Here is a 53,213-nt window from a genome sequence, read left to right on the forward strand (position 1 = left end):
GCTCAAGCCGGCCGCCGAGCCGGGGCAATAACGAGGCCGGCCTTCGCGCTGAGTGCCGGTTTCTAGCGCAAGAACGCGTCGTAGCCGGTCTTGAGGATCAGTGCCGCCACGACGACGATGAACATGCCGCGCACAAAGCCCGAGCCTTTTTTCAAGGCCATCCAGGTGCCCAGCATGCTGCCCAGGATGTTGGCTGCGGCCAGCGGAATCGCGAAGTGCCACCAGACATGGCCCTTGGCGGTGAACAGGATCAGCGCCGCGATATTGGTGGCGATGTTGAGGATCTTGGCGCTGGCCGAGGCATTCAGGAAGTCATAGCCCAGCCAGCGCACCATCAGGAAGACGAAGAAGCTGCCGGTGCCCGGGCCAAAGAAGCCGTCGTAGAAGCCGATGGTGGCCCCAATGGCCGAGGCCACCCAGGCTTCGGCGCGGCCGCTGTAGCGCGGCGCATGGGTCTGGCCCAGCTGCTTTTTGTACAAGGTGTAGGCCAGCACGGCAACCAGGATGACCGGCAAGGCCTTGCGCAGCATGCTGGGGTCGACCACGGTGACCGCCCAGGCTCCCAGCAGCGAGGCCACAAACCCGGCGCCTGCGGCCGGTGCAATGGCGGCCCAGCGCATGTCCACCCGCTTGGCGTACTGGCGCGCCGAGATCAAGGTGCCCCAGACGCCGGCGCTCTTGTTGGTGCCCAGCAAGGTGGCCGGCGGCGCAGAGGGGAAAGCGCCAAACAGCGCGGGCACCAAAATGAGGCCGCCACCACCGACGACCGCATCCACAAAGCCCGCGAACATCGACGCGAAGGTAACGAAGATCCATTCCATGGGGCGAGATTGTCGCATCGCCGCGTGGGGTGCAGCACCGTACCAGGGCCGCTAAATGCAGCGCTGCCAGCGGAACAGAAGGGGCGGTGGTGCCAGGCCGTGATGGGCTGGCCGGCGGGTGCGGGTGCGGAGGCGGGCGGCGGCGAATGCGGCGCCAGAAAAACAAAAGCGCCCGAAGGCGCTTTGAAGGAGCATCTCATTTTTATTGATGCTTTTTATAAATGTTCGAATTGTAGAGATGTCTCCTCGGTCCTCTCGCAGAGCACTGTTTCAGTGCCTCGAGTGCCTCTACTATAGGTCATCGCACCTGCATGGTGCATTGGGATTTACCCCAAAGGTAACTGATTTGGTGCAGATTGCAGGATGCGACCGATTTCTGCCCCTTTCCTGCGCCCAGCCGCCCCATAACGGCAAAAAATGAGACAAAACTGCCGTTTCAGGGCGTGTTGGGCGCTTGATTGCCCTTGAAGAGGGCAGGGTCAGTGCGGTGGGCGCGGTAACCGCGCTGAAACTCTGCGGCGCACCATCATGGCCCATGGCTGGCGCGTATCCACTCCGAGGCCCGCTCGGCCAGCATCAAGGTCGGCGAGTTGGTGTTGCCGCTGGTGATCGTGGGCATGGCGCCAGCATCGACCACGCGCAGGCCCCGCACGCCGCGCACGCGCAGCTCGCTGTCGAGCACGGCCATTGGGTCGTGGTCCGCGCCCATCTTGGTGGTGCCCACCGGGTGGAAGATGGTGGTGGCGATATCGCCGGCTAGGCGCGCCAGATCCTCATCGCTTTGGTACTGCGCGCCGGGCTTCCACTCTACCGGCTGGTACTTGGCCAACGCGGGCTGCGCGGCGATGCGGCGGGTCACGCGCAGGCTGTCGGCTGCGACCTGGCGGTCCTCGGCGGTGGACAGGTAGTTGGGTGCGATCGCCGGCGCAGTGCGGAAATCCGCGCTCTTGATCTGCACGGTGCCGCGGCTCGTGGGGTTGAGGTTGCAGACGCTGGCGGTGAAGGCAGGAAAGCTGTGCAGCGGCTGGCCAAAGGCGTCGAGCGACAGCGGCTGCACGTGGTACTGGATATTGGGGTGGGGCTGGCTGGCGCTGCTGCGGGTGAAGGCGCCCAGTTGCGAAGGCGCCATGCTCATCGGGCCGCTGCGCTTGAGCAGGTATTCCAGCCCGATCTGGGCCTTGCCCCAGAGGTTGCTGGCCAGCACGTTCAAGGTGGGCGCGCCATCTATCTTGAAGACCGAGCGGATCTGCAGGTGGTCCTGCAGATTGGCGCCGACGCCGGGCAGGTCATGCTGCACGGCAATGCCATGCTGCTGCAGCAAGGCGCCGGGCCCGATGCCCGACAGCTGCAGGATCTGTGGCGAGTTGATGGCGCCCGCGCTCAGTACCACCTCCTTGTCGGCCTTGACGATGGTCATCTCGGTGCCGGTCCAGACCTCCACCCCGGTGCAGGCGAGCTGGCCGTCGGCCTGGCGCTCCAGCACTAGGCGCGAGACCTGGGCATTGGTCCACATCTCGAAGTTGGAGCGGCCGTAGCAGGTGGGGCGCAAAAAGGCCTTGGCGGTGTTCCAGCGCCAGCCGCTTTTCTGGTTGACCTCGAAGTAGCCCACCCCTTCGTTGCTGCCCCGGTTGAAGTCCTCGGTGGCGGGGATGCCCGCTTGCTGGGCGGCTTGCGCAAAGGCATCCAGAATGTCCCAGCGCAGGCGCTGCTTCTCGACACGCCACTCGCCGGTGCTGCCGGTGCGGCGGTTGCCATGCCACTGCGCAAAGCTGGGGCTGGTCTCGCCTTCCTGGTCCAGGCGCCAGTGGTCTTCATGGCGCTTGAAGTAGTTCACCGTGTCGTTCCAGCGCCAGCGGGCGTCGCCGGTCAGCTCGGCCCAGTGGTCGTAGTCGCGCGACTGGCCGCGCATGTAGATCATGCCGTTGATGCTGGAGCAGCCGCCCAGCGTCTTGCCGCGCGGGTAGAGCAGGCTGCGCCCGTTGAGCCCGGCATCGGGCTCGGTCTTGTACAGCCAGTCGGTGCGCGGGTTGCCGATACAGTACAGGTAGCCCACGGGGATGTGGATCCAGTGGTAGTCATCGCGCCGGCCCGCCTCGATCAGCAGCACCCGGTTGTGGGTTTTGGCGCTGAGGCGGTTGCACAGCAGTGCGCCCGCCGTGCCTCCCCCGATGACGATGTAGTCGAAACTTGTGTTGTCTCCAGATTGCATGTGCGGTCTTTTTCTCATTGGGAGTATGGGGCTCCCTCGGTCCATCGAATCGGCAAGTTTGTGAGCAGTATGCCGGGCTTGCCAAGCGGGAAAACCAATGCCCTGTCACCCATCGCGCCTACTGCCTGCCCGTGGCCGCCCAGCGTGGTGTAGATGCCGCACAAGCGTGGCTCGGCGATGCCTTCCTACAGCGGCACGCGCTGTGATCGCCAGCCCGCTGGGTGCGCCTGGGTGACAGACCGGCTATAGTGCGAATGGCGTGCGCGCAGGGCGACACGCTTTGTTTTTGGACCCCATGGACGATACAGCCCCTCATCTACAGCAACTTCAGGACGGCAAGCAGCGCTGGGCGCAGCTGCGTGGGCGCTGGGGTGCGGCAGAGCTGGGCCAACGCCCGATGTGGCGCGAGTTGCGCCGCCAGCTCGATGGCGCCGCGCCCAGCGCCGATCAAGGCTGGGACCTCAGTGAGGTGCAGTGGCTCGACCATGTGGGCGCGCAGCTCCTGTGGGACCACTGGGGCCAGCAGTGGCCCGCGCAGCTGCGCACCACCGAGCTGCAGCGCCAGATGCTCGAACGGGTCGCGTCGCTGACGATGGGCTGCCCGCCGGAGACCAAGCTCAACTGGTGGGGCTGGCTGATCCAGCTGGGCCTGGTGCTGCTGGGCTTCATGGCCCATGTGCGCAGCATGGTCGAGATGGTGGGGCAGCTGTTGCTCGATGTGCTGCGCCTCATCAAGAACCCGCTGCGCGGCCCCTGGCGCGATGTATCGGGCCATCTGTATGCGATGGGGGCCACCGCGCTGCCCATCACGGCCCTGGTGGGCTTTTTGATTGGCGTGGTGCTCGCCTACCTGATGTCGCTGCAGCTGCGCCAGTTCGGTGCCGATGCCTTCATCGTCAATATTCTGGGCATCTCGCTGGTGCGCGAGCTGGGCCCCTTGCTGGGCGCCATCTTGGTGGCCGGCCGTACCGGCTCGGCCATTACCGCACAGATCGGCGTGATGCGCGTCAACGAAGAACTCGATGCGATGCAGGTGATGGGCATTGCGCAGGGCTACCGCCTGGTAATGCCGCGCGCGCTGGCGCTGGCGCTGGCGATGCCACTGGTGTCGATGTGGACCACGGTCTGTGCGTTGGTGGGCGGCATGATGGCCGCCGATGCCGCGATGGGCGTATCGCCCGCCTATTTTCTGCAGGCCATGCCCGGCGCGGTCGATATTGCCAACCTCTACCTGGCGCTGGCCAAGTCGGTCACCTTTGGGGTGGCGATTGCGCTGATTGCCTGCCACTGGGGGCTGGAGGTCGAGCCCAACACCCAGAGCCTGGGCCGGGGCACGACCTCGTCGGTGGTGATCTCGATCACGGCCGTGATCGTGCTCGATGCGATCTTTGCGATCGCGTTCCGCAAGGTGGGGTTCTAGCGATGAGCCATGCCATCTCCCAACCCCCCAGCGCGCCGACCAGCGATGAGAAAGTGGTCGATATCCGCAAGCTCTGGACCGTGTTTGGCCAGGGCGACAGGGCCTTTGCGATCCACCAGGACCTGGACCTTACGGTTTATCGGGGCGAGATCCTGACCCTGGTGGGCGGCTCGGGCACCGGCAAATCGGTGCTGCTGCGCCAGATGCTGGGGCTGCTGCACCCGGCCAAGGGCGAGGTGCTGGTGATGGGCCAGCCCGTCAAGGAGCTGAGCCTGCGCGGCGCGGCCTCGCGCATCGGCATGCTGTTCCAGCAGGGCGCGCTGTTCTCGGCCTTCAATGTGCTCGAGAACATCGCGTTTCCGCTCAGCGAGCAGGGCACGCTGCCCAAATCCGTGGTGCATGATGCGGCGATGGTCAAGCTGCAGATGGTGGGCCTCAAGCCCGAGCATGCCACCCGCATGCCCTCTGACCTGTCGGGCGGCATGATCAAGCGCGTGGCGCTGGCCCGTTCGCTGATCATGGACCCGCCCCTCTTGCTGCTCGACGAGCCCACGGCCGGGCTCGACCCCAACAGCTCGGACGAGTTCTGCGCTCTGCTCAAGGACCTGCATGCCGAGCTGGGGCTGACCGTGGTCATGGTCACCCATGACCTCGATACCTTGTTTGCACTGTCCACCCGCGTGGCGGTGCTGGCCGAAAAAAAGGTGATTGTCTCGGGCACACCGGCCGATGTGGTGCAGTTCAAGCACCCCTTTATTGAACATTTCTTCCTGGGTGAGCGTGGACGCCGTGCAATGGCTCCAGTGGCGCTTGGTGGGGTGAAGGAATAGCTATGGAAAACAAATCACACGCACTGGCGGCTGGATTGTTTGTGGTCTTGCTCACGGCGCTGGTCATCTTCCTGAGCCTGTGGATGGGCCGGGACAACACGAACTACATCCGCTATGAACTGTCCACCCGCGAGACCGTCAGCGGCCTGCAGCCGCAGGCGGCGGTGCGCTACAAGGGGGTGGCCGTGGGCCGTGTGACCAAGATAGAGTTCGACCCGGCCCGCGACGGCACGGTGCTGATCATCATTGCGGTCAACGCGGAAGCGCCCATCACGCAAACCACCTACGCGATGCTGGGCTACCAGGGTGTCACGGGCCTGGCCCATATCCAGCTCGATGACGACAACACCGAGACCACGCCGCTGCCCCCCGGCCCCGACGGCATTCCGCGCCTGCGCGTCAAGCCCTCGCCGTTTGGCCAGATTGCCGAGCAGGGGCCCATCATCTTGCAGCAGGTGGAAGACGCGACGCGCAAGGTCAACGACCTGCTCAGCGAGGACAACCAGCAGGTGCTGGTGGACAGCATGAAGAGCCTGGGCCAGGCAGCGCAGAGCATGGAGCAGCTGAGCAAGCGCCTGATGGTGACGGTCGACACCAAGCTCGACCCTGCACTCGCCAGCCTTCCTGCCATCGCGCAGGATACGCGCAAGACGCTGGCGGGTATCCAGAAGACCTCCAATGACGTGAGCACGGCAGTGGGCAGCCTGGCGGCCAAGGGCGGCGTGGTGGACCAGATGGGCCAGGCGGTCGAGAAGGTGAGCGACGCGGCCGACAACTTCAACCGCAGCACCTTGCCGGCGATGGGCCGCACCATGCATGACGTGGGCTCGGCCGCGCGCCGCATGGGCGATACGGCCGATGCATTCAAGAACAACCCGCAGTCTCTGATTTATGGCAGCTCCAATGCGCTGCCGGGCCCTGGCGAGCCAGGTTTTGTAGCCCCTGCCGCCGCAGGCAGCGGCCGATAGGATGGATGCCATGATTTCTACTTCCCTGCGTGCACCATGGGGCCGCCGCCTGCAAGGCGCAGGCCGTGCAGCCCTGGTGGCTGCATCCGTGGCGGTGCTGGCCGCTTGCTCGGCCCTGCCGCAAAAGCCCCAACCCGTCGCCCGTTATGACTTTGGCCCGACAGCCGCGCCGGTCTCACCCAGCGCGGCAGCTGCCGGCGCCGAGCCGCTGGTGCTGGCCAATGTGCGCGCCGCGGGCGTGCCCGATGCCAGCGCCGCCATCTACTACCGCCTGGCCTATGCCGATGTGCGCGAGCTGCGGCCCTACACCCAGGCCAGCTGGGTGCTGCCGGCCATGCAGCTGATCCAGCAGCGCATGCGCGATGTGCTTAGTGGCCAGCGCGCCGTCGTGCTCGATGACGATGGCGCCACCCAGCTGCTGCGCAAGAGCGGTTACCCGGCGATGCTGCGCCTCGAAGTGGTGGATTTCAGCCAGGTCTTCGACTCGGCCCAGTCGAGCCAGGGCGTGCTGCGCCTGCGCGCCACTCTGAGCGAAATCACCCCCAAGGGGGAGCGTTGGCTGGCCCAGCAGGTGTTCCAGGCCCAGCAACCCGCCGCCAGCGCCGATGCGGCTGGTGCCGCCGCCGCATTGGCCTCGGCCACGGACCAGGTGGCCCAGCAGCTCGATACCTGGCTGCGCCAACAAAACCGCTGATGGGCGGCGCAGTGATGCGCCCGCTGTGGCGCCTGGCCGCTGCCTGGGTGATAGGCGCCGTGGCCGTGCTGCCGCTGTTGGCAGCCGCGATGGATGACGATGCCTACCGCGAGGCGGTGGCACAGCTCGATGCCCGCGCAGACAAAGCCCTGGCGCATTGCAAGCGCCTGGCCACCGGCTCGGCGGCGCAGCGCCGCTGCACCGCCGAGGCCCAGACCCAGCACGAGGTCGACGCCGCCCAGCTGCAGGCGCGCCGCCACCCCAGCGGCAACAACCGCTTCAAGGCGCTGGCCGCCCAGGTGAACCGCCGCTATGCGCTGGCGGTCGAGGACTGCAAGACCGGCCATGCCGGCAACGACAAGGACAGCAAGAGCGCGCAGCAGGAGTGCCTGCGCGGGGCCAAGCAACAGCGCGCAGCCGGCATCCAGGAGGCCCACCAGCAGGCGGCCAGCGAGGTGTCCATCTTCACGCCACCCAAGAGCGAGGCCGAGCGCCAGCGCGAAGCCGATCTGGACACCGCCATCCGCAAGTGCGACAGCCTGCTGGGCGACGCCAATGTGCAGTGCGTGCGCGGCCTGTCGCCGGAAGCTCGCTTGCGCGCCATCAGCCGGGGCAGCGGCGTACCGCCTGCCAAATAGGCTCTCATTTTTAAAAAAGCAACAAGGCCGCCCGAGGGCTGCCTTGTTGCGTTGGGGTGTGAATAGGCGTTCAGAACCGCTGCTGCGCCAGTAACAGCGAGCAGCGCAGCCGCAGCCACATCAGGCGCCGGGCATTGGCCTGCAACGGCAGCTGGCTGCCGCGCTCCAGCCACTGGTCACGCAGCGCGCGCAACTGGCTGCGGCTCATCTGGTGCTGGGCCTGGCGCCATTGCTGGCGCTGTTGATCCATGCGGGTGTCGGTGTTCATGCGCTCTCCTGGGTGCGTGGGCCAAAAGTCTTGGAGGCTGGGGTGGGAACTGGCTCGGGGGCGTCGCCTTTGCCAAACGCATACCAGTCGACCTTGCGGGTGGCCACCATCACGATCGCCAGCACGGCGAACAGCGCGAGCGAGCCGACGGCCAGCGCGGTTTGTTCGAGCTGCAGCAGCACAAACAACAGGCCATACATCACTGCGATCAGCGCGGCAAACGGCAGGCCGCGCCGCAGGCTGCCCAGGATGTGGCTGGCATAGTAGCCCAGCAGCAGCACGCAGGCGCCCGCGCCAATGGCATAGGCCTGGCTGAAGCCCAGGTGCTCGGACAGGCTGATCAGGAGCAGGAAGAAAATGCACAGCGCCGAGCCCACCAGCAGGTACTGCACCGGGTGTACGCGCAGCTTTTTGAGCACCTCGAACATGGCCACGGCGACAAAGGTCAGCACGACAAAGAGCAGGCCGTACTTGGTGGCACGGTCGCTCAGGCTATAGGGGTTGACCGGGTCGATGAAGCTGGTGCCAAACTGCTCCAGGCACTGGCTTTCGTCGGAGGCATGGGCGTAGGTGGTGTCGGGCGTGCCCAGGCTGCACAGCGAGCGCTCCTGCACAAAGGCCTGGCGCGCCGATGAGGCCAGCGCCGGGATGCTCCAGCTGGCGTTGAAGCCCTGGTCGCTGATCTCGCGGCTGAGCGGCAGAAAGTTGCCACCAAACGAGGGATGGGGCCAGTCGGCCTGCATGCTGACCTGGTTGGTGCCGCCCAGCGGCACAAAGGCCAGGCGCTCGGTGCCCATCAACTGCAGCAGCACGACCACTTCGATGGCGCTGCTGTCGTTGCCACTGGCAGCAGTCATAGGCTTGGTCTGCAGGCCCCGGGTGTAGACGCCGTGGCCGGTGCCTGGCTCCAGCGGCAGCGGCTTGCCATCGACCTGCAAAGTCGCACTGCGGATGCCGCGCGGATCGCTGAGCGGCAGGACCAGGCGCGGCGCATCGCAGTGGCGCACGGCACCGCCCTCGGGCTTGCCTTGCAGCTGGTTGCCGGGCGCAAAGCGGGCCACCAGCTTGTCGTGCATGAGGAAGGTGTTGACCTGGTAGAGGCCGCGCGCGCGCGGCTGCATCTCGGCCCGCGTCTGGTGGCTGATCTCATCGGGCAGCGCGTAGCGCTGAAAGCTGACCAGGCGGGTCTCCACACGCCCCTCGCTGTCCTTGCCGCTCACTTCACGGCTGCAGCGCTGGGCCAGCACCGGGCCAAACAGGGTCTGCGACCCTGCGGTGCTGTTGACCACGCTTTGTACCGCGCGGTCGCGGTTGTAGATGCGGTCGCGCACCACATCGCTGATCATCATTAGCGCCACCAGCAAAAGCGCCATAGTGATGGCCAGGCTCAGGGCCTTTTGCACCAGTCTGTTTTTCATGCATTCCTCGTTGCTCTGTGTATCGGTGCGGCGAGTGTCTGCGGCCCCGGTGAGCCGAGCATGAAGTCTGTGAAGGCAGTGTGAAGTGCAGCGGCTTGCGGCGGAAGTGCTCAGTCCTGGGCCGAGAAATCAAGGCTGGCGCGCAGGCCCGGATGGGTATTGGCAAACTGCAGCCGGCCGCCATGGAGCAGCATGATGCGCTGCACGATGGACAGGCCCAGCCCGCTGCCACTGCGCTCGCCGTTGGGGCGCGGCGTGGTGAAAAAGCGCTCGCCCAGGCGGAGCAGCAGGCTGGCCGGCACGCCCGGGCCGCAGTCCTGCACGGCCAGGCGCTGGGGCGCCAAGGTCAGCACGATCTGGCTGTGGGCAGGCGAGAAATCCAGCGCATTGGCCAGCAGGTTGCTGATCGCCAGCGTGACCAGGGCCGCATCCCAGGCGCCCTGGCTGTCATCGCCTTGCAGTACCAGCTGTATGCCTTTTTGCGAGGCCGTGGCCTGCAGCTGCGCGATGGCCTGCTCGGCGCAGGCGCGCAGGCTGGTGTGCTGGCTGACCGTAGCCAGCGCGCTGCGCTGCTCCAGCTGGCTCAGCTGCATCAGCTGGTCGATCAGGTTTTGCAGGCGCAGGCTCTGGTCCACCACCTGCTGGGCAAACATCGCGCGGTCGGCGGCGGGCAGCTCGTCCTGCAGCAGCTCACCCGCGCCCCGGATGGCGGCGACCGGGCTCTTGAGCTCATGCGTGAGGGCGCGCACATAGCCTTCGATGTAGTCGCGCCCCTCCAGGCGCCGGCGCATCGAATCCATGGCCTGGGCCAGGTCGCCCAGCTCGCCGGGGACATTGGGCACCTCGGGTGTCTTGGGCGCGCGGGTGATGCGGCTGCCTTGCGCCTCCTGCAAGGTGGGGCCCTGCACCTGCTGGGCATAGCTGCGCAGCTTGCGCACCTGTACCACCAGCCACCAGGTGATGGCAAAGCCGACGGTCGCCGACAGCAGCAAAAACAGCACACCGCCGCGCAGCATCTTGCTTTCGCTGCTGTCGATGATGCTTTGCACCGCGTTGGCCGGCTTGGAGACGGTGAGCACGCCCAGGATGGTGCCGCCCTGCACGACGGGCGCGGAAACATACATGACGCTGGTGGCCTCGTCGGTGGCCACTTCGCGCGAGGTGCGGGCGCCGTATTCGCCGCGCAAGGTGAGCGCCACATTGCGCCAGCGGGAGTAGTCGGCCCCCACATCCAGCCCTGCCGAATCGAACAGCACGCGCCCCTGGGCATTGGTCACGGTCACGCGCAGGTCGAGTGCGGCCTTGCGCGTGTCCCAGATCCACACCCGCAGCGGCTGCTGGAAGGCGGCCTGCACCTGCTGGGCAAAGCGGCTGGTGCTGCTGCCGCTACCGCTGCCCAGCTTTCCATCGGCCAGGTCATCGCTGGCCTGCGCGGCCAGCAAGTAGGCGGTCTCGACCAGCGTGTCTTCGGTCACCTTGCGCACGCTGGGCTTGATCTCGGCCATGAACACGCGCAGCACAAAAAAGGCCGCCAGCCCGTTGATCAGGAAGAACGCAAACAGCAGGCGGATCCCCAGACGCATGGCCGGTCCTCAGTCGCCATCGCGCAGGCTGTAGCCCATGCCGCGGTGCGTGGTGATGAAGTCGCGGTCGGCCACCACGGCGCGCAGCTTGGCGCGCAGGGTCTTGATGTGGGTGTCCACCGTGCGGTCGGTGCTGTCGCTGTGCAGGCCCCAGACGGCATCGAGCAGATGGTTGCGGCTGAGGATGCGGCCCTGCGCGGCCAGCAGGCTGCTGAGCAGCTGGAACTCGCGCCGCGTCAGATCCAGCAGCACGCCCTGCAGGCGCACGCACTGGCCGGCCTCGTCGAGCTGGAAGGCAGCACTGGCGGCATGGGGCGGGGCGCTGCTGGCGCTGGCCGGCGCCAGCGTAAATTGCTGGGCGCGGCGCAGCAGTGCGCGGGTGCGGGCCACCAGCTCGCGCGGGCTGAAGGGCTTGCTCAGGTAGTCATCGGCGCCCAGCTCCAGGCCCAGCACCCGGTCGACTTCTTCGCCCCGGGCGCTGAGCACCAGGATGGGCGCGGGCGAGCCAGCAACGCGCAGCTGGCGGCACCAGTCCAGGCCATTGCCATCGGGCAGGCCCACATCGAGCAGCAGCGCATCAAAGTGGCCACTGGCCCACTGCGCGCGGGCATCGGCCAGCAACAGGCTGTGGGTGCAGCCGATGCCATCGCGCTCGAGCGCATAGCAGACGGTGCGGGCAATGGCTGGATCGTCTTCCAGCAGCAGAACATGGGGAGCAGGGCGCATGGTGGGTTCCGTCAGAACGGGCGGCCTAGCGGCCGCCTCCGGCATCGATGAAGGATCCGGTGCAGTAGCTGCTGTGCTCGGACATCAGCCAGTAGATGGCCTGGGCGATTTCGTCTGCGGTGCCGCCGCGCCCCAAGGGCACGCCTGCCGACAGCCGCTGCACGCGGTCGGGCTGGCCGCCGCTGGCGTGGATGTCAGTCTCGATCAGGCCCGGGCGCACGCCATTGACGCGGATGCCTTGCGCGGCCACCTCATGGGCCAGGCCCAGGGTCATCGTGTCGATAGCGGCCTTGGACGCCGCATAGTCCACATACTGGTGGGCCGAGCCCAGGCAGGCGGCGCGGCTCGAGACATTGACGATGCTGCCGCCCGCGCCGCCTTCGGCGGTGCTCATGCGGCGCACCGCCTCGCGGGCGCAGAGAAAGCTGCCCAGCACATTGATGTCGAACATGCGTCGCCAGCGCGCCATGTCCATATCCTGCAGGCGCTGGGCGCGGTCCACCACGCCGGCGTTGTTGACCAGCCCCGTGATGCGCCCCAGCTCGCTGTCCACGCGCGCAAACATCGCCAGCACCTGGCCCTCGTCGGCCACATCGGCCTGCACGGCGATGGCGCGGCGGCCCAGGGCCTGCACCGCCTGCACCACGGCCTGGGCCGCAGCTTCATTGCTGCTGTAGTTCACGGCCACATCCCAGCCATGCTGGGCGGCCAGGACGGCGGTGGCGGCACCGATGCCACGGCTGGCACCAGTGATAAGGACGATTGAGGTCATGGCATGTCGGCTCGCAAAAGAGGCCCTATCTTAGAACCTGTTCAAAGTCACTACGTAACCGCGTTGGAGTGCAATCGGGATGAGTTCGAAGGGATGGAACGCAGCTTGCACCGGGGTGCAAGGAAGGGCCAGCGCGCAGAAATCGCCCGATTTCACTCCAACCCTTCGGGACAGTGGCTTTGCGGGCGCCCGGCTAGGGCCGCCCGGGCAGGGGCGGTCTGCGGCGTTGCAGCGCTTGCCAATAGCTGGCTATTGGCTGCGCACTGCGCCTAGCATCCCATCCCGCAAAGACACTGTCGCAGCGCGAGGAGACTTTGAACAGGTTCTTAGGCGAGCTTGCGGCCGCTGCCCACTGTGCTGCCCAGGTCGCATTCAAGGCGCGGGCAGCGCGGCCAGCCGGTCCAGCGCCTCGGCGTCCTGGTCGCTGACGGGCAGGTAGACCACCATGCGCATGCCGTTGCGCGGGGCCGACCACCAGTAGGTCTGGCGCAGATGGATGATGCCCAGCGTAGGGTGGTCAAAGGTCTTTTCGTTGTTCTCGGGGCTGCGCACCTGGTAGCGCTCCCAGGCATGGCGGAAGACCTCGGAGTGCCTGAGAAAGTAGTCCAGCCGCTGTGCAATGGCTGGATCGCCGCTTTGCTGGGTGGAGGCCGCCCGGAACATCGCCACCATGCGCTCAATGGCCTGGGGCTCGTGGCGCACCACGCGCTGCCACTGGGGGTTGAACAGGTTCATGTGCAGGCAGTTGCGCTCCAAGGCAGGCAACTGCTGCAGCGACACGCCCATTAGCCGCTCATAGGCGGCATTGGCGGCCAGCAGGTCAAAGGCCGCGCTTTGCATCTGGGCGGGGTAGGGCAGCAGCTTGTCGAGCAGCTGCATGTGCAGCGCACCCGGGGCGTCGTCGGCGGAGGGTGCAGCCTGGTCGAGCTTGATGCCCGCCAGCGCCAAGAGGTGGCGCAGTTCGTCGTCATTGCATTGCAGCGCCCGGGCAATGGCCTCGATCGCCTGGCGCGACGGTTGCACCTCGCGGCCCTGTTCGAGCTTGGTGTACCAGGTCACGCCAATGCCGGCGAGCTGGGCGACCTCTTCGCGCCGCAGGCCCGGGGTGCGCACCCGGCCGTGGCGCGCCAGGCCCATGGCGTCGGCCGACAGGCTCTCGCGCCGCGCGCGCAGAAAGTGGCCCAGCTCCTGCGAGCGGACAGAGGCCGCGACAGCAGGCGGGTCATGGGGTGGGGGGGCTGCAAACAATGTCATGGGGCGCTAGTCTCGCGGTCAATGGTGCAGTGCAGTATAGGCCTTTCAAGCCTAGGCTAAGCAGAATCTTGTACCAGTCTAAAAAACATAACACACTGGCGCCCTGTTTATTTTCAGGCGCAGACTCCCATGCGAAGAATCACTGCTGACAACGCCACATTCGGCGTTTTTCTGGCCTTTTTGCTGATCCCGCTCTCGGGCATCGGCACCGATATCTACCTGCCCTCGATGCCCGCCATGGCCCAGAGCCTGGGCGGCACCGCGTCCCAGATCCAGCTGACCTTGACCTTGTTCATCGCCGGCTATGGCCTGGGCCAGCTGGTGGTGGGCGTGCTGCTGGACCGCTTTGGCCGCTGGCGGCCCACGATGGTGGCGCTGGCCCTGTTTGCGCTGTCGAGCGCGGCCATTGCCGTCAGTGACGACATCGTGGTCATCTGCGCGCTGCGCCTGCTGCAAGGCCTGCTGGGCGCGGTCGCCGTGGTGGGCAAGCGCACCTTTTTTGTCGATGTGTTCCGGGGCTCGGCACTGCAGCGCTACCTGACCTGGATGACCGTGGTCTGGTCGCTGGGGCCCATCTGCGCGCCTTTTATCGGCGGCTTTGTGCAGACCCATTGGGGCTGGCGCGCCAACTTTGTGGTGCTGGCCGTGTTCTCGGTGGTTGCGCTGGTGCTGGAGCTGCTGGGCGGTGGCGAGACCCTCGCCCAGCCCCAGCCCATCCGGCCGCGTGAAGTGGCCAGCCGGGCCTGGGAGATCATGCGCAACCGCGCCTTTGCGCGCGGCGTGCTCTGCGTCAGCGCTGCGTATGCGATGGTGATGGGCTGGAGCATGGCCTCGCCCTTTATCGTCGAGACCGTGTACCACCGCCCGCCCACGACGACGGGGTCGCTCGCGCTGCTGATGGGCCTGGCCTGGATGGGCGGCGGCTTGATCGCCCGCGCGGCGATGGCGCGCTCGCTGGCGGCCAAGCACCAGGCTGCGCTGTTGGCGATGGCTGGTTTCATCGCACTGCTGGCGCTGACGGCCTGGCTGCCCGCGTCCTGGCCATCGCTGGAAGTGATGGCGGCCGTCGCCTTTTGCATCCATGTGGCAGCGGGCCTGGTGTTCAATATCCACTTCGCCAATGTGCTGTCGATGTTCCCCAAACACGCTGCCTTGTCGGGCGGCATTGCCGGCGGTCTGGCCTTTTTGCTGACCTCGCTGCTCGCGTCCTTGGGCATCCACCTGGTGAACCCGCAGACCGGGTTGGGCCTGGCGGCGGTCTATGGCGGGCTGGCCTTGCTGCTAGCGGCCGCCTGGCTGACGATGCTGGCGCGTCCGGCGCCGGCAGCGGCCTGCGCAACGCCATAATCAACCAGGCCCCCAATCTCGCATCTGTCGAATCTGTTTAGCAAGGAGTGATCGCTATGGGACATTTTGTAGATCTGACCTCGGCCGACGGCCAGGTGTTTCCGGCCTACATCGCCGAGCCTGAAGGCCAGGCGCGCGGCGCCATCGTGGTGGTGCAGGAGATCTTTGGTGTCAATTCGCACATCCGCTCGGTGGCGGACAGCATTGCCCAAAGCGGCTATGTGGCGATTGCGCCGGCCACGTTTGCCCGCATCAAGCCCGGTGTGGACCTGGGCTACAGCGAGGCCGACATGCAAGCCGGCGTGGCCCTGAAGGCCGCTGCCGAAGCGCCTGCGGTGGCGCCCGGTGTGCTGCTGGACCTGCAGGCTGCGATTGATGAAGGCGCACGCCGCAGCGGCGGCAAGGTCGGCATCACCGGCTTTTGCTGGGGCGGTCTGCTGGCCTGGCGCGCAGCCTGTGAGCTCCAGGGCCTGTCGGCCTCGGTGCCGTACTACGGCGGCGGCATGACCACGGGCGAAGAGATCGCGCGCACGCCCAAGTGCCCGGTGATGGCCCATTTTGGCGACAAGGACCACTGGATCTCGCTGGCGTCGGTGGACACTTTCCGCACTGCCCACCCCGAGGCCGAGGTCTATGTCTACGTGGCCGACCACGGCTTCAACTGCGACCAGCGCGGCTCGTACGATGCAGCAGCATCGGCCGCCGCACGGGCGCGCAGCATGGCCTTTTTTGCCAAGCATGTAGGCTGAGCGGTCACTCCCGCTGTGCTCCGCACCAAGCCTTGCCGGCACGCAGCCTGCAAGGCTTTGTTGCATTTTCGGGGGCCGTTCGTAACACCGTCGTCATAGGGGCTGCAGATGATGCGCGCATCGCTCACTTTCAACGATAAGCACCATGCGTATCCCCTTTTTCCGTGCCACCGACCTGCGGATGGCGCCGCTTGCCTTGTCCGCGCTGGCCGCTGCCGCCATGCTGACGGCCTGCGGCGGTGGCGGCTCCAGCAGCACCAAAGCGGCCACGGCCACGTTGGCGGTGCTGGAGACCACCGACCTGCACTTCAACATCCGCAGCTACGACTACTTCAAGCTGGCCGATGACCCCTCGTACGGCTTTGAGCGCACGGCCACCCTGATCCGCCAGGCGCGCAGCGACTATGCCAATACCTTGCTGGTGGACAACGGCGACACCATCCAGGGCACGGCGCTGGCCGACTACGAGGCGCAGGTGGCGCCGATTGCCTGCGACCAGCAGCTGTCGATGTACAAGGCCATGGCAGTGTTCAAGTTCGATGCCGGCACCTTGGGCAACCATGAGTTCAACTATGGCCTGCCCTTTCTCAACCAGGTGCTCGGTGGCGGCCTCCAGGTCGATGGCGTCGATGCCAGCAAGAAGTGCGTGGGCAATGGCTACCCGATGGCGCTGGCCAATGTGATCAGCAGCCAGACCAAGGCCCCGCTGGTGTCGCCCTATGTGGTGCTGGAGCGCGAGATCAGCGGCACCGACAGCGACGGCAAGGCCGTCAAGCTGCCCATCAAGATCGGCGTGATCGGCTTTACCACGCCCGGCATCCTCGGCTGGGACAAGCGCCATCTGGAAGGCAAGGTGCAGGTGACCGGCGCCGTCGAGGCGGCGCAAAAGTATGTGCCCGAGCTGCGCAGCAAGGGTGCGGACATCGTTGTGGCGCTGCTGCACGGCGGCCTGGACGCCTCGGAATACCGCGCCGACATGGAGAACCCGGGCCTCTACCTGAGCCAGGTGGCGGGCATCGATGCGATGGTGATGGGCCACCAGCACAGCGTGTTCCCCGACACGGCCGCGCAACCGGCATTCAGCATGGCCGGTGTCGACAACAAGGCCGGCACCATCAACGGCGTGCCGGCGGTGATGGCCAGCAGCTGGGGCAAGGCGCTGGGCGTGGTGGCGCTGGCGCTGAAGTGGGACGGCAAGGCCTGGAGCGTGGACAAGACGCAGAGCAAGTCGGAGCTGCGCAGCACCACCACCGGCAAGGATGCCGCCGGCAAGACCAGCTATGTCGCCGTCGACAGCAGCATTGCACCGGTGGTGGAGAGCCAGCACCAGGCGGCGATCAGCTATGTGAAGACGCCGGTGGGCCAGACGGACTTTCGCATGGGCACGCAGTTTGCCGATGTGGGCGACCCCGGCGCGATCCAGCTGGTCAACCAGGCGCAGCAGGACTATGTGCAGCGCTATGTGCAGGCCAACCTGCCGCAGTATGCGCAGCTGCCGGTGCTGTCGGTGAGCGCGCCTTTCAAGTCGGGCTTCCAGGGCGGTGGCGATTACACCGATGTGGCCGCCGGCCCGCTGGCGATCTACAACGCGGCCGACCTCTATCTCTACCCCAACACCGTCTACGCGGTAAAGGTGAACGGCGCGCAGATCAAGCGCTGGCTGGAGGCCGCTGCCCAGCGCTTCAACCGCATCGACCCGGCTGCGACCGCAGACCAGTGGCTGATCAGCAGCTTCCCCGGCTACAACTTTGACATGTTCACCACCGCCGACATGCGCTACCAGATCGATGTGACCCAGCCCGTCGGCAGCCGCATCGTGGATCTGCAGTACAAGGGCGCCCCCATCGACCCGGCGCAGGACTTTGTGATCGCCACCAACAACTACCGCGCCACCAGCGGCAAGAGCTTTCTGCCTGAGCTCGATGGCCGCGCCACGATCTATGCCTCGCCCGATGCGAACCGCGATGTGGTGATCTCCTACATCAAGGAGCATCCGCAGATCAGCCGCGCGGCCAACGGCGCTGCCCACAGCTGGCGCTTTGCCAAGACGCCCACTGCCGGCAAGGTGCTGTTCACGTCGGCGGCCAACGCGTTGCCTGTGGCGCAGGCAGCGGGCCTGGCTAATGTCTCGCTGGACAAGGCCGATGACGGCACGGGCACGCAGCGCGCGGTCTACCGCATTGATCTGGGCCAGTAAGCCGTCCAGCAGCGGCGCGCCATGCGCCGCTGCTGGGGGCTGTACAGCGCTATCGGCCCGTGCGGGTCAGGTAGCGTTTGTACGAGAAAAAGCCGATCAGCGCCACCGTGATGAAGGCCATCACGCCCATCGCCCACCAGAAGCCGTCTTCCTTGTGGATGAGCGGGATGAACTCGAAGTTCATACCAAAGATCGCGGCAATCAGGTTGAGCGGCAGGAAGATGGCGGTGATGGTGGTGAGTGTGCGCATGATGTCGTTGGCGCGGTTGCTCTGCACCGAAAAATGCATCTGCACGGCGGTCTCGGTGCTTTGCTCCAGCCGGCGCACATGGTGCACCACGCGCTCGATATGTTCGAGCACATCGCGGCTGCGCACCTTAAGCGCTTCAAGCTCGCGCTGGGCGCTGGGCGCCTCGGGTTGGGGCCAGGTCTCCAGCGCATCGACCCAGTCCTGCACGGCGGCGCGCTGGTCCTCGCAGATCTCGTCGAGCTGGTGCAGGGACAGGCGCGCTTCGAGCAGCGCCTGCCAGTTGGCAATGCGCTTGCGCGGCGACAGCAGCGCGCTTTGCCACTGGTCCAGGTGGCGCGAGAGCTCGCGGCGCAGGTCCAGGTAGTTGTCCACAATGATGTTGACCACGCGCATCATCAGATCGGCCGGGGACATGGGCAGGCGGATGGGCTGCAGGCCGCCCGGCGTGGGGCTGCTGCCGGGGTTGCGAAAGGCCTTGTCCTCGCGCGCCAGGCGCTCTTGCGTGGCATGCGATATCTGGCCCAGGTCGGGCGCGCTGGCATCCTGCGGGGCGGGCGCGCCGGCCTTGGCAAACTGCAGCAGGCGCCGCGCATAGGCGTCGCGCACGGTGCAGTCCTCCGGGTGCACCGACAGCAGCACCCGCTCCCAGGCGGCAAAGCCCACCGGGATGGTGCTGATGTGGGGCGCCTCATTGATGGGCTTGGCAGCGGCGGTGCGGCGGGCGGCGGCCAAGGCGGCGGTGCCCGCCTGCGAGGGGGTGCTGGCCAGGCGCCGTATCACCAGCAGGTCGTACTGCGAGGTGTAATCGTAGTGGGAGGGGAGCTGGGCATTGAGCAGGTCGGAGACATGCAGATCGACCAGCGGCGCGCCGCTGAGCTTTTGCAGCGCCAGCTGCAGGCTGCCCAGCTGCTCGCTGAAGTAGCCGCGCGTGCAGGCCAGCCACAAAAAGCCCTTGTCCGGGAGTTCATAGGGCACGGCGGCCAGTTCGCTGGCCTCGTTGCCGACGATGTGAAAGATGCGGATGCTGCTGGGTGTACTCACCGGAATTCCTCGAACGGTTCAGGCGCAGCATGGCAAAAAAAACGGGCCTGTGCAAGCCCGTTCTGGTATTTTTGCTATCAGTTTTTCTCTTTGAGCCAGCGCGCAGCGTCCAGCGAGAAATAGGTGAGGATGCCGTCGGCGCCGGCGCGCTTGAAGGCCAGCAGCGACTCCATCATCACCTGGTCATGGTCCAGCCAGCCGTTTTGTGCGGCGGCCTTGAGCATCGCGTACTCGCCGCTGACCTGGTAGGCAAAGGTGGGCACCTTGAACTCGTCCTTGACGCGGCGCACGACATCCAGGTAGGGCATGCCGGGCTTGACCATCACCATGTCGGCGCCTTCGGCCAGGTCCTGCGCCACTTCGCGCAGTGCCTCGTCGGTGTTGGCCGGGTCCATCTGGTAGACGTTCTTGTCGGCCTTGCCCAGCGCGCCGCGCGTGCCCACCGCATCGCGGAAGGGGCCGTAGAAGGCGCTGGCGTACTTGGCGCTGTAGGCCATGATGCGGGTGTAGATGTGGCCCTGGGATTCAAAGGCGTCGCGGATCGCGCCAATGCGGCCGTCCATCATGTCGCTGGGGGCCACGATGTCGACACCGGCCTCGGCATGGTTGAGCGCCTGGCCCACGAGGATCTCGACAGTTTCGTCATTGAGGATGTAGCCGGTCTCGTCGAGCAGGCCATCCTGGCCGTGGCTGGTGTAGGGGTCGAGCGCCACATCGGTCATCACGCCCAGTTGGGGGAATTCCTTTTTCAGCGCCCGCACCACGCGCGGGATCAGGCCCTCGGGGTTGAGCGCCTCCTTGCCGTCGGGGGTCTTGAGCGCCGTGTCGATCTGGGGGAAGAGGGCCATCACCGGAATGCCCAGCGCCACGCACTGCTCGGCCACCGGCAGCAACAGGTCCAGGCTCAGGCGGTCAACGCCCGGCATGGACAGCACGGGCTCGCGCTTGCCTTGTCCTTCATGCACAAAGACCGGATAGATGAAGTCGTGCGGGGTGAGCACGTTCTCGCGGACCAGGTTGCGGGTGAAGGCATCGCGGCGCAGACGGCGCGGACGGTTATGGGGAAAGGGGGTGGGGCTGGACAGATGCATGCAGCAATTGTGCGCCAGATCAATGCCAGGCTGCACAGCGCGGGCCCGAGAGACTGCGCTGGGCATGGAGGAATGGACGCTGGGCTTGTGCCTGGCTTGCGCCAGATCAAGCCCCGACCTGAGCGCGGCATCGAACCGTGTTTAAGCCGGGGTCCAGCGCTGGGCCATCGTGCCAGCCACTACACTGTGGCGCATGCTCATGCTGTGGATCAAAGCCTTTCATATCGTGTTTGTGGCCAGCTGGTTTGCGGGCCTGTTCTACCTGCCCCGGATCTTCGTGAACCTGGCCATGGTGCCGGCCGACTCGCAGGCCGAGCGCGAGCGCCTGCTGCTGATGGCGCGCAAGCTCCTGCGCTTCATGACGATGATTGCGGTGCTGGCGCTGGGCCTGGGCCTGTGGCTGTGGCTGGGCTGGTGGCGCGGCGCAGGCGGCTGGCTGCATGCCAAGCTGTTCTTTGTGCTGCTGGTCATCGGCTACCACCATGCCTGCGCGGTGCTGCTGCGCAAGATCGCCAATGGCACGGACCGGCATTCGCATGTCTGGTACCGCTGGTTCAACGAGGTGCCGGTGCTGGCCATGGTCATCATCGTGGTGCTGGTCGTCGTCAAACCCTTTTAATCCGCGCACACTCGGGTACCGCCTAACGCACCACCATCTGCGCACCAGGGTCCACGCACCATGCCTGACAGCAGCCCCGCTCCCCTCAACCTGCAAGAGCCGGCCCCGGCCGGCGAGCACCGCACCATCGCCTGGCCGCTGGTGCCGGTGTATATGGCGCTGATCGTCTTTGCCAGCCTCTTTCCCTTTGCGGGCTGGCGCACCCAGGGCATCTCGCCGGCGGAGTTTTTGCTCGCCCGCATTCCGCCGCCGTACTGGACCTGGTTCGATGTCTGGATCAATGTGGCCGGCTATGCGCCGCTGGGCTTGCTGCTGAGCCTGGGCTGGTGGCGCCATGGCTGGGTCAGAACGGGCTGGCTCTGGGCCTTGTGCGTGGGCAGCCTGCTGTCGCTCGCGATGGAGTTCCTGCAGATTTTTCTGCCGCTGCGGGTGTCCAGCAACATGGACTGGCTGCTCAACAGCATCGGCACCTTGCTGGGCGCGCTGGCCGTGCCCCTGCTGGCCTGGCTGGGTATCTTGCGGCGCTGGCGCGATGTGCGGGCGCGCTGGTTCGATGCCGATGCGCGGGGCGCGATCGTGCTGCTGATGCTGTGGCCGCTGGCCTTGCTGTTCCCGGCCGCGCAGCCCTTTGGCCTGGGCCAGGTCTTTGACCGGCTGGAGATGTGGCTGGTCGACATGCTGGAGAACTCGGCCTTCGAGCACTGGATGCCCAACTTCATGCAGGCCACCGAGCCGCTGTCGCCCATCGGCCAGTTGATGGCCGTGCTGCTGGGCCTGCTGATTCCCTGCTGGCTCGCCTTCAGCGTGATGGGCAGCGTGACGCGGCGCATGGCCATGGTGGCGCTGGTGGTGCTGGCAGGGATTGCATTCTCGGCGCTGTCGTCCTCGCTGAGTTACGGGCCCAGCTATGCCTGGGACTGGCTGGACCAGACCACGCGCCTGGGCATTGCGCTGGCCGTGTCGCTGGCGCTGCTGCAAGTGGGCCTGCCGCGCCGCTACTGCGTGCTGCTGCTGCTGATGGGCTTGATGATCGATGTCAACTTGCTCAACCAGTCGCCGCCCAACCCCTACTACGCCGATGCCCTGCAGTCCTGGGAGCAGGGGCGCTTTATCCGCTTTTTTGGCCTGGGCCAGTGGCTCAGCTGGCTGTGGCCGTTTGCGGTGATCGCCTATGTGCTGCTGCGCCTGGGCCGGCTGCCTGCGGTGGTGGCGGCGCGCCGGCGCCAACGCCTGGACCAGCGCGCGGCTTCCAGCACACCGCCCGAGCAAGGCTAAACGCAGTAGCCCGTGGCAGTATTGCGGCCTCTGGGCGCCAGGCGGGCGCCAAGCTGCCACAATGGGGGATCGCATTCGAAGAGAGCTTGGCATGAGCGAGCAAAAACCTGGCAACGACGGCCAGTACTACCAGCACCACGTGTTCTTCTGCCTCAATGACCGCGTCAACGGTGAAGACAGCTGTGCCCACCATGGCGCCAAGGACATGTTTGACCACTGCAAGGCCCGCGTAAAAGCCGAAGGCTTGAGCGGGCCGGGCAAGGTGCGCGTCAACAAGGCTGGCTGCCTGGACCGCTGCGCAGGCGGCCCCATCATGGCGGTCTACCCCGAGGGCGTCTGGTACACCTATATCGACAATGACGATATCGATGAAATCGTCGAGTCGCACCTGAAGAACGGCAAGGTGGTCGAGCGCTTGCTGACCCCGCCCGACGTGGGCCGCTGAGCGCGCGCCTGCTTCCTCCCCTTTTTTTCCCGCACAGACACAGGGCGCCACTGCCGCTGCAGGCGCTGGGTGGCCCGCCATGGAGTAGACCGCAGCATGAACGCGCAAACCGAACGTTTCACCATCCACGGGCCGGCCGGCATTCTGGAAGTGGCCCGCGATCTGGCCGCCAGCCCCGATGGCGCGCAGCGCGGCACGGCCATCATTGCCCATCCCCATCCGCTGTTTGCCGGCACGATGGACAACAAGGTGGTGCAGACCCTGGCGCGGGCCTTTGTGGCGAGCGGCTGGACGGCGCTGCGCTTCAACTTTCGCGGTGTCGGCCAGTCGGCAGGCAGCTATGACGAAGGCCGCGGCGAGCGAGATGATTTTCTGGCTGTGGTCGAGCAGCTCGCGCCCCAGGGGAATCTGGCGCTGGCCGGTTTTTCTTTTGGCTCCTTTGTGATGAGCCATGCGTTGGCGGAACTTTGGCCCCAACGCCAGATCGACAAGGCGGTGTTCGTGGGCACGGCCGCATCGCGCTTTACGGTGGCGACCTTGCCGCCCGAAGCCCATGAGCGCACCTTGGTGGTGCATGGCGAGGCCGATGACACGGTGCCGCTGTCGGCGGTGATGGACTGGGCCCGGCCTCAGATACTACCGGTTACGGTTGTGCCCGGAGGCGGGCATTTTTTCCACGGACAATTACCGCTGCTCAAAGGCCTGGTCACGCGCCACCTGCTGGCCCCCGCCTTGTGATGGTGGTGTAGTATTGCTATTGTTTTTGATATCCTGCGGCCAGCCATCCTGCGCTGCAGGCACTTGTTTCTAAGAGTTGAACGACATGAAATCGAGCTTGATGCCCACCCTGCGTAACTGGGCTGCAGCAGCGCTGCTGGCGCCCACCCTGGCCTTTGCCCAATTGGCAGCGCCCCAGCCGCCCGAGATCGCGGCGCGCAACTACCTGTTGTTTGACGTGACCACCGGCCAGATCCTGGCGGCCAAGGATGTGGATGCGCCGGTCGAGCAGGCCTCGCTCACCAAGCTGATGACGGGTTATGTGGTGTTCGATGCGCTGCGCAACAAGAAGATCAGCCTGGAGCAGACCATGCCGGTGAGCGAGCGCGCCTGGAAGATGCCCGGCTCGCGCATGTTCATCGACCCCAAGATGCAGGTGAAGGTGGATGACCTGCTGCACGGCATGATTGTGCAATCGGGCAACGACGCGACGATGGCGCTGGCCGAAGCGGTGGGCGGCACGGCCGAGAACTTTGTGCGCCTGATGAACGAGCAGGCCAAGGCGCTGGGCATGACCAACACGGCCTACAAGAACCCCGAAGGCCTGACCGAGCCGGGCCACACGACGACCGCCAAGGACCTGAGCATTCTGGCCAACCGCCTGATCAAGGACTTCCCGGAGTACATGCACTACTACGCGACCAAGCAGTGGTTCTACCCCGGCACGCCCAAGTCCAACGGCACCAATCGTAATACTTTGTTGTTCCGCGACCCGACGGTGGACGGCCTCAAGACCGGCCACACCAATGCCGCCGGCTATTGCCTGGTCTCTACGGCCAAGCGCCAGGTACCCAATGCGGGCGAGCGCCGCCTGATCTCCATCCTGCTGGGAGCGGCCAGCGACAAGGACCGCGCCAACGAAAGCCAGAAGCTATTGAACTGGGGCTATACCGCATTCGACACCGTCAAGCTGTTCGATGGCGGCCAGGCCGTGGCGACCCCCAAGGCCTGGAAGGGCGCGCAGGACACCGTCAAGATCGGCAGCGTGGCGCCCATCGTCGTGAATGTGCCAGCGGGCACCGGCGGCAAGCTCGAAACCCAGGTGGTGAGCCAGGAGCCGCTGATTGCGCCCTTCACCAAGGGCCAGAAGCTGGGCACCTTGAAGGTGATGGCGGGCGGCCAGCCAGTGGCCGAGGTGCCGCTGGTGGCGCTCGACGATGTCGCAGAAGCGGGCATCTTTGGCCGCGCCTGGGATGCGATCCGTCTGTGGATCAAGTAAAGCGGTGCTGATGCCGGCCCTATAAGAACCTGTTCAAAGTCTCTACGCCGCCGCGTTGGAGTGCAATCGGGATGAGTTCGAAGGGATGGAACGCAGCTTGCACCGGGGTGCAAGCAAGGGCCAGCGCGCAGAAATCGCCCGATTTCACTCCAACCCTTAGGGACAGTGGCTTTGCGCTGCCCGGGAAGGGGCGCCCGGCGAGGGCCGCCCGGGCAGGGGCGGTCTGCGTCGTTGCAAATCCTCGCAATAGCTGGGCTATTGCTGCGGTATTGCGCGGCTGGGCGCCCCCCCCCCCCCCCCCCCCCCCTAGCATCCCATCCCGCAAAGACACTGTCGCGGCGCGAGGAGACTTTGAACAGGTTCTAAGGCCCGGCAGACGCCCAGTCCACCCCTCTGCAAAGCGTGCCCCTGGCACGCTTTGTGGTTTCTGTGCTTGCAAAAATGAGAGCAGCTAAAGCAGAGCTGTTGGGCGCTGCCTGAAGAAAGTGCCGCGATGGCGGCCACCGGGCAGTGGCCTTGGGTCCAAACCATTTGCTCAATTTGGAGTCAGGTGGTACATTAGAGGGCTTTTCGGAATTTCCGAAGGGGCTGCCGTCTTTGCCTTTGGGGCAAGGGGCTGGCAGCAAATCACGGTAAGTTCACGGTAATTTCACGTTTAGGGACGTTTATTAATGCCAACCATTAACCAACTCGTGCGTCAGGGCCGCACGGTAGAAGTTGTTAAATCCAAGAGCCCTGCTATGGAAAACTGCCCCCAGCGCCGCGGCGTGTGCACCCGTGTGTACACCACGACGCCTAAGAAGCCTAACTCGGCTTTGCGTAAGGTGGCCAAGGTTCGTCTGACCAACGGTTTCGAAGTCATTTCGTACATCGGCGGTGAAGGCCACAACCTGCAAGAGCACAGCGTTGTGCTGGTGCGCGGTGGCCGTGTGAAGGACTTGCCAGGTGTGCGTTACCACATCGTGCGCGGTTCGCTTGACCTGCAAGGCGTCAAGGACCGTAAGCAGTCCCGTTCGAAGTACGGTGCCAAGAAGCCTAAGGCCAAGTAAGCCCTGGTTTTTGAACGAATACAAAGGTGCTGTGTCCCGCGTGGCGCGAGATTCAGCGTAGTGACCCCAAGCGCAAGTGTTTTGTGTGGGTCGAGTAAGTGGGAGTCCTTGATTGGCTCTCGCGGTGTCTGAAAAGATGCCAACTGAAGCAAAGATAGAGGTAAAGAAATGCCACGTCGTCGCGAAGTCCCCAAACGTGAAATTCTGCCGGATCCAAAGTTCGGCAATGTAGAGCTGTCCAAATTCATGAACGTGATCATGGAAGGCGGCAAGAAGGCAGTTGCTGAGCGCATCATTTACGGCGCTCTGGAACTGATCGAGAAGAAGCACCCTGATAAAGACCCGCTGGAAGCTTTCGTTGTTGCCATCAACAACGTCAAGCCCATGGTCGAAGTGAAGTCCCGCCGTGTTGGCGGTGCCAACTACCAGGTGCCAGTGGAAGTGCGTCCTGTCCGTCGTCTGGCTCTGTCCATGCGCTGGATCAAGGAAGCTGCTCGCAAGCGCGGTGAAAAGTCCATGGCCCAACGCCTGGCCAACGAACTGCTGGAAGCCACCGAAGGCCGTGGCGGCGCGATGAAGCGTCGTGACGAAGTGCACCGTATGGCCGAAGCCAACAAGGCATTCAGCCACTTCCGCTTCTAAGCTGCGCGAGATCTGTCTCGATATTGCAAAGGCCGCATGCAACAATTTTTGCCTGCGGCCTTGCTCGGTTGAGACTGCCCTCACATCGTAGGCTGATGCCTGCGCAATCCGCCAGTCCGCATCGCCTCCACACTTACTGATCAACAAAGGATCAACCATGGCTCGCAAGACCCCCATCGAGCGCTACCGCAATATCGGTATTTCTGCGCACATCGACGCAGGTAAAACCACCACGACCGAACGTATCCTGTTTTACACCGGCGTGACCCACAAGCTGGGCGAAGTGCACGACGGCGCTGCTACCACCGACTGGATGGAGCAAGAGCAAGAGCGTGGCATTACCATCACTTCCGCTGCAGTGACCTGCTTCTGGAAGGGTATGGACATGTCCTACCCAGAACACCGCTTCAACATCATCGACACCCCCGGCCACGTGGACTTCACGATTGAAGTGGAACGTTCCATGCGCGTGCTCGACGGCGCTTGCATGGTGTACTGCGCTGTGGGTGGCGTGCAGCCCCAGTCTGAAACCGTGTGGCGTCAGGCCAACAAGTACAAGGTGCCACGTCTGGCCTTTGTGAACAAGATGGACCGTACCGGTGCCAACTTCTACAAGGTCTACGACCAGATGAAGCTGCGCCTGAAAGCCAACCCCGTGCCCGTGGTGATCCCAATCGGCGCTGAAGACAACTTCACCGGCGTGGTCGATCTGGTCAAGATGAAGGCCATCATCTGGGACGAAGCGTCCCAGGGCATGAAGTTCGAATACGCTGACATTCCTGCAGACCTGGTCGAGACCGCCAACAAGTGGCGTGAAAACCTGGTGGAATCGGCTGCCGAAGCGTCGGAAGAGTTGATGAACAAGTACCTGGAAGAAGGTACCTTGTCGGAAGAAGAAGTTAAGGCCGGTATCCGTGCCCGCACGCTGTCGACCGAAATCCAGCCTATGCTGTGCGGCACCGCGTTCAAGAACAAGGGTGTGCAGCGCATGCTGGACGCCGTGATCGACTACCTGCCTTCGCCAGTGGACATCCCTGACGTGGCTGGTACCGACCCAGAAGACGAAGAAAAGAAGCTGACCCGCAAGGCGGACGACGGCGAAAAGTTCTCTGCTCTGGCGTTCAAGCTGATGACCGACCCGTTCGTGGGCCAGTTGACCTTCGTGCGTGTGTACTCCGGCGTTCTGTCCAAGGGCGACACCGTGTACAACTCGGTCAAGGGCAAGAAAGAGCGTATCGGCCGTATCGTGCAGATGATGGCGAACGACCGTATTGAAGTGGACGAAATCCGCGCCGGTGACATCGCCGCTTGCGTGGGCCTGAAGGACGTGACCACCGGTGAAACCCTGTGTGACGTGGCTTCGCCTATCGTGCTCGAACGCATGGTGTTCCCAGAGCCCGTGATTGCACAGGCTGTGGAACCCAAGTCGAAGGCCGACCAGGAAAAGATGGGTATCGCTCTGTCGCGTCTGGCTGCAGAAGATCCATCGTTCCGCGTGCGCTCCGACGAAGAATCGGGTCAGACCATCATCGCCGGTATGGGCGAGCTGCACCTGGAAATTATCGTTGACCGCATGAAGCGTGAATTCAACGTGGAAGCCAACGTGGGCAAGCCCCAAGTGGCCTACCGCGAAACGATTCGCCAAAAGGTGGTGGACGTGGACGGCAAGTTCGTTCGCCAGTCCGGCGGTAAGGGCCAGTACGGTCACGTGGTGTTCACGGTTGAGCCGCAAGAGCCAGGCAAGGGCTTCGAGTTCGTCGACGCCATCAAGGGCGGTGTGGTTCCTCGCGAATACATCCCTGCGGTGGAAAAGGGCGTGATCGAAGCGCTGACCTCCGGCGTGCTGGCTGGCTACCCTGTGGTGGACGTCAAAGTGACGCTGACCTTCGGTTCGTACCACGATGTGGACTCGAACGAAATGGCGTTCAAGATGGCCGCTATCTTCGGTTTCAAGGAAGCTGCTCGCAAGGCCAGCCCCGTGATCCTCGAGCCCATGATGGCCGTGGAAGTGGAAACGCCTGAAGACTACGCCGGTACCGTGATGGGTGACTTGTCTTCCCGCCGCGGTATGGTGCAGGGCATGGACGACATGGTCGGTGGCGGCAAGGCCATCAAGGCAGAAGTGCCACTGTCCGAAATGTTCGGCTACGCCACGTCGCTGCGTTCGCAAACGCAAGGCCGCGCTACGTACACGATGGAGTTCAAGCACTACGCTGAAGCCCCACGTAATGTGGCCGAGGCTATTGTCGCTTCCCGCGCAAAGGCCTAAAATATGCGCCCGCACCTGGCTTGCCAGGTGCGGGTCGCTTTTGTCTACGACCGGGTGCCGCTTTGTTTCCTGTGCGAAGCGACCCAGCAATTCGGTGTAGACGTTAAACCCAACACAGGTTTTGCTCTTTATTTGGAGAATTCTCATGGCAAAAGGTAAATTCGAACGGACCAAGCCGCACGTGAACGTGGGCACCATTGGTCACGTGGACCACGGCAAGACCACGCTGACGGCTGCTATCGCAACCGTGCTGTCTGCCAAGTTCGGCGGCGAAGCCAAGAAGTACGACGAAATCGACGCTGCTCCTGAAGAAAAGGCACGCGGCATCACCATCAATACCGCACACGTTGAGTACGAAACGGCTAACCGCCACTACGCTCACGTGGACTGCCCAGGTCACGCCGACTATGTGAAGAACATGATCACCGGCGCTGCCCAGATGGACGGCGCTATTCTGGTTTGCTCGGCTGCTGACGGCCCCATGCCCCAGACCCGTGAACACATCCTGCTGGCTCGCCAGGTGGGCGTGCCTTACATCATCGTGTTCCTGAACAAGTGCGACATGGTGGATGACGAAGAGCTGCTGGAGCTGGTGGAAATGGAAGTCCGCGAACTGCTGGACAAGTACGATTTCCCAGGTGACGACACCCCCATCATCCGCGGCTCGGCTAAGCTGGCTCTGGAAGGCGACCAATCCGACAAGGGTGAACCCGCTATCCTGCGTCTGGCTGAAGCGCTGGACACCTACATCCCAACGCCAGAGCGCGCTGTGGACGGTGCTTTCCTGATGCCCGTGGAAGACGTGTTCTCCATCTCCGGTCGTGGTACCGTGGTGACCGGCCGTATCGAGCGCGGTATCATCAAGGTCGGCGAAGAAATCGAAATCGTCGGTATCAAGGACACCGTCAAGACCACCGTGACCGGCGTGGAAATGTTCCGCAAGCTGCTGGACCAAGGTCAAGCTGGTGACAACGTTGGCCTGCTGCTGCGCGGCACCAAGCGTGAAGACGTGGAGCGTGGCCAAGTGCTGTGCAAGCCTAACTCGATCAAGCCACACACCCACTTCACCGCTGAAGTGTATGTGCTGAGCAAGGACGAAGGCGGCCGCCACACCCCTTCTTCAACAACTACCGTCCTCAGTTCTACTTCCGTACCACGGACGTGACCGGCGCCATCGAGCTGCCAGCTGACAAGGAAATGGTGATGCCTGGCGATAACGTGTCGATCACCGTCAAGCTGATCAACCCCATCGCTATGGAAGAAGGTCTGCGTTTTGCTATTCGCGAAGGCGGCCGTACCGTGGGCGCTGGCGTGGTTGCCAAGATCATTGCTTAATTCTTAGCACAACTGGGAATTAACCATGTCCAAGCAAAAAATCCGCATCCGCCTGAAGGCTTTCGATTACAAGTTGATCGACCAGTCCGCTGCTGAAATCGTTGAAACCGCCAAGCGCACCGGCGCGATTGTCAAGGGTCCCGTGCCCCTGCCAACCCGCATGAAGCGTTTTGACATTCTGCGTTCGCCCCACGTGAACAAGACTTCGCGTGACCAGCTGGAAATCCGCACCCACCAACGCCTGATGGACATTGTCGATCCTACCGACAAGACCGTTGACGCGCTGATGAAGCTGGACCTGGCTGCCGGCGTGGACGTCGAAATCAAACTGCAATAAGGCCTGAAAGCCACACCTGCCGGTGTGGCTGCTTGTCCTTTCTAACGCGAACTTGCCTATTTGGGAAGTTCGCGTTAGAATTTATGGCTTCGTGATCTATACATCCAATGTGCCTGGCATTTTGGTGGTAGAGGCGAAGTTTTTATTAACCTTCTTTCGTGCCTGTGGCGTCAAACCCAGGGGCAACACCGAGCCAATTGCAGTTTCGGTGGCGGAAGTTTTGGAGCAACAAATGAGTCAAAGCAACTCCCTCGGGTTGCTGGGCCGTAAGGTAGGCATGATGCGCCTGTTCACGGATGACGGCGATGCAGTGCCTGTCACCGTGGTGGATGTGTCTAACAACCGCGTGACCCAGGTCAAAACCCAAGAGAACGACGGCTACGTGGCCCTGCAGGTCACTTTTGGTCAACGCCGCGCTTCGCGCGTGACCAAGCCAGCCGCTGGCCACCTGGCCAAGGCAGGCGTGGAAGCTGGTGAAATCACCCAGGAATTCCGCGTTGAAGCTGACACCGCCGGCAAGTACGCCGCAGGTGCATCCTTGCCAGTGACCGAGATCTTCGCAGTGGGCCAAAAGGTCGACGTGCAAGGTACCTCGATCGGTAAGGGCTACGCCGGTACCATCAAGCGTCACAACTTCAAGTCGCAACGTGCTTCTCACGGTAACAGCCGTTCGCACAATGTTCCCGGCTCGATCGGTATGGCACAAGACCCAGGTCGCGTGTTCCCCGGTAAGCGCATGACCGGTCACATGGGCGATGAGACCGTGACTACCCAGAATCTCGACGTGGTTCGTATCGACGAAGCCCGTCAACTGCTGCTGATCAAGGGCGCAATCCCCGGTTCGAAGAATGGCTTCGTGACCGTGCGTCCTGCTGTCAAGGCAGCCGCTAAAGGAGCGAACTAATGAAGCTCGAACTCCTGAACGAACAAGGTAAGGCAGCCTCCCAAGTGGACGCTCCTGAGACCGTGTTTGGTCGCGATTTCAATGAAGACCTGATTCACCAGATCATCGTTGCTTACCGCGCCAACGGCCGTCAAGGCACACGCGCTCAAAAGGACCGCGAACAGGTCCGTCACACCACCGCCAAGCCTTTCAAACAAAAGGGTACTGGCCGTGCACGTGCTGGTATGTCGTCTTCGCCTCTGTGGCGTGGCGGCGGTCGCATCTTCCCGAATCTGCCTGATGAAAACTTCACGCAGAAGATCAACAAGAAGATGTACCGCGCCGGTATGGCATCCATCTTCTCGCAGCTGGCCCGTGAAGGCCGCCTGGCTGTGGTTGATTCGCTGACGGTTGATTCGCCCAAGACCAAGGTACTGGCTGACAAGTTCAAGTCCATGAACCTGGACTCGGTGATGGTGATCGCCGACGAAGTGGACGAAAACCTGTACCTCGCTTCGCGCAATCTGAAGAATGTGTTCGTGGTTGAGCCACGTTACGCTGATCCAGTGTCGCTGGTGCAATTCAAGAAAGTGCTCGTTACCAAGGGCGCTCTCGACAAACTCAAGGAGATGTTCGCATGAGCCGTGTGAACCCTACTCCCGCCGAACGCAAGTTCGACGAAGGTCGTCTGATGCAAGTGCTGGTTGCTCCTATCGTGTCCGAAAAGGCCACGCTGGTTGCTGAAAAGTCCAACGCTGTGACATTCAAGGTGCTGCAGAACGCCACCAAGCCCGAGATCAAGGCCGCTGTTGAGCTGCTGTTCAAGGTCGAAGTGAAGGGCGTGTCTGTGGTGAACACCAAGGGCAAGACCAAGCGCTTTGGCAAGACCATCGGCCGCCGCGACAACGTGCGCAAGGCTTATGTGCTGCTCAAGCCAGGTCAAGAGCTGAACCTCTCTGGGGAGGCTGCGTAATCATGGCTGTTATTAAGCTCAAACCAACTTCGCCCGGCCAACGCCATGTGGTGAAGGTGACCCGTGGCCATCTGCACAAGGGCGAAGGTTTCGCTCCTCTGCTGGAACCTCAGTTCCAAAAGGCAGGCCGCAACAACAACGGTCACATCACTACCCGTCACAAGGGCGGTGGTCACAAGCACCACTACCGTGTGGTGGACTTCAAGCGCACCAAGGACGGCATCCCCGCCAAGGTGGAACGCATTGAATACGATCCAAACCGTACCGCTCACATCGCTCTGGTGTGCTACGCAGACGGCGAGCGTCGTTATGTGATCGCTCCGCGTAACCTGGAAGTGGGCGCAACCATCATCAGTGGCTCTGAAGCACCGATCCGCGTGGGTAACACCCTGCCGATCCGCAACATCCCTGTGGGTTCGACCATTCACTGCATCGAGCTGAAGATCGGCGCTGGCGCACAAATCGCCCGTTCCGCTGGTACCTCGGCTACCCTGCTGGCTCGCGAAGGCGTTTACGCCCAAGTGCGTATGCGTTCGGGCGAAGTTCGCAAGATCCATATCGAATGCCGTGCAACCATCGGTGAAGTCGCCAACGAAGAACACAGCCTGCGCCAACTGGGCAAGGCCGGTGTCAAGCGTTGGATGGGTATTCGTCCTACCGTCCGCGGTGTGGTGATGAACCCTGTCGATCACCCACACGGTGGTGGTGAAGGCAAGACCGGTGAAGGCCGTCACGCAGTTGACCCATGGGGCAATCTGACGAAGGGCTACCGTACCCGTAACAACAAGCGCACACAGACCATGATCGTGTCGCGCCGTAAGAAGTAAGGGGTAGCAAATGACTCGTTCTCTTAAAAAGGGTCCGTTTGTTGACCATCACTTGCTGGCAAAGGTCGAAAAGGCCATCGCCACCAAGGACAAGAAACCAGTGAAGACCTGGTCGCGTCGCTCCATGGTTCTGCCCGATTTCATCGGTCTGACCATCGCCGTGCACAACGGCAAGCAACACGTACCGGTATATGTAACCGACCAGATGGTGGGCCACAAGCTCGGCGAATTCGCCCTGACGCGCACCTTCAAGGGTCACCCCGCTGATAAAAAAGCGAAACGATAAGGAGTAGACCATGTCTGAAACACGTGCAGTCCTCCGCGGCGTTCGCCTGTCGGTTGACAAAGGCCGTCTGGTTGCGGATCTGATTCGCGGCAAGAAGGTTGACCAAGCTCTGAACATTCTCGAATTCACGCAGAAAAAAGCTGCCGTGATCGTCAAGAAGGTTCTGGAGTCCGCTATCGCCAACGCTGAGCACAACGACGGCGCTGACATCGACGAATTGAAGGTCAAGACCATCTTCGTCGAGCAAGGCACCACGCTCAAGCGTTTTACCGCTCGCGCCAAGGGCCGCGGCAACCGCATCAGCAAGCCTACCTGCCACATTTATGTGACCGTGGGTAACTGAGGCCTAAAGGAAGAACATGGGACAAAAAATCCATCCTACCGGCTTCCGTCTGGCGGTCAGCCGTAACTGGTCTAGCCGCTGGTACGCAAGCAACCGTGATTTCGCCGGCATGCTGGCCGAAGACATCAAGGTTCGTGAGTACCTGAAAGAGAAGCTGAAGAACGCTGCCGTGGCACGCGTTCTGATCGAGCGTCCTGCCAAGAACGCCCGTATCACCATTTACTCGGCTCGTCCTGGTGTGGTGATCGGCAAGAAGGGTGAAGACATCGAGGCCCTGAAGAAGGAACTCGCTGCTCGCCTGGGCGTGCCAGTGGCTGTGAACATCGAAGAAGTGCGCAAGCCTGAAATCGATGCCCAGCTGATTGCTGACTCGATCACCCAGCAGCTCGAAAAGCGTATCCAGTTCCGTCGCGCCATGAAGCGTGCGATGCAGAACGCGATGCGTCTGGGCGCTCAAGGTATCAAGATCATGTCGTCGGGCCGTCTGAACGGTATCGAAATCGCACGTACCGAGTGGTACCGCGAAGGCCGTGTGCCACTGCACACCCTGCGCGCCGACATCGATTACGGCACCTCCGAAGCCAAGACCACCTACGGTGTGATCGGCGTGAAGGTGTGGGTCTACAAGGGTGACACTCTGGGTCGTAACGATCTGCCAGCCGCAGAAACGCCACGTCCTGAAGAAGAGCGTCGTCCACGTGGTCCTCGTCGTGACAACCGCAATGGCGATCGTCCATCGCGTGGCCCTCGTCGCCCCGCTGGTGGTAACACGGCTCCTGCAGACGGCAGCGACAAGCCCGCCGGCGCTGGTGCTGATTCCGTTAAGCGCGTTCGCAAGACTGACGCGCCCGCTACAGCAGCGGACGGTAAAGGAGAATAACTATGCTGCAACCTGCTCGCCGCAAATACCGCAAGGAGCAAAAGGGTCGCAACACTGGTATCGCAACCCGTGGTAACACGGTAGCGTTCGGTGATTTCGGCCTGAAATGCACGGACCGTGGCCGCCTGACGGCCCGCCAGATCGAGGCTGCACGTCGTGCAATCTCCCGTCACGTCAAGCGTGGTGGCCGTATCTGGATCCGCGTGTTCCCTGACAAGCCAATCTCGACCAAGCCAGCCGAAGTCCGTATGGGTAACGGTAAGGGCAACCCAGAGTACTACGTGGCTGAAATTCAGCCCGGTAAGATGGTGTTCGAAATCGTTGGCGTGCCCGAAGAACTGGCCCGCGAAGCGTTCCGCCTGGCTGCTGCCAAGCTGCCGCTGCGCACCACGTTCGTTACCCGTCAGCTTGGCGCTTAAATTCAGGAGAAATCGATATGACGAAAGCTGCTGAACTGCGCCAAAAAGACGTTGCTGGCCTGGAAGCCGAGATCAAGTCCTTGCAAAAGGCTCACTTTGGTCTGCGCATGCAAAAGGCAACGCAACAACTGGGCAACACCGCTACCATCAAGGCTACCCGCCGCGATGTGGCACGTGCCAAGACCATTCTTGCTGAAAAGCAAGCCGCCAAGTAATAGGAGCCGACATGACGGAAGCTAAAAAATCCCTCAAGCGCACCTTGATTGGCAAGGTGGTCAGCGATAAGCGTGAAAAGACCGTGACCGTTCTGGTAGAACGTCGCGTGAAGCACCCCATCTACGACAAGATCATGATCAAGTCCAGCAAGTACCACGCCCACGACGAAAAGGGCGAGTACAACACCGGCGATACGATCGAGATCACCGAGAGCCGTCCGCTCTCCAAGACCAAGAACTGGGTTGCTACCCGCTTGGTGCAAAAGGCTGCTTTGGTTTAAGTCTTTTGCGACTTGCACCAACGTAACTTCAAAAACGACCCACAATCTGTGGGTCGTTTTTTTATGCCCGTTTTGGCCCTCCGGCCGGCGGGATCACTGCCTGATGGGCAATTTACAAGGAGTACACCATGATCAAAGTTGGCGATTCGCTTCCCTCTGCAACCCTGAGCGAGTTTGTGGCGGTCGAAGGCAATGGCTGCAGCCTGGGCCCCAATGCCTTTGATGTGAGCAAGGAAGCGGCTGGCAAGACCATCGCTTTGTTTGCGGTGCCCGGCGCTTTCACGCCGACCTGCTCGGCCAAGCACCTGCCTGGCTACGTGGAAAAGGCAGACGCCTTCAAGGCCGCCGGTGTGGATGAAATCTGGTGCCTGTCCGTCAATGACGCCTTTGTGATGGGCGCTTGGGGCAAGGACCAGCACACCGAAGGCAAGGTGCGCATGATTGGTGACGGCGATGCCGCCTTTGCCAAGGCCACCGGCCTGACGCTGGACCTCAACGGCAAGGGCCTGGGCCTGCGCAGCAACCGCTACTCCATGCTGGTCAAGGATGGCAAGGTGGTGCAGCTGAACGTGGAAGCCCCTGGCCAGTTCACGGTCAGCGATGCCGACACCATCCTGGCCCAAGCCAAGCAGGCCTAAGGCCACATCGGGCTGCTGCTGCGCTGCAAGGCGTTGCAGGGCCTGGCCGGAATGCACAAAGCACGCCTAGGCGTGCTTTTTTGTGGCTGGCAGCGGTATCTGCAGTGCGCTGTTCCTAGCGCAGCGGTCAGGGATGGACGTCGGCCTTGAGGTAGTGCGTACCGGCGACGGGGTTGTGGTAGTAGGGCGGAATCTCTTCAAAGCCAAAATCGGCATAGAGCGCGCGGGCCGACTCCATGCTGTCCAACGTGTCGAGCAGGATGCAGTCATATCCCAGGCGGATCGCGCTGGCCATGGTGTAGTCCACCAGCTGGCGGCCCAGGCCAAAGCCCCGGAAGGCCTTGCGCACATAGAGGCGCTTCATCTCGCAGGCGTTGCTGTAGTCCACGTCGTCCATGGGCCGCAGCGCGCAGCAGCCGGCGACCGAGCCTTCCACCAGCGCCAGCACCAGGTCGCCGCGTGGGTCGCCATATTCGCCGGGCAGCTCGGCCAGCTCTTCCTCAAAACCCTGGAAGCCCAGATCAATATCCAGTGACTGGGCATATTCCCGAAAGATCTCGCGGGTCACGGCGAGATCTTCCGGTGTGGTGGGGTGCAGGAACGTTATCTCAGGTCGGTCCACAGCGGCGGCGCTTAGTCAAGGAATGTGCAGTGTAGCGCCCGCGCCATCGCAGGCGCCATTGAAAAACCGCCTATCAAGGGCGGTTTTCTTGGGGGGGTGCTGCAAAGGTTCAGGTCTCTGCGAGCAGCTTGTCGATCAGCTTGTGCAGCTCCTCAAAATTGGGCGCGCCCACATAGCGCTTGACCACCTGGCCCTGCTTGTTCACGACAAAGGTGGTCGGGGTGAGTTGGATGTCGCCCCAGTCCTTGGCAATCTGGCCGGTGTTGTCGATCGCGACCTTGAAAGGCAGCTTGCGCGACTCTGCAAAGTTGACGACATAGCTGGGCGGGTCGTAGTGCATGGCCACTGCCATGGTGTCGTAGCCACGGTCCTTGTACTTGTCGTAGGTCTTGATGATCTCGGGCATTTCCGCCACGCAGGTGGTGCAGCTGGTGGCCCAGAAGTTCACCAGGGTGACCTTGCCCTTCATGTCGGCCGTCGTCTGCGTGCTGCCGTTGAGCAGCACAAACCGGCTCTCGGGCGCGGCCGCCTGCCCCGTGCCCTGGTAGACAAAGGCACCAATGCCAATCGCCGCAGCGATGGCCAGCGTGGTGAGGACGGTGGTGGAGGTTTTTCGGGACATGGTGCTCGGAGTCAAGGCGGTGCCGAAAGTTCGGCGCTGTGGTCATTATGCGACCAGTGTTGCTGACGGGCGCAGTACGCTGGCCATACCTGCGCGCACGGCTTGACCATCACAGTGCCGTGCCCATAATGGCCGGATGCCCCTGGCCCGCCGCCTGATCCTCACCACTGCCATGCTGCTGGCCGCCTGCAGCCCGGCGCTGAACTGGCGCGTGGTGCGCCTGGCCGATGCACCGCTGGACCTGATGCTGCCCTGCAAGCCTGACCGTGCGGTGCGTGAGCTGGCCTGGGGCACGCAGACCTTGGCCGTGTCGATGGTAGGCTGCAAGGCCGACGGGGCGACCTATGCACTGGCCCATGTGGCCCTGGCGCAGCCGCAGGATGCGGCCTCGGTGATGGTTGACTGGCAAAAGGCACTGCACCAGCAGCTGCAGATCGCCGATGCCTGGCAGCCGCTGCCCGGCGAGACCTTTGTACTGCCCGGTACCTTGGCGCTGCCCCAGGCACGCCAGCTGCAGTGGCAGGGCCGCAATGACCAGGGGCGCACCGTGTATGCGAATGCACGCTGGTTTGCGCGCGCCGAAGGGCCGCAGGTGCGCGTGTACCAGGCCCTGGTGCTGTCCGCTGAGCCTTTGGCCGCTGAGGCGCTGCAGAGCTTTGTCCAAGGTCTGCAGCTGCGTTAGGAGTCGCCGGATTGGCCACGGGCCAGCCCGGGCGCTTGGCTAAGCAACACTACCAATGTTGCAGTGCCGCAAAATCGCTACACTGGTGCAGGGTACGGCAGGGCCGGGATTGCCGCCTGCTGCATGCCCATTCACAGAACTTCTGGGTTTTTGATTTGATGAGCAACCGGATATTGTTGATCGCCCATGCACCGCTGGCCCAGGCGCTGGCGCAATGCGCCGCGCATGTGTTCCCCGACAGCGGAGAGCACCTGATGGCGCTGGATGTGCCTGCCAGCGCCGATCCGGTGGCCTGCCTGCAGGAGGCGCGGGCCATGCTCGACCACAGCCACAGCGGCCCCGTGCTGGTGCTGAGCGACGTGTTTGGCGCGACCCCGCATAATATTGCCCAGGAGCTGGCCAAGCGCCGCGCATCTACAAGGCTGGTGGCCGGTGTCAACCTGCCGATGCTGCTGCGCGCGCTGTGCTATCGCCAAGAAGCGCTGGACAGCCTCGTGGCCCGGGCGATTGCAGGGGGCAGCCAGGGCATTATGCAGGTGACGCAGAACACGCCACAGAACCAAAATATCCGAGCACATGATCAAGACCGCAGTCACCATCAGCAATAAACTGGGCCTGCATGCCCGTGCGTCTGCCAAACTCACCAAGCTGGCCGGCAGTTTTGCCTGCGAGGTTTGGATCACGCGGGGCGAGCGCCGCGTCAATGCCAAAAGCATCATGGGCGTGATGATGCTGGCCGCCGGCATCGGCACCGAGGTGACCATCGAGACCGATGGCGCCGATGAGCAGCAGGCCATGGAAGCCTTGCTGGCCCTCATCAACGACAAATTCGGCGAAGGCGAATAAGGCGCAGCCTGGCGTCTGCAGCGGCGCGGGCTCGCTTTTCGCACCGGCCACGACCTTCCAGGCACGCCGCTGCCTGTCGGTGCTGGCAGGTTGCCCAGCTGGCACTGGCATGCGCCGCTCTTTACCTGAACGCCCGCCTTTCCCTGCGCTTTACCAGCCCCCGTGCTTGTACAGTCTTCTGAGACAGGCGTATAAATCAGCTTGGCGCAACGAGCGCGCCAGCGAAGAGGAAGATCCGCATGACATTTGCCATCCATGGAATTGCAGTGGCCCGGGGGATTGCCATTGGCCGGGCCGTCATGGCGGCGTCCAGCCACCTGGAGGTGACCCATTACCTGATCGAGCCCGACCAGGTGGCGCGCGAGATCGAGCGTGTGCGCAAAGGGCGGCTGGCAGTGATCGAAGAGCTGCAGCGCCTGCGCGGCGACCTGGGGGTCGATGCCCCGCAGGAGCTCGAGCCGCTCCTGGATGTGCACCTGATGCTGGTGCAGGACGACATGCTGTCCTCGGGCGTGCGCCAGCTGATCAGCGAGCGCCTCTACAACGCCGAATGGGCGCTGACCGCGCAGCTGGAGCTGCTGTGCCGCCAGTTTGACGAGATGGACGACGAGTACCTGCGTGAGCGCAAAGGCGATCTCGAGCAGGTGGTCGAGCGCGTGCTGCGCCATATGCGTGGCGTCTCCAGCCCGGTGGCGGCGCCCGTCAGCACGCCGCTGGGCGTGCAGGAGGGGCAGCACGACTGGGTGGCCGATGAGCGCGATGCGCCGATGGTGCTGATCGCCAATGACCTCTCGCCGGCCGACATGCTGCAGTTCAAGCAAAGCGTGTTTTCCGGGTTCGTCACGGCCGTGGGCGGCAAGACCAGCCACACCGCCATCGTCGCGCGCAGCATGGATATTCCGGCCGTTGTGGGCGCACGCACGGCCAGCCAGCTCATCCGCGCCGATGACTGGGTCATCATCGACGGCGATGCCGGGGAGGTGATCGTCGATCCCTCGCCGATCCTGCTGGAGGAGTACCGCTTCAAGCAGCGCCAGATGCGCCTGGAGCGCGAGCGCCTCTCGCGCCTGCGCGATACGCCCTCCATCACCATCGATGGCGAGCGCATCGAGCTGCTGGCCAATATCGAGCAACCCGGCGATGGCCCGGCCGCAGTTAAAGCGGGTGCCGTGGGCGTGGGGCTGTTCCGCACCGAATTTCTCTTCATGGGGCGGAGCGGCAAGGTGCCCGATGAAGAAGAGCAGTACCGCGCCTACCGCGAAGCGCTCGAGGGCATGCAGGGCATGCCGGTGACGATCCGCACACTCGACGTGGGCGCCGACAAGCCGCTGGACAAGGCCCAGCCCAAGGACTACTACCTCAACCCGGCGCTGGGCTTGCGCGCCATCCGCTTCAGCCTGGCCGACCCGGAGATGTTCCGCACCCAGCTGCGCGCCATCTTGCGCGCCGCAGCGCACGGCCCGGTGCAATTGCTGTTTCCAATGCTCGCCCATGTCAGCGAGATCAAGCAGACCCTGGCGCTGGTCGAGCAAGCCTCGCAGGAGCTGCGCGAGCGCAATGTGCCCCAGGGCCTGGTCAAGCTGGGCGCGATGATCGAGATACCGGCCGCGGCGCTGACGGTGCGCACCTTTTTGAAGTACTTCGATTTCCTCTCGATCGGCACCAACGATCTGATCCAGTACACGCTGGCGATCGACCGGGCCGATGAGGCGGTGTCGCAGCTCTACGACCCCTTCCACCCCGCCGTGCTGCGCCTGGTGGCCGAGGTCATCCAGGCGGCCAACGCCGCCGGCAAGGATGTCTGCGTCTGCGGCGAAATGGCCGGCGATACCGCGATGACCCGCTTGCTGCTGGGCCTGGGGCTGCGCAGCTTTTCGATGCAGCCCGCGCAGATCCTGGCCATCAAGCAGCAGGTGCTGCGGGCCGATACGCGGCGCCTGGTGGGCTGGGCCCAGCAGGTCGTCGATGCCGAGAATCCGGCCGATCTGTTGGAGAGCTAAGGCCTTCGCAGGGATTACTCCGCCGGCGTGCGAAAGCGGCTGCGGTACTGGCCCGGTGTCGTGCCCAGCTGGCGGCGAAACGCGCGCTGCAGCGTGTCGGTGGTGTTGAAGCCGCAGGTCTGGGCCACCCGCTCCAGCGGGGCATCGGTGGCCTCGAGCTGCTGGCGGGCTGCCTCCACCCGCGCAGCTTCCAGGTAGGCGGCCGGTGTCATGCCCAGCTCGGTCTTGAAGATACGGGCCAGCTGCCGGTCGCTCACATGCATCTGCTCGGCCAGGTCGGGCATCGACAGCGGCTGGCCCAGGTGCTCGGCGATGTACTGGCGCAGCTTGTCCATGCGGCGCGTGCTCGACAGCGGCTCGAGCATCACGCTGAACTGGCTCTGCCCGCCGGGGCGTTTCAAGAACATCACCAGCTGGCGCGCCACGCGCATCGCCAAGGTGTTGCCAAAATCCTCGGCCACCAAGGCCAGCGCCAGATCCAGGCAGGTGGTCAGGCCCGCACCGGTCCAGATGTGGCCCTGCTGGATGTAGATGCGGTCGGCATCGACGCGGATGCCGGGATGGTCCTGGGCCAGCTGCGCGGCCGTGGACCAGTGCGTTGTGGCCTCCCTGCCGTCGAGCAGGCCGGCGGCGGCCAGAATATGGGCGCCGACACAGACCGAGGCCACGCGCCGGGACTGTCCCGCCAACGTCTGCACCCATTGGACGACAGCCGGATCGGCCAGCGCCTGCACGCGGCCCTTGGCATCGGTGTCGACCGAGCCCGGCACGATCAAGGTATCAATGGCCTGGTGCTGCAGGCTATCCAGGCGTATGTCGGGCAGCACGCGCACGCCTGCAGCGGTGGTGACCGGGTCCAGTGACTCTGCAGCCAGCAGCACCTGGTAGCCGCAGGGCGCTTCCATCTCGCGCTGCAGCAATGCAAATACCTCGGGCGGGCCGCTGATGTCGAGCAGGTCAACCCGGTCAAACAACACGATCACCATCAGGCGTTCAGGGTGCGGCATGCGTTCTTTCGTTCAAGGCGGGTGTCGGTTTCTGCGGCAAAGACGGCATTGTCCGAAGCGGGGGCTGTCCCTAAGATGCATCCATGTCGCCACCACTGCCGGTGGCGGTCAACCCTCTACACCAGGCCACCACCATGCATACCAGCACTCTACGCGAACTCAACCAACTTGACGCCAAGCCCGCGGTCCTGGCCCAGTCGACCCTGATTCTGGTCGACTACCAGAACACCTACACCCAGGGCGTGATGGCGCTCGAAGGCTGGGAGGCCGCGCTGGACGCCGCATCCCGCCTGCTGGCCCAGGCCCGCGCGGTCGGCGCCAAGGTGATCCATGTGATGCATGATGGCGGCGCGGGCTCGCCGTATGACATCCGCGCCGAGATCGGCCAGATCCATGCCAGCGTGGCGCCGCAGGCCGGGGAGCCGGTCGTCGTCAAGACCGCTCCGAATTCCTTCCACAACACCGATCTGGCCGAGCACGTCGATGCTGCCGGCAACGCGCAGCTGGTGATCATCGGTTTCATGAGCCATATGTGCGTCACCTTCACCGCCGAAGGCGCCTTCCTGCGCGGCAAGCGCGCCACCGTCGTTGCCAATGCCTGTGCCACCCGCGCGCTGCAGTCGGCTGCCGGTTCGGTCTCTGCCGTGCAACTGCACCAAAGCGCGATGGCCACCATCGGCGACCTGTATGCGGTGGTGGTGGGCAGCAGCGCGGCGCTGGGTTAAGACTGCGACTCTGGCGCGAGCCCCAACGCAAAAAGGCTGCCCGGTAGGCAGCCTTTTGCTGTGATGAACACCGCGCGTTTAAACGCCAGCCGCGTGTGCCTGCTGGTCGGCGTGGTAGCTCGAGCGCACCATCGCGCCCACGGCGGCATGGGTGAAGCCCATCTTGTAGGCCTCTTCTTCAAACATCTTGAAGGTGTCGGGGTGCACATAGCGGCGCACCGGCAGGTGGCTGTTCGAGGGCGCCAGGTACTGGCCGATGGTCAGCATGTCGATGTTGTGGGCGCGCATGTCGCGCATCACCTGCAGGATTTCCTCATCCGTCTCGCCCAGGCCGACCATGATGCCGCTCTTGGTGGGCACGCTCGGATGCAGGTCCTTGAACTTCTTGAGCAGGTTCAGGCTGAACTGGTAGTCGGAGCCGGGGCGCGCTTCCTTGTACAGGCGCGGTGCGGTTTCCAGGTTGTGGTTCATCACATCGGGCGGGGCAGCCTTGAGGATTTCCAGTGCGCGGTCATCGCGGCCGCGGAAGTCCGGCACCAGGATCTCGATCTGGGTCGTGGGCGAGAGCTCGCGGATGTTCTTGATGCACTCGACAAAATGGCCCGAGCCGCCGTCGCGCAGGTCATCGCGGTCGACGCTGGTGATCACCACATACTTGAGGCGCAGTGCGGCAATGGTGCGCGCCAGGTTCAGCGGCTCGTTCAGATCGAGCGGGTCGGGGCGGCCATGGCCCACGTCGCAGAACGGGCAGCGGCGCGTGCACTTGTCGCCCATGATCATGAAGGTCGCCGTGCCCTTGCCAAAGCACTCGCCAATGTTGGGGCAACTGGCCTCTTCACAGACGGTGTGCAGGTTGTTCTGGCGCAGGATGTCCTTGATCTCGTAGAAACGGGTCGTGGGGCTGCCGGCCTTGACGCGGATCCAATCGGGCTTTTTCAGCACCTCGGCTTGCTGGACCTTGACGGGGATGCGCGCCAGTTTGGCGGCCGCCTTTTGCTTGGCCAGCGGGTTGTAGGTGGCAGCGGACTGTGCTTCGCGCACGACTTCATTGGTGCTCATGATGCTCACTTTAGTTGTTTCACCGCGTTCTGTGCGAGATGCACGCACAAACCCGCTGGGGCCGTAGGCTCTGAGCAAGAACGGCCCGAGGCTGCTGCGCCGCCCCTTGGTGGGGACCAGGGCGTGCGCTGCGGCACCCGCTTATGCAGAACCGGCAGTCGCCAAGCGGGAGGACAGCTCGCGCGCCAAGGTCTTGGCCACGTCCTCCCAGTCGGCGTTAACCCCAATTGTAGAAAGATCGACGGTTTGCAGCCCGGCATAGCCGCAAGGGTTGATGCGGTGGTAGGGTTCCAGGTCCATCTTTACATTCAGGGCCACACCATGGTAGCTGCAGTGGCGGCTGATCTTGATGCCCAGCGCGGCAATCTTGCCCAGGCCGTCAAACACCGGCTCGGGTGCGGGGCTGGTGCCATCGCGCTGCACCGGGCGCTGGGCCAGCATCGCGTGGGAGAAGGGGTCATCGAGGCGCACATAGATGCCGGGGGCCCCCGCCACGCGGTGGCCGGTAACGCCCAGCGAGGCGAGGGTGCGGATCACCGCCTCTTCAATGCGGAACACATATTCTTTGACGAAGTAGCCGGCACGCTGCAGATCGATCAGCGGGTAAGCGACCACTTGCCCCGGGCCATGGTAGGTGACCTGGCCGCCCCGGTTGGTTTGTACCACTGGAATGTCGCCTGTATGCAACAGATGGCTGGGCAGGCCCGCAATGCCCTGGGTGAAAGTGGCCGCATGCTCACACATCCACAGCTCATCGGGCGTTTGCGGCGTGCGCTGCGCAGTGAATTGCTGCATGGCGTGCAGCGTGGTCTCGTAATCGGCCTGGCCAAGAAAGCGGGTCTGCATGGCGAAAAGCGGCCGCAACGGGCCGGCAAGGTTCACAAAGGTGACAACAAGGTGCGCTTACAGTACGACCTTGACCAGGGGGCTGGAGGTGAGCGCCCGGTAGAGGTTGTCGAGCTGTTCGCGGCTGGTGGCCGTCACGGTGATGGTGACACCCAGGTACTTGTCGCCGCTGCTGGGGCGCAGCTCTACCTTGCTGGCGTCGAAGAAAGGGTCGTGTTCCTTGGCGATGGCGGTGACCGCGTGGACAAAGCCGTCCTGGTTGAGCCCCATCACTTTAATCGGAAAGTCTGAGGGGTATTCGATCAGGGAATCTTTGCGAGGATCGGTGCCGGAATCGCTGGGGTCTGCAGCAGGTGTGTTGGTGCTCATTTTGCTATTAAAACAGAAGCTTGCAAGTGATGTGCCATCAGTCGATAAGCCATCTTCATGGTGTGGAATTTGTCGGATGCAGCTGACGTCAAAAGGGGCTGGATGGGGGCTTGTGTGCCGCAAAAAAACAGACGCGCAACAAAACGCTTCCCGTTTGCAACGGGTTTATCCTTATAATCGCAGGCTTTGGCTAGGTTGTTCTGCCCGGGAGCCAACACTATGACAACAAATGCTCCACAAGAAGAACATGTGGCCGAAGAATCGGACTTCAAGCCCCTGACTGCTCAAGAAGCAGCAGAGTGGCGCCAGCGCCATCCGCCGGTATCGGTGGTGCGTGTGGTGAAGTGGCAGCTGGTTGTCGGGGTGGTGCTCACCGTGTTGGTGGGTCTGGTGACGCAGCGGGCCGGATGGATGTGGTCGGTGGCATACGGTGCGGCGGCGGTGGTGATTCCTGCTGCCTTTTTTGCACGTGGATTGCGGCTGCATCTGGGGGCTGGGCAAGAGAATCTTGCGATGGTCCGGTTCTTTGGTTTGGAGATCGCAAAATTGGTGCTGACCGTGGTGCTGCTACTGCTGGCGCCCCTGGTGGTGCCGGGACTCAACTGGTTGGCGCTGGTGTTGGGTCTGGTTGTAGTGATGAAGACGTACTGGTTGGCGCTTTGGCTGCTGACCAGATCTGCAAAAATTTTGTAATTGAGAAGAAGAGTTGTCCGATGGCCGCAGAAGCGAATGCACCCACTGCAAGTGAATACATCGTTCACCACTTGCAGCATCTTCAGAATATCAAGCAAAAGTCGATCATCGATTTCTCGGTGGTCAACCTTGATTCGATCTCAGTGAGCGTGATCCTGGGCGTGCTGGGCATCTTTGTGATGTGGCTGGCCGCGCGCACGGCCACCTCCGGCGTGCCTGGTCGTTTCCAGGCAGCAGTCGAGATGCTGGTCGAGATGGTGGATAACCAGGCCAAGGCCAATATCCACAACGCCCAATCGCGCAAGTTCATCGCTCCTCTGGCGCTCACCGTCTTCGTCTGGATTTTCCTGATGAACGCGATGGACATGCTGCCGGTCGACCTGCTGCCCCTGCTGTGGCAAGGCGCTACCGGTGACCACCACGCCTATCTGCGTGTCGTGCCTACCGCCGATCTGTCGACCACCCTGGGTCTGTCGACGGCCGTGCTGATCCTGTGCCTGTACTACAGCGTCAAGATCAAGGGTCTGGGCGGCTGGGCGCACGAACTGGTGTCCGCACCTTTTGGTACCAGCAAGAATCCTGTCTTTGCCGTGATTCTCGGCATCGTCAACCTGCTGATGCAGATTATTGAATACGTTGCCAAGACGGTGTCGCACGGTATGCGACTGTTCGGCAACATGTACGCTGGTGAGTTGGTGTTCATGCTGATTGCCCTGATGGGTGGCGCAGCCGCTATGTCGCTCTCTGGTGTGTTGCTCCCCGTGGGGCACATCATTGCAGGCACGATCTGGGCGATCTTCCACATTCTGGTGATTACTCTGCAGGCCTTCATTTTCATGATGCTGACGCTGATTTACCTCGGCCAGGCACATGAAGCTCACTAACTGTTCCCTTTCCTTTTTCTCTTAACCTTTCTTTTTTTTCTCAGGAGTCATCATGGAAAACGTTCTCGGTCTCGTCGCTCTGGCTTGTGGTCTGATTGTTGGTCTGGGCGCTATTGGCGCTTCGATCGGTATTGCTCTGATGGGCGGCAAGTTCCTGGAATCGTCGGCACGTCAGCCTGAGCTGATCAACGAACTGCAAACCAAGATGTTCATCTTGGCTGGTCTGATCGACGCTGCATTCCTGATCGGTGTTGCTATCGCTCTGCTGTTCGCTTTCGCCAACCCATTCCAACTGGCCTAAGCTCCGATCAACGCCGTAGATAGAAAGGTGTTGCCGTGAGTATTAACGCGACCCTGTTCGTTCAGGCCATTGTCTTCTTGATTCTGGTGCTCTTCACGATGAAATTCGTGTGGCCACCTATTGCCAAGGCGTTGGATGAGCGAGCAAAGAAAATCGCCGATGGTCTTGCTGCTGCCGATAAGGCAAAGTCCGAGTTGACAGCTGTGAACAAGCGCGTTGAGGAAGAACTTTCCGCAACCCGCAATGAGACAGCGTCGCGTATCGCGGACGCAGACCGTCGTGCCCAAGCAATCGTAGAAGAGGCCAAGGCCCGTGCTACCGAAGAAGGCAACAAGATCATTGCCGCCGCTCGTGCAGATGCCGAGCAGCAAGTGATCCAGGCGCGCGAATCGCTGCGCGAGCAAGTTGCTGCTTTGGCTGTCAAGGGTGCTGAGCAGATTCTCCGCAAGGAAGTCAATCCTGCGGTACACAGTGATTTGCTCAATCGCCTGAAGACTGAGCTGTAAGGAAGCAACGAAATGGCAGAACTCGCCACCATTGCCCGTCCTTACGCTGAAGCCTTGTTCAAGGCCTGCACTGAAAAGAGTGTTGGCCTGAACGATGCCCTGTCTTGGACGGACGAACTGGCGGCGATTGCCGCCGATCCGGAAATGCGCCTGCTGGCCGACAATCCCAACGTCACCAACGAACAGGTGATCGATGTGATGGCCGGTGTGACGCTGGCACGCGGTTGGGCCTTGTCAGACCTGGCGCGCAACTTCCTGCGCACGGTGGTGGAAAACCGCCGTCTGGATGCGCTGCCTGAAGTGGCCTCGCAATTTCGCGCGCTGGTGAACCGTAACAACGGTTCGTCCGATGCGCTGGTGTACAGCGCCTTCCCCATGGATGACTCCGCATTGAATGCGCTGGGCACCGTGCTGGAAAAACGCTTTGGCCGCCCACTGAATCTGAGCACCACCGTGGACGAGTCGCTGATTGGCGGCGTTCGCGTTGTGGTGGGTGACGAGGTGCTTGACACCTCGGTCAAGGCCCGTCTGGAACAAATGAAAGCAACCCTCACTGCTTAAAGCAGTTCGAGGATTCGGCTAAACCATGAAAAGGAGTGAGTAATGCAACTCAATCCCGCAGAAATTTCTGAACTGATCAAGAGCCGCATTGAGGGTCTGTCAGGCAATTCCGATATCCGTAACCAAGGTACGGTGGTGTCGGTGACCGACGGTATCGTGCGCGTGCACGGCCTGTCCGATGTGATGGCCGGCGAAATGCTGGAATTCCCAGCCACCGCCGATGGTCAACCTTCCTTCGGTCTGGCTCTGAACCTGGAGCGTGACTCGGTTGGCGCCGTGATTCTGGGTGAGTACACCCATATCTCGGAAGGCGACATCGTCAAGTGCACCGGCCGTATTCTGGAAGTGCCCGTGGGCCCGGAACTGGTCGGTCGCGTGGTGAACGCGCTGGGCCAGCCTATCGACGGCAAGGGTCCTATCAACGCCAAGATGACCGACGTGATCGAAAAGGTTGCGCCTGGTGTTATCGCCCGTCAATCCGTGGACCAGCCCCTGCAATCGGGTATCAAGTCCATCGACGCGATGGTGCCCGTGGGCCGTGGCCAGCGCGAGCTGATCATTGGTGACCGCCAGACCGGTAAGACCGCTGTCGCGATCGACGCCATCATCAACCAAAAGGGCCAAGGCGTTACCTGCGTGTACGTGGCCATTGGTCAGAAGGCTTCGTCGGTCAAGAACGTGGTGCGTGCGCTGGAGCAAGCTGGCGCGATGGAATACACCATCGTCGTGGCCGCTACCGCTTCTGAATCCGCTGCCATGCAGTACGTGTCGGCCTACTCGGGTTGCACGATGGGTGAGTACTTCCGCGACCGTGGCCAAGACGCCCTGATCGTGTATGACGACCTGTCCAAGCAAGCCGTGGCTTACCGCCAAGTGTCGCTGCTGCTGCGCCGTCCACCAGGCCGCGAAGCGTTCCCTGGCGACGTGTTCTATCTCCACAGCCGCCTGCTCGAGCGCGCAGCCCGCGTGAACGCGGACTACGTGGAAGCCTTCACCAAGGGTGAAGTCAAGGGTAAGACGGGTTCGCTGACGGCTCTGCCCATCATCGAAACCCAAGCCGGTGACGTGTCGGCCTTCGTGCCTACCAACGTGATCTCGATCACCGACGGCCAGATCTTCCTGGAAACCAGCCTGTTCAACGCCGGTATCCGTCCCGCTATCAACGCCGGTATCTCGGTGTCCCGCGTGGGTGGTTCCGCTCAGACCAAGCTGATCAAGGGCCTGTCCGGCGGTATCCGTACCGACCTGGCGCAGTACCGTGAACTGGCTGCTTTCGCGCAGTTCGCTTCTGACCTGGACGATGCAACCCGCAAGCAACTCGACCGCGGTGCCCGCGTGACCGAGCTGCTCAAGCAAGCCCAGTACAGCCCTCTGCCCGTCGCTCTGATGGCCGCTTCGCTGTTTGCCGTGAACAAGGGTTTCATGGACGACATCGAAGTCAAGAAGGTCCTGCCTTTTGAATCGGGTCTGCACCAGTTCCTCAAGACCAGCTACGGCGCCTTGGTGGACCGTCTGAACGAGAAGAAGGCTTTCGACAAGGAAGGCAAGGACGAAGCTGAACTGACTGCAGCGATCACTGCATTCAAGAAGTCCTTCGCTTAATCCGGTCGAGGAGTCATCATGGCAGCAGGCAAGGAAATACGCGGCAAGATCAAATCGGTGGAAAACACCAAGAAGATCACCAAGGCCATGGAAATGGTTGCCGCATCCAAAATGCGCAAGGCGCAGGAGCGGATGCAGGCAGCCCGTCCATACAGCGAGAAGATTCGCGCAATTGCAGCTCACCTGAGCCAGGCAAACCCCGAATATGTCCACCCCTTCATGGTGTCGAATGACGTCAAGAAGGTGGGTGTGATCGTGGTGACGACTGACAAGGGCCTGTGCGGCGGCATGAACACCAATGTGCTGCGTGCCGTGACGAACAAGCTCAAGGAACTGCAATCTGCGGGTGTCAGCACGGAAGCCGTGGCCATTGGCAGCAAGGGTCTGGGCTTTCTGACGCGCGTGGGTGTCAAGGTGGTGGCCAACGCTACCGCCTTGGGCGATACGCCGCATCTGGATGCGCTGATCGGCCCGGCCAAGGTTTTGCTCGACCAGTACGCTGAGGGCAAGCTGAGCGCGGTCTATTTGTGCTACACCAAGTTCATCAATACGATGAAGCAGGACTCGGTTGTGGAGCAGTTGCTGCCCCTGTCGCAAGAAGCGATCCAGGGCTCGGCACCGGCTGCATCCCACGGCTGGGACTACATCTACGAGCCCGATGCGCAAAGTGTGATCGACGAGCTGCTCGTGCGTTATGCGGAATCGCTGATCTATTCGGCCGTTGCAGACAACATGGCTTCCGAGCAGTCTGCGCGCATGGTGGCCATGAAGGCCGCTACCGACAACGCCGGCAACGTCATCAACGAGTTGAAGCTGATCTACAACAAGACGCGTCAGGCTGCGATTACGACCGAGTTGTCGGAAATCGTCGCAGGCGCCGCGGCTGTGTAATACAGCTCGACTGAAATCAATATTGGAGCAACAAATGGCTCAAGTACAAGGCAAGATTGTTCAATGTATCGGTGCGGTGGTGGACGTTGAGTTCCCCCACGGCAGCGTGCCTAACGTGTATGACGCACTGAAGCTCGAAGGCACTGCCCTGACGCTGGAAGTGCAGCAGCAGCTGGGCGACGGCGTGGTGCGTACCATTGCGCTGGGCTCGTCGGACGGTATCAAGCGTGGCCTGATGGTCACCAACACCGGCAAGGCGATCACCGTGCCCGTGGGCAAGGCAACCCTTGGCCGCATCATGGACGTGCTGGGTAACCCCATCGACGAACGCGGTCCTGTGGACCAGACCTTGACCGCTTCCATCCACCGCAAGGCGCCCGCTTATGACGAGCTGGCCCCTGCACAGGAACTGCTGGAAACCGGCATCAAGGTGATTGACCTGGTGTGCCCGTTCGCCAAGGGCGGTAAGGTCGGTCTGTTCGGTGGTGCCGGTGTGGGCAAGACCGTGAACATGATGGAGCTCATCAACAACATCGCCAAGGCGCACAGCGGTCTGTCCGTGTTCGCCGGCGTGGGTGAGCGTACCCGTGAAGGTAACGACTTCTACCACGAAATGTCGGACGCCGGTGTGGTGAACCAGGAGTCGCTCAACGACTCGAAGGTTGCCATGGTGTACGGCCAGATGAACGAGCCACCAGGAAACCGTCTGCGCGTGGCGCTGACCGGCCTGACCATGGCTGAAGCGTTCCGTGACGAAGGCAAGGACGTGCTGTTCTTCGTGGACAACATCTACCGCTACACGCTGGCCGGTACCGAAGTGTCCGCACTGCTGGGCCGTATGCCTTCGGCCGTGGGCTACCAGCCTACGCTGGCCGAAGAAATGGGCCGTCTGCAAGAGCGTATCACCTCGACCAAGGTGGGTTCGATCACCTCGATCCAGGCCGTGTACGTGCCAGCGGACGATTACACCGATCCATCGCCAGCAACGACCTTCGCCCACTTGGACTCCACCGTGGCGCTGTCGCGTGACATTGCTTCGCTGGGTATCTACCCTGCGGTGGACCCCCTGGCGTCGACCAGCCGCCAGCTGGACCCCCAAGTGGTCGGTGAAGAGCACTACTCGGTCGCCCGCCAAGTGCAGGGTACCCTGCAGCGCTACACCGAACTGCGCGACATCATTGCGATTCTGGGTATGGACGAACTGGCTCCCGAAGACAAGCTCGTCGTGGCCCGCGCTCGCAAGATCCAGCGTTTCCTGTCGCAGCCTTTCCACGTTGCTGAAGTGTTCACGGGCGCTCCAGGCAAGTACGTGCCGCTGTCGGAAACCATCCGCGGCTTCAAGATGATCGTCAACGGCGAGTGCGACCACCTGCCCGAGCAAGCCTTCTACATGGTTGGCACGATCGACGAAGCCATCGAGAAGGCGAAGAAGATCTAAGCTTTGCAGAACGGGCTGCCGCACGCAGCCCTGCTCGCAAACTAGTTTCTTTTTCACTCTGAGGATCAAAGATGAACACCTTCCACGTTGATGTGGTCAGTGCTGAAGAATCCATCTTCTCCGGCGAAGCCCGCTTTGTGGCTTTGCCTGGTGAAATGGGCGAACTCGGTATCTACGCCCGCCACACGCCGTTGATCACCCGCATCAAGCCGGGTTCGGTGCGCATTGAGAAGGCCGACGGCGGCGAAGAGTTCATCTTCGTGGCTGGTGGCATTCTCGAAGTGCAACCCGACTGCGTGACCGTGCTGTCCGACACCGCTGTGCGCGGCAAGGACCTGGACGAGCAAAAAGCGGTTGAAGCCAAGCAAAAGGCTGAAGAAGCCCTCAAGAACGCCAAGGGCGAGCTTGACCTGGCCAAGGCCCAATCCGAGCTGTCCGTCATGGCCGCCCAGATTGCCGCCCTGCAAAAATACCGCAAGAAGCGCTGATCCGCTGTTTGCGCAACTGCCACAGGAAAACCACCGCATGCGGTGGTTTTTTTACGCCCGTACCGGATGCGTCGGAGCAGGCCCCGTCTGCAGCACCTGCTGCATATGGATGGTTTGCCACAGCGGGTCGGCATCCTGGTGCAGGGTGATAAAACCCTGGCGCTGCCAGAAGGTTTGCGCGCCTGGCAAAAAAGGATGCGTGTGCAGGTAGAGCCGCTGCACACCCTGCTGCAGCGCCCGCTGACGCAGCTGCGCGAACAGCACGCCAGCCAGGCCTTGCCGGCGCCAGGCCGGGTCCACATACAGGCGCACCACCTCGGCGGTGCCTGCACTGGGCACGGTCAGATGGGCAAAGCGCCCGTCATAGGCGCGGTAGGCAATGCTGCCGATGACGCGGTCGCCCTGCCAGGCCGCCAGCATGCAGCCGCCGGGCGATGCGTAGACCGAGGCAAAGTCGCGCAGGTCGGCCTGCGGCGTGTTGGTATCGACCCGATCGCCAAACATGGTTTGGCGCGCCGCCTGCAAAAAGGCCGCCACCGGCGCGAGATGTTCAACGCGGCGGATGCCGTATGCGCTGGGTGTAGTGGGTGGGTGGTTCATGGCCATCAAACGGCCTGCAGCTTAGCATGCAGGCCCTGTAAATCGGCTACAGTACAGCCACTTTGGTTTCGCAAGAACATGCGCACGGCAGGGTGCCGGGGCATGAGGGAATCCAGGGAGCGCGAGCCGGCAGCCAGCGCCCCAAACGGAACTGCCCCCGCAACTGTAGGCCACGAGCAGGCCATCCATGCGCCACTGAACTGCGGTTCGGGAAGGCGATGGTCTGCGCAGACCGGCCAGTCAGGAGACCTGCCAAGGTCATGCATTCACAACCCACTGGCAAGCCCCTGGTTTGCACAGAGAAACAGGCATGCCACCGGTTTGCGCGCTGCAAGGCGAACATCGCAAACACCGGTGATGCAAACCCATTCATGGCGGATGTGCGTGTGTTTTGATCATGACCGGCGGGGTGTCCGGGCGGTGAGCAGCGTCTCGTCTGCGCAAGCCTGTCCTGGCTCCACCGGGCAGCGCCCCGCACCGGAT

60 protein-coding genes, 1 pseudogene and 1 riboswitch (1 of these 62 only partly in view) are annotated in these 53,213 nt (G+C 63.0%); of the genes and pseudogenes, 44 read left to right on the forward strand and 17 right to left on the reverse strand.

Translation table 11 applies throughout. The features are described 5' to 3' along the window. Window positions 1-31 carry the 3' portion of a penicillin-binding protein 2 gene (gene mrdA / locus ACPEE1_RS02405; RefSeq protein WP_116926800.1) on the forward strand. Its footprint begins 1,922 nt before the window's first position, so the window shows 31 of its 1,953 coding nt (coding positions 1,923-1,953); its start codon lies off the left edge, out of view; the stop codon is at window positions 29-31. 31 nt (window positions 32-62) lie between these two features. On the opposite strand, the gene ACPEE1_RS02410 is transcribed toward mrdA, so the two are convergent. Both ACPEE1_RS02410 and ACPEE1_RS02415 read right to left on the reverse strand, forming a co-directional pair. After that, a complete protein-coding gene (locus ACPEE1_RS02410; RefSeq protein WP_116926801.1) occupies window positions 63-821 on the reverse strand; it encodes a sulfite exporter TauE/SafE family protein in 759 nt (252 codons plus the stop codon). Window positions 822-1,347: 526 nt separating this feature from the next. Further along, window positions 1,348-3,030: a GMC family oxidoreductase gene (locus ACPEE1_RS02415; protein ID WP_423935080.1), complete on the reverse strand. Its 1,683-nt coding sequence runs from the start codon at window positions 3,028-3,030 to the stop codon at window positions 1,348-1,350. Between the two features lie 295 nt (window positions 3,031-3,325). Here ACPEE1_RS02415 and ACPEE1_RS02420 point away from each other — a divergent pair, with 295 nt between their 5' ends. From ACPEE1_RS02420 to ACPEE1_RS02440, 5 genes are read left to right on the forward strand one after another with little or no spacing between them, the layout of a single operon-like run. Next, entirely contained in the window at window positions 3,326-4,450 is a 1,125-nt protein-coding gene (locus ACPEE1_RS02420; RefSeq protein ID WP_423935082.1) for an MlaE family ABC transporter permease, read from the forward strand. A 2-nt stretch (window positions 4,451-4,452) separates the two neighbouring features. Further along, on the forward strand, window positions 4,453-5,280 hold the full coding sequence (locus ACPEE1_RS02425; RefSeq protein WP_116926804.1) for an ABC transporter ATP-binding protein: 828 nt from the start codon (window positions 4,453-4,455) through the stop codon (window positions 5,278-5,280). 2 nt (window positions 5,281-5,282) lie between these two features. Then, on the forward strand, window positions 5,283-6,248 hold the full coding sequence (locus ACPEE1_RS02430; protein ID WP_182344031.1) for an MlaD family protein: 966 nt from the start codon (window positions 5,283-5,285) through the stop codon (window positions 6,246-6,248). Between the two features lie 10 nt (window positions 6,249-6,258). Then, window positions 6,259-6,942, forward strand: coding sequence for an ABC-type transport auxiliary lipoprotein family protein (locus ACPEE1_RS02435; protein ID WP_260718437.1), 684 nt, complete (start codon window positions 6,259-6,261; stop codon window positions 6,940-6,942). A 14-nt stretch (window positions 6,943-6,956) separates the two neighbouring features. Continuing rightward, window positions 6,957-7,580: a hypothetical protein gene (locus ACPEE1_RS02440; RefSeq protein ID WP_182344029.1), complete on the forward strand. Its 624-nt coding sequence runs from the start codon at window positions 6,957-6,959 to the stop codon at window positions 7,578-7,580. Window positions 7,581-7,650: 70 nt separating this feature from the next. On the opposite strand, the gene ACPEE1_RS02445 is transcribed toward ACPEE1_RS02440, so the two are convergent. The 6 genes from ACPEE1_RS02445 to ACPEE1_RS02470 all read right to left on the reverse strand — a co-directional run bounded on the left by ACPEE1_RS02445 (window position 7,651) and on the right by ACPEE1_RS02470 (window position 13,601). Next, window positions 7,651-7,848 (reverse strand): hypothetical protein, encoded by a 198-nt coding sequence (locus tag ACPEE1_RS02445; RefSeq protein WP_116926807.1) that lies wholly within the window; start codon window positions 7,846-7,848, stop codon window positions 7,651-7,653. Beyond that, a complete protein-coding gene (gene creD, locus ACPEE1_RS02450; protein ID WP_116926808.1) occupies window positions 7,845-9,266 on the reverse strand; it encodes a cell envelope integrity protein CreD in 1,422 nt (473 codons plus the stop codon). The genes ACPEE1_RS02445 and creD overlap by 4 nt, the downstream gene beginning before the upstream one ends. A 110-nt stretch (window positions 9,267-9,376) precedes the next feature. Then, window positions 9,377-10,849, reverse strand: a complete 1,473-nt coding sequence (creC, locus tag ACPEE1_RS02455) for a two-component system sensor histidine kinase CreC (RefSeq protein WP_423935086.1) — start codon at window positions 10,847-10,849, stop codon at window positions 9,377-9,379. A gap of 9 nt (window positions 10,850-10,858) precedes the next feature. Further along, complete coding sequence (gene creB, locus ACPEE1_RS02460; protein ID WP_116926810.1) at window positions 10,859-11,575, reverse strand: two-component system response regulator CreB; 717 nt, start codon at window positions 11,573-11,575, stop codon at window positions 10,859-10,861. A gap of 25 nt (window positions 11,576-11,600) precedes the next feature. Then, complete coding sequence (locus ACPEE1_RS02465; protein WP_182344023.1) at window positions 11,601-12,347, reverse strand: SDR family oxidoreductase; 747 nt, start codon at window positions 12,345-12,347, stop codon at window positions 11,601-11,603. A 372-nt stretch (window positions 12,348-12,719) separates the two neighbouring features. Continuing rightward, entirely contained in the window at window positions 12,720-13,601 is an 882-nt protein-coding gene (locus tag ACPEE1_RS02470) for a helix-turn-helix transcriptional regulator (RefSeq protein ID WP_116926812.1), read from the reverse strand. Between the two features lie 129 nt (window positions 13,602-13,730). On the opposite strand from ACPEE1_RS02470, the gene ACPEE1_RS02475 reads away from it, so the two are divergent. The 3 genes from ACPEE1_RS02475 (at window position 13,731) to ACPEE1_RS02485 (ending at window position 17,894) form a co-directional block, all read left to right on the forward strand. Continuing rightward, the gene (locus ACPEE1_RS02475) at window positions 13,731-14,948 is read left to right on the forward strand and encodes an MFS transporter (RefSeq protein ID WP_423935088.1); all 1,218 of its coding nucleotides are present in this window, start codon (window positions 13,731-13,733) and stop codon (window positions 14,946-14,948) included. A 56-nt stretch (window positions 14,949-15,004) separates the two neighbouring features. Continuing rightward, entirely contained in the window at window positions 15,005-15,697 is a 693-nt protein-coding gene (locus ACPEE1_RS02480; protein WP_423935090.1) for a dienelactone hydrolase family protein, read from the forward strand. Window positions 15,698-15,842: 145 nt separating this feature from the next. Next, window positions 15,843-17,894: a bifunctional 2',3'-cyclic-nucleotide 2'-phosphodiesterase/3'-nucleotidase gene (locus tag ACPEE1_RS02485; protein ID WP_423935092.1), complete on the forward strand. Its 2,052-nt coding sequence runs from the start codon at window positions 15,843-15,845 to the stop codon at window positions 17,892-17,894. A gap of 49 nt (window positions 17,895-17,943) precedes the next feature. Here the strand turns inward: ACPEE1_RS02485 and ACPEE1_RS02490 are convergent, their stop codons facing one another. Both ACPEE1_RS02490 and hemB read right to left on the reverse strand, forming a co-directional pair. Beyond that, entirely contained in the window at window positions 17,944-19,191 is a 1,248-nt protein-coding gene (locus ACPEE1_RS02490; protein WP_409935207.1) for a magnesium transporter CorA family protein, read from the reverse strand. 71 nt (window positions 19,192-19,262) lie between these two features. Further along, window positions 19,263-20,276 (reverse strand): porphobilinogen synthase, encoded by a 1,014-nt coding sequence (gene hemB, locus ACPEE1_RS02495; RefSeq protein WP_423935094.1) that lies wholly within the window; start codon window positions 20,274-20,276, stop codon window positions 19,263-19,265. A gap of 199 nt (window positions 20,277-20,475) precedes the next feature. Between hemB and ACPEE1_RS02500 the strand changes: the two genes are divergently transcribed. The 21 genes and pseudogenes from ACPEE1_RS02500 to ACPEE1_RS02600 all read left to right on the forward strand — a co-directional run bounded on the left by ACPEE1_RS02500 (window position 20,476) and on the right by ACPEE1_RS02600 (window position 35,988). Further along, window positions 20,476-20,895: a CopD family protein gene (locus tag ACPEE1_RS02500; RefSeq protein ID WP_182345516.1), complete on the forward strand. Its 420-nt coding sequence runs from the start codon at window positions 20,476-20,478 to the stop codon at window positions 20,893-20,895. 60 nt (window positions 20,896-20,955) lie between these two features. Then, the gene (locus tag ACPEE1_RS02505; RefSeq protein ID WP_116926816.1) at window positions 20,956-22,170 is read left to right on the forward strand and encodes a VanZ family protein; all 1,215 of its coding nucleotides are present in this window, start codon (window positions 20,956-20,958) and stop codon (window positions 22,168-22,170) included. 91 nt (window positions 22,171-22,261) lie between these two features. Beyond that, window positions 22,262-22,615, forward strand: coding sequence for a (2Fe-2S) ferredoxin domain-containing protein (locus tag ACPEE1_RS02510; RefSeq protein ID WP_021026531.1), 354 nt, complete (start codon window positions 22,262-22,264; stop codon window positions 22,613-22,615). Between the two features lie 96 nt (window positions 22,616-22,711). Next, entirely contained in the window at window positions 22,712-23,353 is a 642-nt protein-coding gene (locus ACPEE1_RS02515) for an alpha/beta hydrolase (protein WP_116926817.1), read from the forward strand. 85 nt (window positions 23,354-23,438) lie between these two features. Continuing rightward, window positions 23,439-24,611 (forward strand): D-alanyl-D-alanine carboxypeptidase family protein, encoded by a 1,173-nt coding sequence (locus tag ACPEE1_RS02520; RefSeq protein ID WP_243419386.1) that lies wholly within the window; start codon window positions 23,439-23,441, stop codon window positions 24,609-24,611. 671 nt (window positions 24,612-25,282) lie between these two features. Beyond that, the gene (gene rpsL, locus ACPEE1_RS02525) at window positions 25,283-25,660 is read left to right on the forward strand and encodes a 30S ribosomal protein S12 (protein WP_012202325.1); all 378 of its coding nucleotides are present in this window, start codon (window positions 25,283-25,285) and stop codon (window positions 25,658-25,660) included. A 168-nt stretch (window positions 25,661-25,828) separates the two neighbouring features. After that, a complete protein-coding gene (gene rpsG, locus ACPEE1_RS02530) occupies window positions 25,829-26,302 on the forward strand; it encodes a 30S ribosomal protein S7 (RefSeq protein ID WP_021026534.1) in 474 nt (157 codons plus the stop codon). A gap of 157 nt (window positions 26,303-26,459) precedes the next feature. Continuing rightward, window positions 26,460-28,571 (forward strand): elongation factor G, encoded by a 2,112-nt coding sequence (gene fusA, locus ACPEE1_RS02535; RefSeq protein ID WP_182344014.1) that lies wholly within the window; start codon window positions 26,460-26,462, stop codon window positions 28,569-28,571. 145 nt (window positions 28,572-28,716) lie between these two features. Then, window positions 28,717-29,906, forward strand: a pseudogene (gene tuf, locus ACPEE1_RS02540) (elongation factor Tu). A gap of 25 nt (window positions 29,907-29,931) precedes the next feature. Beyond that, entirely contained in the window at window positions 29,932-30,243 is a 312-nt protein-coding gene (gene rpsJ, locus ACPEE1_RS02545; protein WP_021025591.1) for a 30S ribosomal protein S10, read from the forward strand. A gap of 232 nt (window positions 30,244-30,475) precedes the next feature. After that, complete coding sequence (gene rplC, locus ACPEE1_RS02550; RefSeq protein ID WP_021025592.1) at window positions 30,476-31,147, forward strand: 50S ribosomal protein L3; 672 nt, start codon at window positions 30,476-30,478, stop codon at window positions 31,145-31,147. Continuing rightward, complete coding sequence (gene rplD / locus ACPEE1_RS02555) at window positions 31,147-31,767, forward strand: 50S ribosomal protein L4 (RefSeq protein WP_021025593.1); 621 nt, start codon at window positions 31,147-31,149, stop codon at window positions 31,765-31,767. The genes rplC and rplD overlap by 1 nt, the downstream gene beginning before the upstream one ends. Then, the gene (rplW, locus tag ACPEE1_RS02560; RefSeq protein ID WP_021025594.1) at window positions 31,764-32,099 is read left to right on the forward strand and encodes a 50S ribosomal protein L23; all 336 of its coding nucleotides are present in this window, start codon (window positions 31,764-31,766) and stop codon (window positions 32,097-32,099) included. Before rplD ends, rplW begins: the two co-directional genes overlap by 4 nt. A gap of 2 nt (window positions 32,100-32,101) precedes the next feature. Further along, a complete protein-coding gene (rplB, locus tag ACPEE1_RS02565; protein ID WP_021025595.1) occupies window positions 32,102-32,926 on the forward strand; it encodes a 50S ribosomal protein L2 in 825 nt (274 codons plus the stop codon). Between the two features lie 10 nt (window positions 32,927-32,936). Continuing rightward, window positions 32,937-33,212: a 30S ribosomal protein S19 gene (rpsS, locus tag ACPEE1_RS02570; RefSeq protein WP_027010580.1), complete on the forward strand. Its 276-nt coding sequence runs from the start codon at window positions 32,937-32,939 to the stop codon at window positions 33,210-33,212. A gap of 10 nt (window positions 33,213-33,222) precedes the next feature. After that, complete coding sequence (gene rplV / locus ACPEE1_RS02575; protein ID WP_021025597.1) at window positions 33,223-33,555, forward strand: 50S ribosomal protein L22; 333 nt, start codon at window positions 33,223-33,225, stop codon at window positions 33,553-33,555. A 16-nt stretch (window positions 33,556-33,571) separates the two neighbouring features. Then, window positions 33,572-34,435: a 30S ribosomal protein S3 gene (gene rpsC / locus ACPEE1_RS02580; RefSeq protein WP_021025598.1), complete on the forward strand. Its 864-nt coding sequence runs from the start codon at window positions 33,572-33,574 to the stop codon at window positions 34,433-34,435. 2 nt (window positions 34,436-34,437) lie between these two features. Then, entirely contained in the window at window positions 34,438-34,854 is a 417-nt protein-coding gene (gene rplP / locus ACPEE1_RS02585) for a 50S ribosomal protein L16 (protein WP_021025599.1), read from the forward strand. A gap of 17 nt (window positions 34,855-34,871) precedes the next feature. Further along, window positions 34,872-35,069, forward strand: a complete 198-nt coding sequence (gene rpmC / locus ACPEE1_RS02590; RefSeq protein ID WP_021025600.1) for a 50S ribosomal protein L29 — start codon at window positions 34,872-34,874, stop codon at window positions 35,067-35,069. 11 nt (window positions 35,070-35,080) lie between these two features. Continuing rightward, window positions 35,081-35,350 carry a 30S ribosomal protein S17 gene (gene rpsQ, locus ACPEE1_RS02595; RefSeq protein ID WP_021025601.1) on the forward strand — a complete coding sequence of 90 codons (270 nt, stop codon included), beginning with the start codon at window positions 35,081-35,083 and terminating at the stop codon, window positions 35,348-35,350. Window positions 35,351-35,478: 128 nt separating this feature from the next. Continuing rightward, on the forward strand, window positions 35,479-35,988 hold the full coding sequence (locus tag ACPEE1_RS02600; RefSeq protein ID WP_116926821.1) for a peroxiredoxin: 510 nt from the start codon (window positions 35,479-35,481) through the stop codon (window positions 35,986-35,988). A gap of 127 nt (window positions 35,989-36,115) precedes the next feature. On the opposite strand, the gene ACPEE1_RS02605 is transcribed toward ACPEE1_RS02600, so the two are convergent. Both ACPEE1_RS02605 and ACPEE1_RS02610 read right to left on the reverse strand, forming a co-directional pair. Continuing rightward, window positions 36,116-36,610 (reverse strand): GNAT family N-acetyltransferase, encoded by a 495-nt coding sequence (locus tag ACPEE1_RS02605; protein WP_423935104.1) that lies wholly within the window; start codon window positions 36,608-36,610, stop codon window positions 36,116-36,118. Between the two features lie 109 nt (window positions 36,611-36,719). Then, on the reverse strand, window positions 36,720-37,232 hold the full coding sequence (locus ACPEE1_RS02610) for a TlpA family protein disulfide reductase (protein WP_116926823.1): 513 nt from the start codon (window positions 37,230-37,232) through the stop codon (window positions 36,720-36,722). Window positions 37,233-37,368: 136 nt separating this feature from the next. Between ACPEE1_RS02610 and ACPEE1_RS02615 the strand changes: the two genes are divergently transcribed. The 4 genes from ACPEE1_RS02615 to ptsP all read left to right on the forward strand — a co-directional run bounded on the left by ACPEE1_RS02615 (window position 37,369) and on the right by ptsP (window position 40,760). Next, the gene (locus tag ACPEE1_RS02615) at window positions 37,369-37,914 is read left to right on the forward strand and encodes a hypothetical protein (protein ID WP_116926824.1); all 546 of its coding nucleotides are present in this window, start codon (window positions 37,369-37,371) and stop codon (window positions 37,912-37,914) included. A 158-nt stretch (window positions 37,915-38,072) separates the two neighbouring features. Further along, window positions 38,073-38,522: a PTS sugar transporter subunit IIA gene (locus ACPEE1_RS02620; protein ID WP_116926825.1), complete on the forward strand. Its 450-nt coding sequence runs from the start codon at window positions 38,073-38,075 to the stop codon at window positions 38,520-38,522. Then, window positions 38,491-38,760 carry an HPr family phosphocarrier protein gene (locus tag ACPEE1_RS02625; protein ID WP_423935107.1) on the forward strand — a complete coding sequence of 90 codons (270 nt, stop codon included), beginning with the start codon at window positions 38,491-38,493 and terminating at the stop codon, window positions 38,758-38,760. Before ACPEE1_RS02620 ends, ACPEE1_RS02625 begins: the two co-directional genes overlap by 32 nt. Before the next feature lie 239 nt (window positions 38,761-38,999). Beyond that, window positions 39,000-40,760, forward strand: a complete 1,761-nt coding sequence (ptsP, locus tag ACPEE1_RS02630; RefSeq protein ID WP_423935109.1) for a phosphoenolpyruvate--protein phosphotransferase — start codon at window positions 39,000-39,002, stop codon at window positions 40,758-40,760. Window positions 40,761-40,774: 14 nt separating this feature from the next. Here ptsP and ACPEE1_RS02635 read toward each other — a convergent pair whose 3' ends face one another. Beyond that, window positions 40,775-41,767, reverse strand: coding sequence for a GlxA family transcriptional regulator (locus ACPEE1_RS02635; RefSeq protein WP_260718433.1), 993 nt, complete (start codon window positions 41,765-41,767; stop codon window positions 40,775-40,777). Between the two features lie 83 nt (window positions 41,768-41,850). On the opposite strand from ACPEE1_RS02635, the gene ACPEE1_RS02640 reads away from it, so the two are divergent. Continuing rightward, window positions 41,851-42,492, forward strand: a complete 642-nt coding sequence (locus ACPEE1_RS02640; protein WP_423935111.1) for a cysteine hydrolase family protein — start codon at window positions 41,851-41,853, stop codon at window positions 42,490-42,492. Window positions 42,493-42,570: 78 nt separating this feature from the next. On the opposite strand, the gene lipA is transcribed toward ACPEE1_RS02640, so the two are convergent. From lipA to ACPEE1_RS02655, 3 genes are all read right to left on the reverse strand, one after another. Beyond that, window positions 42,571-43,551, reverse strand: coding sequence for a lipoyl synthase (gene lipA, locus ACPEE1_RS02645; RefSeq protein WP_116926861.1), 981 nt, complete (start codon window positions 43,549-43,551; stop codon window positions 42,571-42,573). A 141-nt stretch (window positions 43,552-43,692) separates the two neighbouring features. Beyond that, the gene (gene lipB, locus ACPEE1_RS02650; RefSeq protein ID WP_423935113.1) at window positions 43,693-44,397 is read right to left on the reverse strand and encodes a lipoyl(octanoyl) transferase LipB; all 705 of its coding nucleotides are present in this window, start codon (window positions 44,395-44,397) and stop codon (window positions 43,693-43,695) included. 57 nt (window positions 44,398-44,454) lie between these two features. Further along, entirely contained in the window at window positions 44,455-44,766 is a 312-nt protein-coding gene (locus tag ACPEE1_RS02655; RefSeq protein WP_116926830.1) for a YbeD family protein, read from the reverse strand. Window positions 44,767-44,985: 219 nt separating this feature from the next. Between ACPEE1_RS02655 and ACPEE1_RS02660 the strand changes: the two genes are divergently transcribed. The 9 genes from ACPEE1_RS02660 to ACPEE1_RS02700 all read left to right on the forward strand — a co-directional run bounded on the left by ACPEE1_RS02660 (window position 44,986) and on the right by ACPEE1_RS02700 (window position 52,130). Then, the gene (locus tag ACPEE1_RS02660) at window positions 44,986-45,459 is read left to right on the forward strand and encodes an ATP synthase subunit I (protein WP_021025613.1); all 474 of its coding nucleotides are present in this window, start codon (window positions 44,986-44,988) and stop codon (window positions 45,457-45,459) included. A 20-nt stretch (window positions 45,460-45,479) separates the two neighbouring features. Further along, window positions 45,480-46,343 carry a F0F1 ATP synthase subunit A gene (gene atpB / locus ACPEE1_RS02665; protein WP_021025614.1) on the forward strand — a complete coding sequence of 288 codons (864 nt, stop codon included), beginning with the start codon at window positions 45,480-45,482 and terminating at the stop codon, window positions 46,341-46,343. Between the two features lie 52 nt (window positions 46,344-46,395). Further along, window positions 46,396-46,644, forward strand: a complete 249-nt coding sequence (gene atpE / locus ACPEE1_RS02670; RefSeq protein WP_021025615.1) for a F0F1 ATP synthase subunit C — start codon at window positions 46,396-46,398, stop codon at window positions 46,642-46,644. Between the two features lie 35 nt (window positions 46,645-46,679). Continuing rightward, window positions 46,680-47,150, forward strand: a complete 471-nt coding sequence (locus ACPEE1_RS02675; protein WP_021025616.1) for a F0F1 ATP synthase subunit B — start codon at window positions 46,680-46,682, stop codon at window positions 47,148-47,150. Between the two features lie 12 nt (window positions 47,151-47,162). After that, window positions 47,163-47,711 (forward strand): F0F1 ATP synthase subunit delta, encoded by a 549-nt coding sequence (locus ACPEE1_RS02680; RefSeq protein WP_116926831.1) that lies wholly within the window; start codon window positions 47,163-47,165, stop codon window positions 47,709-47,711. 42 nt (window positions 47,712-47,753) lie between these two features. Further along, the gene (atpA, locus tag ACPEE1_RS02685; RefSeq protein WP_116926832.1) at window positions 47,754-49,313 is read left to right on the forward strand and encodes a F0F1 ATP synthase subunit alpha; all 1,560 of its coding nucleotides are present in this window, start codon (window positions 47,754-47,756) and stop codon (window positions 49,311-49,313) included. Window positions 49,314-49,331: 18 nt separating this feature from the next. Further along, window positions 49,332-50,204 (forward strand): F0F1 ATP synthase subunit gamma, encoded by an 873-nt coding sequence (atpG, locus tag ACPEE1_RS02690; protein ID WP_021025619.1) that lies wholly within the window; start codon window positions 49,332-49,334, stop codon window positions 50,202-50,204. A gap of 34 nt (window positions 50,205-50,238) precedes the next feature. After that, on the forward strand, window positions 50,239-51,642 hold the full coding sequence (atpD, locus tag ACPEE1_RS02695) for a F0F1 ATP synthase subunit beta (protein WP_116926833.1): 1,404 nt from the start codon (window positions 50,239-50,241) through the stop codon (window positions 51,640-51,642). Between the two features lie 71 nt (window positions 51,643-51,713). Continuing rightward, entirely contained in the window at window positions 51,714-52,130 is a 417-nt protein-coding gene (locus tag ACPEE1_RS02700; protein WP_021025621.1) for a F0F1 ATP synthase subunit epsilon, read from the forward strand. 51 nt (window positions 52,131-52,181) lie between these two features. Here the strand turns inward: ACPEE1_RS02700 and ACPEE1_RS02705 are convergent, their stop codons facing one another. Beyond that, window positions 52,182-52,730 carry a GNAT family N-acetyltransferase gene (locus ACPEE1_RS02705; protein WP_182344008.1) on the reverse strand — a complete coding sequence of 183 codons (549 nt, stop codon included), beginning with the start codon at window positions 52,728-52,730 and terminating at the stop codon, window positions 52,182-52,184. Between the two features lie 46 nt (window positions 52,731-52,776). Further along, window positions 52,777-53,001: riboswitch (cobalamin riboswitch) on the forward strand. Window positions 53,002-53,213 lie beyond the last annotated feature (212 nt).

The organism is Comamonas sp. 23 (assembly GCF_049601575.1).
GTDB classification, from domain to species: Bacteria; Pseudomonadota; Gammaproteobacteria; order Burkholderiales; family Burkholderiaceae_C; genus Comamonas; species Comamonas squillarum.

What these genes read in the sequence shown, in the direction of transcription:
- ACPEE1_RS02410 (WP_116926801.1), bottom strand. Translation starts at nt 821, where the DNA reads ATGGAATGGATCTTCGTTACCTTCGCGTCGATGTTCGCGGGCTTTGTG.
- ACPEE1_RS02415 (WP_423935080.1), bottom strand. Translation starts at nt 3,030, where the DNA reads ATGCAATCTGGAGACAACACAAGTTTCGACTACATCGTCATCGGGGGA.
- ACPEE1_RS02420 (WP_423935082.1), top strand. Translation starts at nt 3,326, where the DNA reads ATGGACGATACAGCCCCTCATCTACAGCAACTTCAGGACGGCAAGCAG.
- ACPEE1_RS02425 (WP_116926804.1), top strand. Translation starts at nt 4,453, where the DNA reads ATGAGCCATGCCATCTCCCAACCCCCCAGCGCGCCGACCAGCGATGAG.
- ACPEE1_RS02430 (WP_182344031.1), top strand. Translation starts at nt 5,283, where the DNA reads ATGGAAAACAAATCACACGCACTGGCGGCTGGATTGTTTGTGGTCTTG.
- ACPEE1_RS02435 (WP_260718437.1), top strand. Translation starts at nt 6,259, where the DNA reads ATGATTTCTACTTCCCTGCGTGCACCATGGGGCCGCCGCCTGCAAGGC.
- ACPEE1_RS02440 (WP_182344029.1), top strand. Translation starts at nt 6,957, where the DNA reads ATGCGCCCGCTGTGGCGCCTGGCCGCTGCCTGGGTGATAGGCGCCGTG.
- ACPEE1_RS02445 (WP_116926807.1), bottom strand. Translation starts at nt 7,848, where the DNA reads ATGAACACCGACACCCGCATGGATCAACAGCGCCAGCAATGGCGCCAG.
- creD (WP_116926808.1), bottom strand. Translation starts at nt 9,266, where the DNA reads ATGAAAAACAGACTGGTGCAAAAGGCCCTGAGCCTGGCCATCACTATG.
- creC (WP_423935086.1), bottom strand. Translation starts at nt 10,849, where the DNA reads ATGCGTCTGGGGATCCGCCTGCTGTTTGCGTTCTTCCTGATCAACGGG.
- creB (WP_116926810.1), bottom strand. Translation starts at nt 11,575, where the DNA reads ATGCGCCCTGCTCCCCATGTTCTGCTGCTGGAAGACGATCCAGCCATT.
- ACPEE1_RS02465 (WP_182344023.1), bottom strand. Translation starts at nt 12,347, where the DNA reads ATGACCTCAATCGTCCTTATCACTGGTGCCAGCCGTGGCATCGGTGCC.
- ACPEE1_RS02470 (WP_116926812.1), bottom strand. Translation starts at nt 13,601, where the DNA reads ATGACATTGTTTGCAGCCCCCCCACCCCATGACCCGCCTGCTGTCGCG.
- ACPEE1_RS02475 (WP_423935088.1), top strand. Translation starts at nt 13,731, where the DNA reads ATGCGAAGAATCACTGCTGACAACGCCACATTCGGCGTTTTTCTGGCC.
- ACPEE1_RS02480 (WP_423935090.1), top strand. Translation starts at nt 15,005, where the DNA reads ATGGGACATTTTGTAGATCTGACCTCGGCCGACGGCCAGGTGTTTCCG.
- ACPEE1_RS02485 (WP_423935092.1), top strand. Translation starts at nt 15,843, where the DNA reads ATGCGTATCCCCTTTTTCCGTGCCACCGACCTGCGGATGGCGCCGCTT.
- hemB (WP_423935094.1), bottom strand. Translation starts at nt 20,276, where the DNA reads ATGCATCTGTCCAGCCCCACCCCCTTTCCCCATAACCGTCCGCGCCGT.
- ACPEE1_RS02500 (WP_182345516.1), top strand. Translation starts at nt 20,476, where the DNA reads ATGCTGTGGATCAAAGCCTTTCATATCGTGTTTGTGGCCAGCTGGTTT.
- ACPEE1_RS02505 (WP_116926816.1), top strand. Translation starts at nt 20,956, where the DNA reads ATGCCTGACAGCAGCCCCGCTCCCCTCAACCTGCAAGAGCCGGCCCCG.
- ACPEE1_RS02510 (WP_021026531.1), top strand. Translation starts at nt 22,262, where the DNA reads ATGAGCGAGCAAAAACCTGGCAACGACGGCCAGTACTACCAGCACCAC.
- ACPEE1_RS02515 (WP_116926817.1), top strand. Translation starts at nt 22,712, where the DNA reads ATGAACGCGCAAACCGAACGTTTCACCATCCACGGGCCGGCCGGCATT.
- ACPEE1_RS02520 (WP_243419386.1), top strand. Translation starts at nt 23,439, where the DNA reads ATGAAATCGAGCTTGATGCCCACCCTGCGTAACTGGGCTGCAGCAGCG.
- rpsL (WP_012202325.1), top strand. Translation starts at nt 25,283, where the DNA reads ATGCCAACCATTAACCAACTCGTGCGTCAGGGCCGCACGGTAGAAGTT.
- rpsG (WP_021026534.1), top strand. Translation starts at nt 25,829, where the DNA reads ATGCCACGTCGTCGCGAAGTCCCCAAACGTGAAATTCTGCCGGATCCA.
- fusA (WP_182344014.1), top strand. Translation starts at nt 26,460, where the DNA reads ATGGCTCGCAAGACCCCCATCGAGCGCTACCGCAATATCGGTATTTCT.
- rpsJ (WP_021025591.1), top strand. Translation starts at nt 29,932, where the DNA reads ATGTCCAAGCAAAAAATCCGCATCCGCCTGAAGGCTTTCGATTACAAG.
- rplC (WP_021025592.1), top strand. Translation starts at nt 30,476, where the DNA reads ATGAGTCAAAGCAACTCCCTCGGGTTGCTGGGCCGTAAGGTAGGCATG.
- rplD (WP_021025593.1), top strand. Translation starts at nt 31,147, where the DNA reads ATGAAGCTCGAACTCCTGAACGAACAAGGTAAGGCAGCCTCCCAAGTG.
- rplW (WP_021025594.1), top strand. Translation starts at nt 31,764, where the DNA reads ATGAGCCGTGTGAACCCTACTCCCGCCGAACGCAAGTTCGACGAAGGT.
- rplB (WP_021025595.1), top strand. Translation starts at nt 32,102, where the DNA reads ATGGCTGTTATTAAGCTCAAACCAACTTCGCCCGGCCAACGCCATGTG.
- rpsS (WP_027010580.1), top strand. Translation starts at nt 32,937, where the DNA reads ATGACTCGTTCTCTTAAAAAGGGTCCGTTTGTTGACCATCACTTGCTG.
- rplV (WP_021025597.1), top strand. Translation starts at nt 33,223, where the DNA reads ATGTCTGAAACACGTGCAGTCCTCCGCGGCGTTCGCCTGTCGGTTGAC.
- rpsC (WP_021025598.1), top strand. Translation starts at nt 33,572, where the DNA reads ATGGGACAAAAAATCCATCCTACCGGCTTCCGTCTGGCGGTCAGCCGT.
- rplP (WP_021025599.1), top strand. Translation starts at nt 34,438, where the DNA reads ATGCTGCAACCTGCTCGCCGCAAATACCGCAAGGAGCAAAAGGGTCGC.
- rpmC (WP_021025600.1), top strand. Translation starts at nt 34,872, where the DNA reads ATGACGAAAGCTGCTGAACTGCGCCAAAAAGACGTTGCTGGCCTGGAA.
- rpsQ (WP_021025601.1), top strand. Translation starts at nt 35,081, where the DNA reads ATGACGGAAGCTAAAAAATCCCTCAAGCGCACCTTGATTGGCAAGGTG.
- ACPEE1_RS02600 (WP_116926821.1), top strand. Translation starts at nt 35,479, where the DNA reads ATGATCAAAGTTGGCGATTCGCTTCCCTCTGCAACCCTGAGCGAGTTT.
- ACPEE1_RS02610 (WP_116926823.1), bottom strand. Translation starts at nt 37,232, where the DNA reads ATGTCCCGAAAAACCTCCACCACCGTCCTCACCACGCTGGCCATCGCT.
- ACPEE1_RS02615 (WP_116926824.1), top strand. Translation starts at nt 37,369, where the DNA reads ATGCCCCTGGCCCGCCGCCTGATCCTCACCACTGCCATGCTGCTGGCC.
- ACPEE1_RS02620 (WP_116926825.1), top strand. Translation starts at nt 38,073, where the DNA reads ATGAGCAACCGGATATTGTTGATCGCCCATGCACCGCTGGCCCAGGCG.
- ACPEE1_RS02625 (WP_423935107.1), top strand. Translation starts at nt 38,491, where the DNA reads ATGATCAAGACCGCAGTCACCATCAGCAATAAACTGGGCCTGCATGCC.
- ptsP (WP_423935109.1), top strand. Translation starts at nt 39,000, where the DNA reads ATGACATTTGCCATCCATGGAATTGCAGTGGCCCGGGGGATTGCCATT.
- ACPEE1_RS02635 (WP_260718433.1), bottom strand. Translation starts at nt 41,767, where the DNA reads ATGCCGCACCCTGAACGCCTGATGGTGATCGTGTTGTTTGACCGGGTT.
- ACPEE1_RS02640 (WP_423935111.1), top strand. Translation starts at nt 41,851, where the DNA reads ATGTCGCCACCACTGCCGGTGGCGGTCAACCCTCTACACCAGGCCACC.
- lipA (WP_116926861.1), bottom strand. Translation starts at nt 43,551, where the DNA reads ATGAGCACCAATGAAGTCGTGCGCGAAGCACAGTCCGCTGCCACCTAC.
- lipB (WP_423935113.1), bottom strand. Translation starts at nt 44,397, where the DNA reads ATGCAGACCCGCTTTCTTGGCCAGGCCGATTACGAGACCACGCTGCAC.
- ACPEE1_RS02655 (WP_116926830.1), bottom strand. Translation starts at nt 44,766, where the DNA reads ATGAGCACCAACACACCTGCTGCAGACCCCAGCGATTCCGGCACCGAT.
- ACPEE1_RS02660 (WP_021025613.1), top strand. Translation starts at nt 44,986, where the DNA reads ATGACAACAAATGCTCCACAAGAAGAACATGTGGCCGAAGAATCGGAC.
- atpB (WP_021025614.1), top strand. Translation starts at nt 45,480, where the DNA reads ATGGCCGCAGAAGCGAATGCACCCACTGCAAGTGAATACATCGTTCAC.
- atpE (WP_021025615.1), top strand. Translation starts at nt 46,396, where the DNA reads ATGGAAAACGTTCTCGGTCTCGTCGCTCTGGCTTGTGGTCTGATTGTT.
- ACPEE1_RS02680 (WP_116926831.1), top strand. Translation starts at nt 47,163, where the DNA reads ATGGCAGAACTCGCCACCATTGCCCGTCCTTACGCTGAAGCCTTGTTC.
- atpA (WP_116926832.1), top strand. Translation starts at nt 47,754, where the DNA reads ATGCAACTCAATCCCGCAGAAATTTCTGAACTGATCAAGAGCCGCATT.
- atpG (WP_021025619.1), top strand. Translation starts at nt 49,332, where the DNA reads ATGGCAGCAGGCAAGGAAATACGCGGCAAGATCAAATCGGTGGAAAAC.
- atpD (WP_116926833.1), top strand. Translation starts at nt 50,239, where the DNA reads ATGGCTCAAGTACAAGGCAAGATTGTTCAATGTATCGGTGCGGTGGTG.
- ACPEE1_RS02700 (WP_021025621.1), top strand. Translation starts at nt 51,714, where the DNA reads ATGAACACCTTCCACGTTGATGTGGTCAGTGCTGAAGAATCCATCTTC.
- ACPEE1_RS02705 (WP_182344008.1), bottom strand. Translation starts at nt 52,730, where the DNA reads ATGAACCACCCACCCACTACACCCAGCGCATACGGCATCCGCCGCGTT.